At 72.0% G+C, this 49,551-nt stretch carries 49 protein-coding genes and 1 tRNA gene (1 of these 50 running past the window's edge); 30 read left to right on the top strand and 20 right to left on the bottom strand.

The window, feature by feature from the left end:
- The 5 genes from QM638_RS15850 to QM638_RS15830 form a co-directional block, all read left to right on the top strand.
- Window positions 1-407, top strand: a 407-nt coding sequence (locus QM638_RS15850) for a type II secretion system F family protein (RefSeq protein WP_415143355.1), incomplete at its 5' end; no start/stop codon positions are given.
- 283 nt (window positions 408-690) lie between these two features.
- Window positions 691-930, top strand: a complete 240-nt coding sequence (locus QM638_RS15845; protein WP_415143353.1) for a hypothetical protein — start codon at window positions 691-693, stop codon at window positions 928-930.
- Window positions 931-1,109: 179 nt separating this feature from the next.
- The gene (locus tag QM638_RS15840) at window positions 1,110-1,502 is read left to right on the top strand and encodes a DUF4244 domain-containing protein (protein WP_415143351.1); all 393 of its coding nucleotides are present in this window, start codon (window positions 1,110-1,112) and stop codon (window positions 1,500-1,502) included.
- 4 nt (window positions 1,503-1,506) lie between these two features.
- Window positions 1,507-1,881, top strand: coding sequence for a TadE family type IV pilus minor pilin (locus QM638_RS15835; protein WP_415143349.1), 375 nt, complete (start codon window positions 1,507-1,509; stop codon window positions 1,879-1,881).
- Between the two features lie 5 nt (window positions 1,882-1,886).
- Window positions 1,887-2,261 carry an Rv3654c family TadE-like protein gene (locus QM638_RS15830; protein ID WP_415143347.1) on the top strand — a complete coding sequence of 125 codons (375 nt, stop codon included), beginning with the start codon at window positions 1,887-1,889 and terminating at the stop codon, window positions 2,259-2,261.
- Between the two features lie 12 nt (window positions 2,262-2,273).
- Here QM638_RS15830 and QM638_RS15825 read toward each other — a convergent pair whose 3' ends face one another.
- A complete protein-coding gene (locus QM638_RS15825) occupies window positions 2,274-2,588 on the bottom strand; it encodes a hypothetical protein (RefSeq protein WP_415143345.1) in 315 nt (104 codons plus the stop codon).
- Window positions 2,570-4,975 carry a DEAD/DEAH box helicase gene (locus QM638_RS15820; protein ID WP_415143342.1) on the bottom strand — a complete coding sequence of 802 codons (2,406 nt, stop codon included), beginning with the start codon at window positions 4,973-4,975 and terminating at the stop codon, window positions 2,570-2,572. Before QM638_RS15820 ends, QM638_RS15825 begins: the two co-directional genes overlap by 19 nt.
- Before the next feature lie 257 nt (window positions 4,976-5,232).
- Between QM638_RS15820 and QM638_RS15815 the strand changes: the two genes are divergently transcribed.
- A complete protein-coding gene (locus tag QM638_RS15815; RefSeq protein WP_415143341.1) occupies window positions 5,233-5,565 on the top strand; it encodes an anti-sigma factor antagonist in 333 nt (110 codons plus the stop codon).
- On the top strand, window positions 5,562-7,103 hold the full coding sequence (locus QM638_RS15810; protein WP_415143339.1) for a methyltransferase: 1,542 nt from the start codon (window positions 5,562-5,564) through the stop codon (window positions 7,101-7,103). The genes QM638_RS15815 and QM638_RS15810 overlap by 4 nt, the downstream gene beginning before the upstream one ends.
- Window positions 7,104-7,220: 117 nt before the next feature.
- On the opposite strand, the gene QM638_RS15805 is transcribed toward QM638_RS15810, so the two are convergent.
- Window positions 7,221-8,021 (bottom strand): hypothetical protein, encoded by an 801-nt coding sequence (locus QM638_RS15805; protein ID WP_415143338.1) that lies wholly within the window; start codon window positions 8,019-8,021, stop codon window positions 7,221-7,223.
- Window positions 8,022-8,151: 130 nt separating this feature from the next.
- Between QM638_RS15805 and QM638_RS15800 the strand changes: the two genes are divergently transcribed.
- The 6 genes from QM638_RS15800 (at window position 8,152) to QM638_RS15775 (ending at window position 15,745) form a co-directional block, all read left to right on the top strand.
- Window positions 8,152-9,027, top strand: coding sequence for a DUF2510 domain-containing protein (locus QM638_RS15800; protein ID WP_415143336.1), 876 nt, complete (start codon window positions 8,152-8,154; stop codon window positions 9,025-9,027).
- 130 nt (window positions 9,028-9,157) lie between these two features.
- Window positions 9,158-11,887 (top strand): type I DNA topoisomerase, encoded by a 2,730-nt coding sequence (gene topA, locus QM638_RS15795; protein WP_415143334.1) that lies wholly within the window; start codon window positions 9,158-9,160, stop codon window positions 11,885-11,887.
- 79 nt (window positions 11,888-11,966) lie between these two features.
- Window positions 11,967-12,275, top strand: a complete 309-nt coding sequence (locus tag QM638_RS15790) for a putative quinol monooxygenase (protein WP_415143332.1) — start codon at window positions 11,967-11,969, stop codon at window positions 12,273-12,275.
- Window positions 12,276-12,284: 9 nt separating this feature from the next.
- Window positions 12,285-12,938: a dTMP kinase gene (tmk, locus tag QM638_RS15785; RefSeq protein ID WP_415143330.1), complete on the top strand. Its 654-nt coding sequence runs from the start codon at window positions 12,285-12,287 to the stop codon at window positions 12,936-12,938.
- A 5-nt stretch (window positions 12,939-12,943) separates the two neighbouring features.
- Entirely contained in the window at window positions 12,944-14,083 is a 1,140-nt protein-coding gene (locus QM638_RS15780; RefSeq protein WP_415143361.1) for a DNA polymerase III subunit delta', read from the top strand.
- A gap of 9 nt (window positions 14,084-14,092) precedes the next feature.
- Window positions 14,093-15,745 (top strand): alpha/beta hydrolase, encoded by a 1,653-nt coding sequence (locus QM638_RS15775; protein ID WP_415143328.1) that lies wholly within the window; start codon window positions 14,093-14,095, stop codon window positions 15,743-15,745.
- Window positions 15,746-15,749: 4 nt separating this feature from the next.
- Here the strand turns inward: QM638_RS15775 and QM638_RS15770 are convergent, their stop codons facing one another.
- Window positions 15,750-16,313, bottom strand: coding sequence for a TetR/AcrR family transcriptional regulator (locus tag QM638_RS15770; RefSeq protein ID WP_415143326.1), 564 nt, complete (start codon window positions 16,311-16,313; stop codon window positions 15,750-15,752).
- A 131-nt stretch (window positions 16,314-16,444) separates the two neighbouring features.
- On the opposite strand from QM638_RS15770, the gene QM638_RS15765 reads away from it, so the two are divergent.
- Entirely contained in the window at window positions 16,445-17,260 is an 816-nt protein-coding gene (locus QM638_RS15765; RefSeq protein WP_415143325.1) for a mycofactocin-coupled SDR family oxidoreductase, read from the top strand.
- Between the two features lie 16 nt (window positions 17,261-17,276).
- Here the strand turns inward: QM638_RS15765 and QM638_RS15760 are convergent, their stop codons facing one another.
- Complete coding sequence (locus QM638_RS15760) at window positions 17,277-17,843, bottom strand: NTP transferase domain-containing protein (protein ID WP_415143323.1); 567 nt, start codon at window positions 17,841-17,843, stop codon at window positions 17,277-17,279.
- Window positions 17,844-17,892: 49 nt separating this feature from the next.
- Window positions 17,893-18,819, bottom strand: coding sequence for a LysR family transcriptional regulator (locus QM638_RS15755; RefSeq protein WP_415143321.1), 927 nt, complete (start codon window positions 18,817-18,819; stop codon window positions 17,893-17,895).
- 91 nt (window positions 18,820-18,910) lie between these two features.
- On the opposite strand from QM638_RS15755, the gene QM638_RS15750 reads away from it, so the two are divergent.
- The 8 genes from QM638_RS15750 to QM638_RS15715 all read left to right on the top strand — a co-directional run bounded on the left by QM638_RS15750 (window position 18,911) and on the right by QM638_RS15715 (window position 25,526).
- On the top strand, window positions 18,911-19,102 hold the full coding sequence (locus QM638_RS15750) for a hypothetical protein (RefSeq protein WP_415143319.1): 192 nt from the start codon (window positions 18,911-18,913) through the stop codon (window positions 19,100-19,102).
- 166 nt (window positions 19,103-19,268) lie between these two features.
- A tRNA-Thr gene (locus QM638_RS15745) sits at window positions 19,269-19,341 on the top strand.
- A gap of 763 nt (window positions 19,342-20,104) precedes the next feature.
- Complete coding sequence (locus QM638_RS15740; RefSeq protein ID WP_415143317.1) at window positions 20,105-20,974, top strand: SDR family oxidoreductase; 870 nt, start codon at window positions 20,105-20,107, stop codon at window positions 20,972-20,974.
- Between the two features lie 48 nt (window positions 20,975-21,022).
- A complete protein-coding gene (gene fabG, locus QM638_RS15735; protein ID WP_415143315.1) occupies window positions 21,023-21,787 on the top strand; it encodes a 3-oxoacyl-ACP reductase FabG in 765 nt (254 codons plus the stop codon).
- Window positions 21,784-22,236: a MaoC family dehydratase gene (locus QM638_RS15730; protein WP_415143313.1), complete on the top strand. Its 453-nt coding sequence runs from the start codon at window positions 21,784-21,786 to the stop codon at window positions 22,234-22,236. The genes fabG and QM638_RS15730 overlap by 4 nt, the downstream gene beginning before the upstream one ends.
- A gap of 2 nt (window positions 22,237-22,238) precedes the next feature.
- Complete coding sequence (locus QM638_RS15725) at window positions 22,239-23,261, top strand: phosphotransferase family protein (protein WP_415143311.1); 1,023 nt, start codon at window positions 22,239-22,241, stop codon at window positions 23,259-23,261.
- The gene (locus QM638_RS15720) at window positions 23,261-24,517 is read left to right on the top strand and encodes an acyl-CoA dehydrogenase family protein (protein WP_415143309.1); all 1,257 of its coding nucleotides are present in this window, start codon (window positions 23,261-23,263) and stop codon (window positions 24,515-24,517) included. The genes QM638_RS15725 and QM638_RS15720 overlap by 1 nt, the downstream gene beginning before the upstream one ends.
- 91 nt (window positions 24,518-24,608) lie before the next feature.
- Window positions 24,609-25,526 (top strand): hypothetical protein, encoded by a 918-nt coding sequence (locus tag QM638_RS15715; protein ID WP_415143307.1) that lies wholly within the window; start codon window positions 24,609-24,611, stop codon window positions 25,524-25,526.
- 10 nt (window positions 25,527-25,536) lie between these two features.
- On the opposite strand, the gene QM638_RS15710 is transcribed toward QM638_RS15715, so the two are convergent.
- The 10 genes from QM638_RS15710 to QM638_RS15665 form a co-directional block, all read right to left on the bottom strand.
- Complete coding sequence (locus QM638_RS15710; protein ID WP_415143305.1) at window positions 25,537-26,625, bottom strand: LLM class flavin-dependent oxidoreductase; 1,089 nt, start codon at window positions 26,623-26,625, stop codon at window positions 25,537-25,539.
- Between the two features lie 36 nt (window positions 26,626-26,661).
- On the bottom strand, window positions 26,662-28,359 hold the full coding sequence (locus QM638_RS15705) for a dipeptide ABC transporter ATP-binding protein (protein ID WP_415143304.1): 1,698 nt from the start codon (window positions 28,357-28,359) through the stop codon (window positions 26,662-26,664).
- Between the two features lie 42 nt (window positions 28,360-28,401).
- Window positions 28,402-29,247, bottom strand: a complete 846-nt coding sequence (locus QM638_RS15700; protein ID WP_415143302.1) for an ABC transporter permease — start codon at window positions 29,245-29,247, stop codon at window positions 28,402-28,404.
- Window positions 29,244-30,272 carry an ABC transporter permease gene (locus QM638_RS15695; protein ID WP_415143300.1) on the bottom strand — a complete coding sequence of 343 codons (1,029 nt, stop codon included), beginning with the start codon at window positions 30,270-30,272 and terminating at the stop codon, window positions 29,244-29,246. Before QM638_RS15695 ends, QM638_RS15700 begins: the two co-directional genes overlap by 4 nt.
- A gap of 39 nt (window positions 30,273-30,311) precedes the next feature.
- Window positions 30,312-31,982 (bottom strand): ABC transporter substrate-binding protein, encoded by a 1,671-nt coding sequence (locus QM638_RS15690; RefSeq protein ID WP_415143298.1) that lies wholly within the window; start codon window positions 31,980-31,982, stop codon window positions 30,312-30,314.
- Between the two features lie 58 nt (window positions 31,983-32,040).
- Entirely contained in the window at window positions 32,041-33,228 is a 1,188-nt protein-coding gene (locus QM638_RS15685; RefSeq protein ID WP_415143296.1) for an acyl-CoA dehydrogenase family protein, read from the bottom strand.
- Window positions 33,225-34,454 (bottom strand): LLM class flavin-dependent oxidoreductase, encoded by a 1,230-nt coding sequence (locus tag QM638_RS15680; protein ID WP_415143294.1) that lies wholly within the window; start codon window positions 34,452-34,454, stop codon window positions 33,225-33,227. Before QM638_RS15680 ends, QM638_RS15685 begins: the two co-directional genes overlap by 4 nt.
- A 179-nt stretch (window positions 34,455-34,633) precedes the next feature.
- Window positions 34,634-35,515 carry a sulfurtransferase gene (locus tag QM638_RS15675; RefSeq protein WP_415143293.1) on the bottom strand — a complete coding sequence of 294 codons (882 nt, stop codon included), beginning with the start codon at window positions 35,513-35,515 and terminating at the stop codon, window positions 34,634-34,636.
- Window positions 35,516-35,519: 4 nt separating this feature from the next.
- Window positions 35,520-36,404, bottom strand: coding sequence for a LysR family transcriptional regulator (locus QM638_RS15670; RefSeq protein ID WP_415143291.1), 885 nt, complete (start codon window positions 36,402-36,404; stop codon window positions 35,520-35,522).
- Window positions 36,405-36,476: 72 nt separating this feature from the next.
- A complete protein-coding gene (locus QM638_RS15665) occupies window positions 36,477-36,866 on the bottom strand; it encodes a hypothetical protein (protein ID WP_415143290.1) in 390 nt (129 codons plus the stop codon).
- 123 nt (window positions 36,867-36,989) lie between these two features.
- On the opposite strand from QM638_RS15665, the gene QM638_RS15660 reads away from it, so the two are divergent.
- The 5 genes from QM638_RS15660 to QM638_RS15640 are packed head-to-tail and all read left to right on the top strand — an operon-like array spanning window position 36,990 to window position 43,988.
- Window positions 36,990-37,775, top strand: coding sequence for an alpha/beta hydrolase (locus tag QM638_RS15660; RefSeq protein ID WP_415143288.1), 786 nt, complete (start codon window positions 36,990-36,992; stop codon window positions 37,773-37,775).
- A gap of 8 nt (window positions 37,776-37,783) precedes the next feature.
- Complete coding sequence (locus QM638_RS15655) at window positions 37,784-39,172, top strand: FAD-binding oxidoreductase (protein ID WP_415143286.1); 1,389 nt, start codon at window positions 37,784-37,786, stop codon at window positions 39,170-39,172.
- A 15-nt stretch (window positions 39,173-39,187) separates the two neighbouring features.
- Window positions 39,188-40,543, top strand: coding sequence for an MBL fold metallo-hydrolase (locus QM638_RS15650; protein WP_415143284.1), 1,356 nt, complete (start codon window positions 39,188-39,190; stop codon window positions 40,541-40,543).
- A 24-nt stretch (window positions 40,544-40,567) separates the two neighbouring features.
- Window positions 40,568-42,913 carry a molybdopterin-dependent oxidoreductase gene (locus QM638_RS15645; RefSeq protein WP_415143282.1) on the top strand — a complete coding sequence of 782 codons (2,346 nt, stop codon included), beginning with the start codon at window positions 40,568-40,570 and terminating at the stop codon, window positions 42,911-42,913.
- A 7-nt stretch (window positions 42,914-42,920) separates the two neighbouring features.
- Window positions 42,921-43,988, top strand: a complete 1,068-nt coding sequence (locus QM638_RS15640) for a ketopantoate reductase family protein (RefSeq protein ID WP_415143280.1) — start codon at window positions 42,921-42,923, stop codon at window positions 43,986-43,988.
- 22 nt (window positions 43,989-44,010) lie between these two features.
- Here the strand turns inward: QM638_RS15640 and QM638_RS15635 are convergent, their stop codons facing one another.
- Both QM638_RS15635 and QM638_RS15630 read right to left on the bottom strand, forming a co-directional pair.
- Window positions 44,011-45,354 carry a DUF222 domain-containing protein gene (locus QM638_RS15635; RefSeq protein ID WP_415143278.1) on the bottom strand — a complete coding sequence of 448 codons (1,344 nt, stop codon included), beginning with the start codon at window positions 45,352-45,354 and terminating at the stop codon, window positions 44,011-44,013.
- Window positions 45,355-45,711: 357 nt separating this feature from the next.
- Window positions 45,712-45,933: a hypothetical protein gene (locus tag QM638_RS15630; protein ID WP_415143276.1), complete on the bottom strand. Its 222-nt coding sequence runs from the start codon at window positions 45,931-45,933 to the stop codon at window positions 45,712-45,714.
- 82 nt (window positions 45,934-46,015) lie between these two features.
- On the opposite strand from QM638_RS15630, the gene QM638_RS15625 reads away from it, so the two are divergent.
- Window positions 46,016-46,393 carry a hypothetical protein gene (locus tag QM638_RS15625; RefSeq protein ID WP_415143275.1) on the top strand — a complete coding sequence of 126 codons (378 nt, stop codon included), beginning with the start codon at window positions 46,016-46,018 and terminating at the stop codon, window positions 46,391-46,393.
- A 36-nt stretch (window positions 46,394-46,429) separates the two neighbouring features.
- Here QM638_RS15625 and QM638_RS15620 read toward each other — a convergent pair whose 3' ends face one another.
- The gene (locus QM638_RS15620) at window positions 46,430-46,618 is read right to left on the bottom strand and encodes a hypothetical protein (protein ID WP_415143273.1); all 189 of its coding nucleotides are present in this window, start codon (window positions 46,616-46,618) and stop codon (window positions 46,430-46,432) included.
- Between the two features lie 19 nt (window positions 46,619-46,637).
- Between QM638_RS15620 and QM638_RS15615 the strand changes: the two genes are divergently transcribed.
- Together QM638_RS15615 and QM638_RS15610 are read left to right on the top strand one after the other, a co-directional pair.
- Window positions 46,638-46,997, top strand: a complete 360-nt coding sequence (locus QM638_RS15615) for a sterol carrier family protein (RefSeq protein WP_415143272.1) — start codon at window positions 46,638-46,640, stop codon at window positions 46,995-46,997.
- A 21-nt stretch (window positions 46,998-47,018) separates the two neighbouring features.
- Window positions 47,019-48,374 carry a dipeptidase gene (locus tag QM638_RS15610; RefSeq protein WP_415143271.1) on the top strand — a complete coding sequence of 452 codons (1,356 nt, stop codon included), beginning with the start codon at window positions 47,019-47,021 and terminating at the stop codon, window positions 48,372-48,374.
- 11 nt (window positions 48,375-48,385) lie between these two features.
- Here the strand turns inward: QM638_RS15610 and QM638_RS15605 are convergent, their stop codons facing one another.
- Window positions 48,386-49,551 carry the 3' portion of a sensor histidine kinase gene (locus QM638_RS15605; protein ID WP_415143269.1) on the bottom strand. 613 nt of this gene lie beyond the right edge of the window, so the window shows 1,166 of its 1,779 coding nt (coding positions 614-1,779); its start codon lies off the right edge, out of view; its stop codon occupies window positions 48,386-48,388.

The following is a 49,551-nucleotide window of genomic DNA, read 5'->3' as shown; positions in this document are numbered from 1 at the left end:
GGCTGCTGGCCTCGGCGCTCAGCGCCGGCGCCGCCTCGGCCGAGGCGCTGACGGTGGTCACCGCGGCGCTGCCCGGTGCCGCCGCGGATCGGCTCGCGCCGGTGGCGGCGCGACTCAGGTTGGGCGCCGACCCGATGAGCACCTGGCGCGGACTGGTCGATGATCCCGCCCTGGCCCCGCTGGGACGCGCGCTGGCTCGAGCCCACGCCACCGGAGCTCCGGTGGCGTCGACCGTCGACCGGCTCGCCGACGAGCTCAGCCGCACCGCTCGAGCCGAGGTCGAGGACCGGGCGCGTCGGGTCGGCGTACGGGCCGCGGTGCCGCTCGGTCTGTGTCTGTTGCCGGCGTTCCTGCTGATCGGCGTGGTGCCGGTGGTCGGTGGCCTGCTCGCCCAACTGCAGATCTGAGGAGCCGCCGTTCTCCTTCGGTGAGTGATCGTTCGGTCGAGTGATCTCTGGTGGGGTGGGCTGGTCGAGATCCCGTTCCCGAGTGCGGTCTCGACGCGCTCGATCAGCGGATGCGCCGACTCAGCCGACGGATGCGGCGTTGGTCAGTGCTCTCCTGCGTCGGGCCGCGTCCGCGCTGCCTGGGCTCGTGTGGGACGCTCACAGACGATCCACAGACGACGCCGGGCAAACCGATGAGTCCGGACCGTGTACTTGCTTCACAACGAAGCGAGGAGGTCCGTCGATGATGCTGTTCGCTGTAGCCGGCGTGGTCGCCGCCCTGGCCGTGGTGGCCGCCCTGATCTGCTATCGGGAGAACTCGCAAGAGATGCTGCTCCCGCGCACCTTCCGCGAGGTCTCGGGTCTCTCGGCCTATCTGGAGCGACTGCTCGGTGCCGAGGTGCTCGCGGTCCAGGTGGTGCGCACCGACACCGCCCGGGACGAGACCCTGGTCCGGGTCAGCTATGCCCGCCGACGTCGCTGAGTCCGGTCCGGTCGCCGTTCATCGCTGACGACTGCGGGCGGGCCGACCGGATTTCGTCCCCAGCCCGATTTCGCGTCGAGGTCGTCCACAGGCGTACGGCGGGCGCTCGCACCGGTCGATCCGGGCGACCATCCTCGTCCCACTCGACCGCATCCGGCGGTCCGTGGGAAGGACCAGCGATGACCGATTCCTCGACGCCCGACCGTGCCCCCGACCGTGCCGCCGACAGTGCACCCGGCGGCGCCGGCGATGAGACCCGCAGCGACACCCGCAGCGATGCCTCACCGGGCGACTCGGCCGGCGGGCGTGACACAGCACCTCGGCTGCGACTGCTCCGCGGCGGCGACCCGGACGACAACGGGTCCGCGCAGACGCCTCGGCGGTTGGTCCGCGGCCGGGTCCCGAAACCGAGGCGCAGCGCCGAGGCCGGCATCACCACCGCTGAGTACGCGGTCGGCACCGCAGCCGGGGCGGGTCTGGCCGGACTGCTCTACAAGCTGCTCACCGGAGGCTTCGGCAACAACCTGCTGCACACCCTGTTCAATCACGTGCTCAACCTGCTCGGCATCTGAGAACGTGCGTGCACGAGGGGTGCGGCGCGGTGAACGCGGAGCCGCGACCGCCGAGCTGGTGATGGTGCTCCCGATGCTGGTCGCCGTGACCGTCGGTCTGGTCTGGCTGCTGTCGGTGGGCGCGGCCCAGCTGCGCACCATCGATGCCGCCCGCGAGACCGCGCGGGCGATGGCGCGCGGCGACGACCCGTCGTCGGCGGTCGCCCGTGGCCAGCAGGTCGGACCGAGCGGCACCCGGATCCGGGTCTCGGCGGGCGCCGAGGAGGTGGCCGTGGACGCCTCCGCATCCGTGCGCGGACCCGGCGGGCTGTTCGGCTGGCTGCCGGGGGTCACGGTCCACGCCCATGCGGTCGCCGAGCCCGAGCCGACCGCGGAGTGAGCACGATGCGCCGTCCCGGGACCGTGGACCGAGAGCGGGGCTCGGCGATACCGATGGCGGTCGGTGCCCTGGGCGTGTTGCTGATCGTCGGCGCCGCTCTCGGCGTGGTGGCCGCGATGGTGGCGGCCCATCGTCAGGCACAGTCGGCCGCCGACCTGGCCGCGCTGAGCGCGGCCACCGCCATCCAGTACCAGCGCGATCCGTGTGGTGCGGCCGCGAGCACGGCCGACGCCAACGACGCGGCGCTGCAGAGCTGTCGGATCGACGGGGAGGAGGTGGTGGTGCAGGTGCGGGTGCGAGGACCCAGATGGCTCGGTCAGGCCGGCGACCTCAGCGCACAGGCCCGGGCCGGTCCGGTCGGCGTCGCGTCGGGTGGCTAGCGGTGATCGCCGTCATTCTCCGTTCTTGCTCTCCTCGTGCCCGTCACGCTGGGACTCGACCTCCTCCAGCCGATGCGCGAGGCCCTCGAGTCGACGCCGCTCTCTGGCCTGGCGGATCTGTCGCTTGCCGCCCCACTTGGTGATCGAGAAGCCGAACAGCAGCGCCAGCCCGGCGATGAAGCCGAGCAGGAACACGGTGGTCGCGCCGAGATGGATCCCGAGGATGGTGGCTGCCTGGTGGGCGGTGGATCCGTCGCCGGCGGCGAACAGGCCGGCCAGGAGGAGGAGTACGGCGATCGCGAGGAGGATCAACCCGAGGAGCAGCATGGCCCGACCCTACCGTCGGAATCGCCGGAGCGCTGGTCCAGCAGCGTCTCGAGGAGCAGCAGTGCCCCGTCCTTGTCGAGCGGGTTGTTCTGGTTGCCGCACTTCGGCGACTGGATGCACGAGGGACACCCGGACTCGCACTCACACGCCTCGATCGCGTCGTGGGTGGCGCGCAGCCAGTCCTCGGCTCGCCGGAAGCCCCGCTCGGCGAAGCCGGCGCCTCCCGGGTGGCCGTCATAGACGAAGACGGTCAACCTGCCGGTGTCGGGGTGGTGTGCGGTGCTGACGCCGCCGATGTCCCAACGGTCGCAGGTCGCGAGCAGCGGCAGGAGGCCGATGGAGCAGTGCTCGGCCGCGTGCGCGGCGCCCGGGATGTCGCGTGGCTCCAGACCGGCCTCGGCCAGCGCCCGGTCCGGAACCGTCCACCACACCGCCCTGGTGCGCAGGGTCTGCTCGGGCAGGTCGAGCGGCTCCTCGCCCAGCACCTCGCCGGTGGTCCGACTGCGACGCAGGAAGGAGACGACCTGATGGGACACGGTCACCTCGCCGTAGCTCAGCCGGCATTCGCCCCACCGCTCGTGCTCGAGCTCATCGAGGATGGAGATCTCGGTGAGCTCCCGGGCGAAGGTGCGGTACGGCGGATCCGCGCGGGTGATCACGGCGACCCGTTCGTCGAGATCGAGCGCCTCCACCAGGTAGGTCTCGCCCCGATGCACGTAGACGGCGCCGGGGTGAGCGGAGGCGTGCGCGCCGGCGGCATCGACCGTGCCGACGACTCGTCCGGTCTCGGACTCGACCAACTGCACCGGACCGCCGCCGGTCGAGCGGATGTCGGTGAGGCCGGCGGCGCTGCGGCGATCGGTCCAATACCAGCCGCGCGGCCGTTTGCGCAGCAGTCCGGACGCGACCAGGGAGTCGATCACCTCGGCGGCGCCGGGGCCGAAGAGCGCGAGGTCGTCCTCGGTCAGCGGGATCTCCTGTGCGGCGGCGCACAGGTGCGGACCCAGCACGTAGGGGTTGCCGGGGTCGAAGACGCCCGCCTCGACGGGCTGCCCGAGCAGCGCCTCGGGATGGGTCACCAGGTAGTTGTCGAGCGGGTCGTCGCGCGCGACCATCACGCCGAGAGCCTCCTCGCCGTTGCGGCCCGCCCGGCCGATCTGCTGCCAGAACGCCGCCCGGCGACCCGGGTATCCGGCCAGGAGCACGGCGTCCAGCCCGCTGATGTCGATGCCCAGCTCGAGGGCGTTGGTGGCCGCCAGGCCGAGCAGCTCACCCGAGCGCAGGTCGTGCTCCAGGCTGCGGCGTTCCTCCGGCAGGTAGCCGCCACGGTAGGCCGAGACCCGCTTCGCCAGGCCGGCGTCGACCTCGGCGAGCAGATCGGCGGTGGTGAGCGCCACCTGCTCCGCCCCGATCCGCGAGCGGACGAAGGCGAGGGTACGCACCTGCGAGGCCACCAGGTCCGCGAGCAGGTCGGCGGTCTCCGCGGAGGCGGTGCGCCGCAGCGGTGCGCCGCGCTCGCCTTCGTACCCGCTCAGCGGCGGCTGCCACAGTGCGATCGAGGTGCGGCCGCGCGGTGAGGTGTCGGTCGTCACCGGCAGCATCGGCAGCCCGGTGAGGCGCTCGCCGGCGATCTCCGGCTCCGCCACCGTGGCCGAGGCGAGCACGAAGGTGGGCGTGGCGCCATACCGGGCACACACCCGGCGCAGACGACGCAACACCTGAGCCACGTGCGCCCCGAAGACTCCGCGGTAGTGATGGCACTCGTCCACCACCACGTAGCGCAGGGTGGCGAGGTATCGCGACCAACGGTCGTGCGCGCCCAGCAGCGAACGGTGCAGCATGTCGGGGTTGGTCAGGAGGTACTCGCCGTACTCGCGCGCCCAGGCGCGTTCGTCTCGGCTGCTGTCGCCGTCATGGGTCGCGATCCGGGCATCGAGCCGGAGCTCGCGCAGCCGGGCCAGCTGGTCCTGGGCCAGTGCCTTGGTCGGGGCGAGGTACAGCGTGCTCGCGCCGCGCTCGCCGCGGCGACCCCGTCCGGCGCGCAGGTCGCTGAGTGCGGCGAGCTGATAGGCGAGCGACTTCCCGGACGCGGTGCCGGTCGCGAGCACCACGTGGTCGCCGGCGTGGGCGGCCTCGGCGGCCACCACCTGGTGTCGCCAGGGCCTGGTGATGCCGCCGACGCCGAAGGCGGCCACCACCTCGGGATCCGCCCATGACGGCCAGTCCGCATAGCTGGCCTCTCGCGGCGGCAGTATCTCCAGATGGGTCAGCCGATCCGCGCGGCCGGGGCCTGCGGTGAGCCTGCTGAGCGCGTCCTGGACCGAGGTCGACGCCCGGCCGTGGACGACATCGGCCTCCTCGGCCGGCGAGGCGAGCTGCACGGACACGCTCCCATTGTCGCAAACCGACGGGCGTGCGGGCGCCGCGCAGCGCCGCTGCGGGCTCCCGTTCCCGAACGGCGCGGTCCCTTCCGGATCGGACGGGCGCGGAGACTCGACGATTCGTAGTTGCGGTGTTGTTGTGCGGCTGTGGGGAGGCCGTGGTTTCATTGGGGTCGGCTTCAAGAGCAGTGACATGGGGTTTCACGACATCGGGTTCCTCGGCTGCTTGAGGCACGCCAACCGGTGCTACGAGGAGTGCTCACGTGGATCTGACGCTTGCGACGCGCGAGCTGGGGACCGCCACCGTCATCGCGGTGGGCGGCGAGATCGACGTCTACACCGCACCCAAGCTGCGCGACCGGATCACCGAGCTCGTCGCCGACGGTCGCTATCGCCTGGTCGTCGACCTGGAGGCCGTCGAGTTCCTCGACTCCACCGGACTGGGGGTGCTGGTCGGGGGCCTGAAGAAGGTGCGCGCGCACGACGGGGTGCTGCGGTTGGTGTGCACCCAGGGCAGGCTGCTGAAGATCTTCCGGATCACCGGCCTGGCGAAGGTCTTCGACATCCACGACACCGCCGAGTCCGCGGTCGCGTGAGCGGCCGCGACGACGCTGTGCGCCGGGCGGCCGCCGCCGGTGGCGTCGGTCCGATCGGTGAGACTCCGCACCGGCTGCGTGACGCGCTGGAGAGCGCCGGCTTCACCTACGACGCGGTGGCCGACCTGCTCGGGCCGACCGCCCATGCGGCCCTGGGTCGCAACGAGACCCTGCCCGGTCGTCGACGCACCCACGGGGAGAGCCCGCTGGAGACGCTGATCCGACTGTTCCTGCTGCAGACCACCGTCAGTCTCGAGGCCGCCGAGCGGGCGCTGCCGGGGCTGGTCGACCGCCTTGCCGTCGAGGGACTCCTGGAGCAGTCCGTCGGCGAGGTCGCGGCTCGTCTCGACGTACGTCCCTACGCCGCGGACGACACCCACCTGTGGGTCGTCTCCGACCTGACGCCCGGTCTGGACGGGGCGCCGCAGCGGGTAGGCGCGGACCACGTCCTCGGCATCAGCTCGGCGTCGACCTCGCTGGCGCAGCTCACCATTCGCGAACCGGTGGCCGATGCGCTCGATCTCGGCACCGGCTGTGGCGTCCAGGCGCTCCACCTCGCCGCGCACAGCGGCCGGGTGGTCGCCACCGACGTCAACCCACGGGCGCTGTGGGCCACTCGGTTCAACGCCGCGCTCAACGACGTCACCGCCCGGGTCGACGTACGCGACGGCTCGTTCTTCGAACCGGTCGCGGGCGAGAGGTTCGACCTGATCGTCACCAACCCGCCGTTCGTGATCTCGCCGGCGACCGGTGAGCGGCTGGTCTACCGGGACTCCGGGCTTCCCGGCGACCGGGTGGTCGAGGACATCGTCCGCGCCGCCCCCGGCCTGCTGCGCGACGGCGGCTGGTGCCAGATCCTCGGCAACTGGGTCATCCGGGCCGACCGGCCGTGGGACGAGCGACTCGTCGATTGGCTCGACGAGGACGTCGACGCCCTCGTCGTCCAACGCGAGGTGCTCGATCCGGCGGCATACGTCGAGCTGTGGCTGAAGGACTCGGGCCACCACGGCGGCCCGGAGTACCTGACCCGCTACGACACCTGGCTGTCCTGGTTCGAGGAGCAAGGCATCGAGGGCGTGGGCTTCGGTTGGATCAACCTGCATCGGCCGGATCCGGCCTCCGTGCGATACGACGGCGGTCTCGAACCGCGTCGAGAGCTGCTGGACTGGCCCTATGACGTGGAGCAGCCGGTGGCTCCCGCGCTGGCGGCCTGGGGAACGGCGGTCCGGACCCCGGTGACCCGCGAGAGCGTGCTGGTGGCCGCACCCGACCTGGTCCAGGAGACGCTGGGCGCCCCGGGGGCGGAGGATCCGCGCAGCATCGTGCTGCGCCAACAGCGCGGCCTTCGCCGCGCCCGTCAGGTCGACACCGTCGAGGCCGCCCTCGTCGGAGCCTGCGACGGCGACCTGAGCATCGGCCGGATCCTTGACGCCCTCGCCGAGCTGCTGGACCGCGACCCGGCCGAGACCGCGGCCACCTACCTGCCGATCGCCGGCGAGCTGGTCGGCGAGGGCTTCCTGCTGCCGGGAGAGGCCTGACTACTGCGAGCGGCCCGCGGCCGGGCGCGTGGCACGTGCTGGCCGGCTCGGGAGGCATCGGCCATCCCGCGGGCGAATGCTCGGGCGTGAGGGTTGCTCAAGGACTCGATGAGCGGCTCACGCTCCTCGGTCGGCCCGCTCGGCGGCCCGCGCGTGCTCTCTGACCCGGATCAGCCGTGCCCGGACCCGGCCGAGCAGCAGGTCGGGGTGCCCGAGGGTGGTCACCTCGGACGGCCGAGACACCCCGCTCAGCCGGTGCAGTGCCCACGGCATCGGAGCGTGGTGCCATGGCCAGAAGCCTTGCAGCGCCTGCACGACCGGCTGGGCGTAGACGCCCGGCGTCTGGGGCAGCGCCAGGAACTGCTTGAGCCGGGTCGCGGTGACCAGGCCGCGTCCGACCAGCCCGTTCGCGTCGCCGACCGCCCAGCTCAGACCGGCCGCGACCTGGGTCGCCGACCGGCCCCCGCACACCACCAGGGGCTCGGCGGCCCACAGCCGCCGCAGACCGTTGCGCAACGCGACACCGGTCTCGGGGTCGAAGAACTCCGCCGCGATGTGACCCAGGATCGCGGCGACGGCGGTCAGCCTCTCCCGCTCGGACGGGCTTGCTCCGGTCGGCATCGGATCCGTCGGCTCGCGGAGCGGGGAGTCGTCCAGCGCAGCCACCGCCTCCGGGCCGCCACACACGGCCTCGAGCCAGTCCAGCGCACGCTGGTAGTCCTGGGGCGCCGGCTGATGGAGCTGGTGCTCGAGCCGCTCGATGACGCTCACCGCGCGATCCAGCAGCGCGGCCAGGCCGGGCTCCTCCCACCAGTCGGCCGCGCCGGGATCGCGGGAGTCGTCGCTGCCCGCGGGCCAGTACGCCGGGCACGCGGGATCGTTGGGGTGGTGGCCACCGTGGCCCTCGATGATGTGCATGAGACCTCCTTTGTCTGCTGCGCGCCGCGCAGGTCGGGTCTCGTCGTCCGGCATCAGGGTGCCACCCGGCACCGACAGGCCGACAGTTCGGCCGGGTGTCGGCCCGCCTCCGGCTGGGTAAGGTGCCCGCGTGTCGCGCCCAGGCTGGTACCCGGACCCCGCGGGGGAACCCGACCTGCTGCGCTACTGGGACGGCACCGCCTGGACCGCTCAGACCCGTCCGGCCCCGGCGGAGGTGGTCGAGCCCTCGGGCTGGCCCGAGCCCGAGCCGACGCCGCCGCCGGCCGCGTGGGGGGCACGCTCGCGCCGGCGTACGACGCCCGCCGTGATCGCCGCCCTCACCGCGGCCGCGGTGCTCGCGGTGGCCGCGGTCGTCGTCGTGGTGCTGGTCCGCGGCCGTGACGACACGCCGTCGGCCGGCGGCTCCACCGGACCGGTCTCGGCCGGTGTCTCCGACTCGGCCGGCGCCGACGGTCTGGCCAACGCCTGTCGGGAGGTCTATCAGAAGCGGCTCGCCCCGGCGACCGACGACGACCGCATCCACGGTGGCGGGCTCTCCTTCGCCCGCGCCTGGACCACCAAGCCGGACGAGGAGCGGACCTGGGTCTTCCCGTTCGTCACCGACATGCGCTACGAGGCGAGGCAGCTGACCCCGGAGTGGACCGCCATGCACGCGGTCGGCAGGCTGCCGGACTGGCACGGCTACACCACCCCGAAGAAGGCCGCGCAGCTGTTGATCGGGTGCCTGGCGACCAGTGACTCCTACCGCAACCGCACCGGCGTCGTACCGGTGTTCTCCAAGGCGGTGCGCGTCCAGGGGCACCATGGGTGGGCGGCCCGCGCGAAGATCCTGGTCAGCGGCCAGGACGTGCCCGGCGACGTCGCCGAGATCCGGGTGGTCGAGATCGCCGGCGGCCAGGCCGCGTTCCTCGGCACCGCGCCCATCGGAAGATCCGCCTGGGTCGCCGTGTTGGACCACACGGTCGACTCCTTGCGGGTGGACTGAACCCGGCTCGGTGAGCGACACGCGCTACCGTGTCACGCCGGAGGCCGAATTCTGTGGGCCCCAGGGGGAGCGTCGGCCGACCGTGGCCGGAGGCTCGTAGGTCAAGAAGCGTGAGAAGGCAAGGACGTCAGTGGCACACAAGTTGGTGATCGTCGAGTCGCCGAAGAAGGCTCAGATGATCGGCGGCTACCTCGGATCGGGGTACGTCGTGGAGTCGTCGCGCGGACACATCCGCGACCTGCCGCAGAGCGCGGCCGACACGCCGGCGAAGATCAAGGACAAGGTCTGGGGCCGACTCGGGGTCGACGTCGACCACGGCTTCGAGCCCTACTACGTCGTCCCGCGGGACAAGAAGAGCCACATCGCCAAGCTCAAGTCGTTGCTCAAGGATGCCGACGAGCTCCTGCTCGCCACCGATGAGGACCGCGAGGGCGAGGCGATCGCCTGGCACCTGCTCGATGAGCTGAAGCCGAAGAAGGGCGTCCCGGTCAAGCGGATGGTCTTCCACGAGATCACCCGGCCCGCCATCGAGGAGGCGGCCGCCAACCCGCGTGAGCTCGACATGGACCTCGTCGAGGCGCAGGAGGCCCGCCGCATCCTCGACCGGCTCTACGGCTACGAGGTCTCACCGGTGCTGTGGCGCAAGGTGATGTCCGGGCTCTCCGCCGGTCGCGTCCAGTCGGTGGCCACCCGGCTGGTGGTCGACCGCGAGCGGGAGCGGATCGCGTTCCGGCAGGCCTCCTACTGGGACCTGCAGGGCACCTTCGACGCCGGTTCCGACCGCGAGCCGCGGATGTTCCCCGCCCGGCTGACCAGCGTCGACGGCGCCCGGGTGGCCCGCGGCTCCGACTTCGGGCCGGATGGCCGGCTGAAGGTCTCGGCCGGCTCGACCAACGGGGACGGCGTCGTCCACCTCGACCGGGCCCGCGCCGAGGCGCTGGTGGCGGCACTGGCCGACGCGACGTACGACGTCCGGGCGGTCGAGTCCAAGCCGTACCGTCGCTCGCCGTACGCCCCCTTCCGCACCACCACGCTGCAGCAGGAGGCCAGCCGCAAGCTCGGGATGAGCGCCAGCGTGACCATGAGCGTGGCCCAGCGGCTCTACGAGTCCGGCTACATCACCTACATGCGTACCGACTCCACGACGCTGTCCAGCGCCGCCGTCTCGGCGGCCCGGGCGCAGGTCGCCGAGCTCTACGGCAGCGAGTACCTGCCGGACGCACCCCGGGTCTTCACCAGCAAGGTCAAGAACGCCCAGGAGGCGCACGAGGCGATCCGCCCGGCCGGCGACAGCTTCCGTACGCCGGCCCAGACCGGGCTGCACGGAGAGCAGTTCCGGCTCTACGAGCTGATCTGGATGCGCACCGTCGCCTCCCAGATGCGCGACGCGGTCGGCCAGTCGGTGGCCATCCGGCTCGGCGCGGCCGCCGCGAGCGGTGAGGACGTGGTCTTCTCCGCCACCGGCCGGGTGATCACCTTCCACGGCTTCCTCAAGGCGTACGTCGAGGGCACCGACCACGCCGACCAGCGCAGTGACGACGACCAGACCCGGCTGCCGAACCTGGTCGAGGGCGACCGGGTCACCGCCGCCTCGCTGAGTGCCGACGGGCACGAGACCAAGCCGCCGGCCCGCTACACCGAGGCCACCCTGGTCAAGGAGCTGGAGGACCGCGAGATCGGGCGCCCCTCCACCTACGCCTCGATCATCGACACCATCATCAACCGGGGCTACGTCTACAAGAAGGGCACCGCGCTGGTGCCGGCCTGGCTGGCGTTCAGCGTGGTGCGGCTGCTGGAGGAGCACTTCCCCCGGCAGATCGACTACGAGTTCACCGCCTCGATGGAGGACGTGCTCGACGAGATCGCGGGCGGCCGCAAGGACATGGCCAGCGAGCTGGCCGAGTTCTACTTCGGCTCCGCCCGGGTCAAGGGTCTCAAGCCGCTGGTCGACGGCCTCGGCGACATCGACGCCCGCCAGCTGGCCACCTTCCCGATCGGCGGGGACGACAGCGGGATCCAGCTGCGGGTCGGTCGCTACGGCCCCTACATCGAGGGTCCCGACGCCGACGGCACGCCGTTCGCCGTACGGGCCAACGTGCCCGACGACCTGCCGCCCGACGAGCTGACCCTGGAGAAGGCCACGGAGCTCTTCGCCAATCCCGCCGGGGAGGAGATCCACCTCGGCAAGCACCCGGTGACCGGGCTGGAGATCGTGGCCAAGAACGGTCGCTTCGGGCCGTACGTGACCGAGCTGCTGCCCGAGACCGAGGACGGCACCGCGCCGAAGAAGGGTGCCAAGAAGAGCGTCCGGCCGCGTACCGCGTCGCTGTTCAAGCAGATGTCGTTGGACACCGTCACCCTCGATGACGCGGTCAAGCTGCTCACCCTGCCGCGGGTCGTCGGCGAGGCGGCCGACGGCACCGAGATCACCGCCCAGAACGGCCGCTATGGGCCGTACCTGAAGAAGGGCACCGACTCCCGCTCGCTGGCCAGCGAGGAGCAGCTGTTCACCATCACCCTGGAGGAGGCGGAGAAGATCTACGCCCAGCCGAAGACCCGCGGCCGGGCGGCGGCCGCCGCACCGTTGAAGGAGCTCGGCGCGGACCCGGTCTCCGGCCAGCCGGTGGTGGTCAAGGCCGGCCGGTTCGGCGAGTACGTCACCGACGGCGAGTACAACGCGACCCTGCGGCAGGGCGACACCGTCGAGGCGCTCACCCTGGAGCGGGCGGCCGAGCTGCTCGCCGAGCGGCGTGAGCGCGGGCCGGCCAAGAAGGCGACCAAGCGGGGCGCGAAGAAGACGACGGCGAAGAGGGCCACCAAGAAGACGACGGCCAAGAAGACGACGGCCAAGAAGTCCTGAGGAGTGCGGCGGGCTCGGCCGGAGGGTTCGGTGCCCGGTGTCGGTGCACAGTGTCGGTGCCCGGTCGTAGCGTGCCGGCATGACCTTCGCCAACGTCGGCACCCTCGGTGCCCAGCCGGGGCGACGAGACGAGCTCGTCGCCCACCTGACCCGTCCCGGCGCGGAGCTCGCCGCTCATGGCTGCCTGCTCTACGAGGTCGGCGTGAACGACGAGGAGCCGGACACGGTCTTCGTGATCGAGCTGTGGTCCTCCGCCGAGGCGCACCGGGCCTCGCTGGAGCTCCCGGCCGTCCAGGAGTCGATCGCCGCGGCTCGGCCGCTGCTCTCCGGGGTCTTCGGAGGCCATCGGTTCGACGTGGTCGGCTCGCCGCTGCGCGGCACCCCGTAGGTTTCTCTCGTGGGATTTCCGGGGGTGTACGCCGAGCGGGGTGTGTTCGTGTGCTTCGAGGGCGGTGAGGGCTCGGGCAAGTCGACCCAGGCCGGCCTGCTCGAGGCGTCCCTGCGCGCCGCCGGGCACACCGTGCTGCTGACCCGGGAGCCGGGCGGGACCCCGGTCGGGAACGAGCTGCGCCGGATCGTGCTGAGCCCGGAGACCGGCGCGCTCGACCCGCGCTGTGAGGCGCTGCTGTACGCCGCCGACAAGGCCGAGCACGTCGGCACCCTGGTGGCGCCCGCGCTGGCCCGCGGCGAGGTGGTGGTGATGGACCGCTACGTCGACTCCACGCTCGCCTATCAGGGGGCCGGCCGCGACCTGGACCTCGACGGCCTGGAGCAGGTGGCGCGCTGGGCCACCGGCGACCTGCGCCCGCACCTGACGGTGCTGCTCGACCTGGAGCCCAGTGCCGGGCTGGGCCGGTTCGAGCAGCGCGACCGGATCGAGCAGGAGTCCGAGGAGTTCCATCACCGGGTGCGCGCGGGGTTCCTGGCGCTGGCCGCGGCCGACCCCGAGCACTATCTGGTGCTCGACGCCCGCCTGCCGGTGGCCGAGATCCAGGCGGCGGTCCGGGCTCGGACCGAGCCGCTGCTGCCGGCGGGAGGGGCGCGGTCGTGAACGGCATCTGGGACACCCTGGTCGGCCAGCGGCACGTCATCGACGGCCTCGCCGAGGCGGTCGCCGGGCACGGCATGACCCAGTCCTGGCTGTTCACCGGTCCGCCCGGATCCGGCCGCTCCAATGCCGCCATCGCGTTCGCGGCGGCGCTGCAGTGCCCGGACGGCGGTTGTGGGGAGTGCCACGAGTGCCGCACCGTGTTGGCCGGATCCCACGCCGACGTCCGGTTGGTGCGCACCGACAAGCTCAGCCTCGGCGTCGACGACATCCGTGAGCTGGTCCGCGCGGCCGCCCTCGCCCCGGCCGGCGAGCGGTGGCAGATCGTCATCGTCGAGGACGCCGACCGGCTCACCGAGCAGGCCAACAACGCCCTGCTCAAGGCGGTCGAGGAGCCCAGCCCGCGCACCGTGTGGATGCTGTGCGCGCCGACGGTCACCGACGTGCTGCCCACCATCCGCAGCCGGTGCCGGCTGATGACGCTGGCGACGCCGAGCACCGCCGAGGTGGCCGGCTTCCTGGAGCGGTCGCTGGGCGTGGCGCCGGAGCTGGCGTCGTACGCCGCCCGGGCGAGCCAGGGCCACATCGGCCGGGCGAAGGCGCTGGCCCGCGACGAGGACACCCGGCGCCGTCGTCGTCAGGTGGTCTCCTACCCGGTCCGGCTGCGCGGACTCGCCGATGCACTGCGGTGCGCCGAGGAGCTCACCGCGGTCACCAAGGAGGAGTCCGACGCCGTGACGGCCGAGCTCGACGCCCGCGAGAAGGCCGACCTGGACACCGCCTACGGCGTGGTCGAGCGGGGCCGTCGGCCGCGGGAGTACGGTCCGGCGCTGCGCGAGCTGGAGAAGCAGCAGAAGAGTCGCGCCACCCGGCGCCACCGCGACGTGATCGACCGCGGCCTGATGGACCTGGTCTCGGTCTACCGGGACGCGATCGCGCTCGCCACCGGCGCCCCCGCCGACCTGGTCAACGAGGAGATCCGCGCCGACGTCGAGAGGCTGGCCGCCTCGTCCACCCCGGAGCTGAATCTGCGTCGGATCGATTGGATCTTCGCCGCGAGGGAACAACTCCTGGAGTTCAACGTGCCACCGCAGATGGCGCTGGAGTCGATGATGGTCGCGCTGGCCGGGCCGGGCGCGCAGAGGTAGGAGTATGCGGTGAACGCAGCGAGGGCGCAGCGGGCGTTGGTGGTGCTCGTCGTCGTGCTGGTGTTGGTCGCGGCCGGCACCGTGGGGACGGTGCTGGGGCTACGGGTGGCCGACAGCGGCGACAGCGGCGACAGCGGCGACAGCGACGCCGCCGGCGCCTCGGCCACGCCGACCGGGTCGACCACACCGTCGGCGTCCGCCTCGGCGAGCGCGAGTCCGTCCAGCGCCCAGGCCGACCCGAGCGATCCGGCGGCGACCGAGGCACCGGAGGCGGATCTCGCCCGGTTCTACACCCAGAGGCTCAGCTGGAGCTCGTGCCGCAACGACTTCCAGTGCGCCACGCTCACCGTCCCGCTCGACTACGAGCACCCGAACGGACGCACCATCGAGCTGGCCGTGCTCGAGGCGCCGGCCACCGACCAGAGCGCACGGGTCGGATCGCTGGTGGTCAACCCCGGCGGCCCCGGCGGCTCCGGCACCGACTACGCCGCCGGCGGTGGGTTCTACTTCGGCGACGCGCTGCGCAAGAGCTACGACATCGTCGGCTTCGACCCGCGCGGGGTCGGGGAGAGCACCGCGGTGGACTGCCTCACCGACGCCCAGCTCGACCGGTACGTCGCGGTCGACCCGGTGCCGGCGACGAAGGCCGAGATCGGGGCCTACGAGCATCAGTCGGCGCTGATGGCGCAGGGGTGCGCGACCAATTCGCCGCGACTCTCCGGCCACGTCAGCACGGTCGAGGCGGCCCGGGACATGGACATCCTGCGGGCCGCCCTCGGCGAGACCCAGCTGGACTACCTCGGGGCGTCGTACGGGACCAAGCTCGGCACCGTCTACGCCGACCTGTTCCCCGCCAAGGTGGGCCGGTTCGTGCTGGACGGAGCGCTGCCGCCCTCGCTCGGCACCGTCCAGCTCAACCTGCAGCAGGCCAAGGGATTCGAGGTCGCGCTGCGCTCCTACGTCAAGGACTGCGTGGACGACGGGGGCTGCTACCTGGGCGCTTCGGTGGATGCCGGCGTCCGCCGCGTGCAGCGGCTGATGGACCACATCGAGAACCACCCGCTGCCGACCTCGGACGGCCGTGAGCTCGAGGGCGGCAACGCCTTCGCCGGCCTGATCACCCCGCTGTACAGCAAGGACAACTGGCCGCTGCTGACCAGCGCCCTCAAGCAGGCGCTCAAGGGGGACGGATCGGCTCTGATGACCCTCTCCGACGCCTACGCCAGCCGCGGTTCGAACGGCTACTCCGACAACTCGATGGAGGCGAACTGGGCGATCAACTGCCTCGACGACCCCACCTCGCTCACCGTGGCACAGGTGCGCAAGCAGCTGCCCCGCTTCGAGAAGGCCGCGCCGACCTTCGGGGCCGCACTCGCCTGGATGACGACCGGCTGTGCCGGAGAGCAGAAGAAGGCCGAGGAGAAGGCGCCGGCGGTGGGGGCTCCCGGCGCGAACCCGATCGTGGTGGTGGGCACCACCCGCGACCCGGCCACGCCGTACGCCTGGGCCAAGGAGCTGGCCGCCGCCCTGGACTCGGGGGTCCTGGTCAGCCGTGACGGCGACGGCCACACCGGCTACCACTCCGGGAACTCCTGCGTCGACGACGCGGTGGAGGGCTACCTGATCGACGGCACCGTGCCCCAGGACGGGCTGAGCTGCTGAGCTCTCAGGTCACTACGTCGCGCGGGAAGATCGCGGTGAGATCGCGCGCGAGCTCCTCGGCGCTCCGGCCGGCCGGAGCGCCGAGCCACCAGGCGATGACGCCGAGCGAACCGGTCGCGATGAATCGCGCCGTGACTTCCGGATCACCCTCGGTGGTCTCCCGCTCACGCAGGGTGGCGAGGACGTGGGCGGCGAAGGCATCCTCGACCGCGGTGGCATACCTACCTCCGCTGCTCAACAGCGCGAGGTACTCCTCGCGGCGACTGCCGACGAAGGTGATCACCTCGCGCATCGAGGCGATGCTGCTGGACAGTGCGCTTCCGGCTTCGCCGTACCTGGTGAAGGTGTCGACCGATGAGATGGCGTCGAAGAGCTCGGTCAGCGCCTCGACCGCGAGGTCCTCGGTATCGGTGAAGTGGGCGTAGAACGCCGAGCGCGCGACACCGGCCCGCCTGACCAGCTCGGTGACGGAGACGGCGGTCTCCGGCCGTTCCGAGCGCAGCTCCCGATAGGCCGCCACCAGCTTCGCGCGGGTTCGCCGTGCCCTGGGATCGGTGTTGTGGGCCATCCGCGAGCGCGTCTGGGAAAGAGTCCTGTCCTTGTCCATGTCTCCCTCTAACGTACACTGTGCGTTAGCAGTCTCGGGCCAAACCTCGTCGACCGACGTCGACACCAGAGAGCAGTGAGAGAGGCTAGTCAATGGGCAAGCTTGACGGGAAGGTAGCGATCATCACCGGCGCAGGGCGCGGACAGGGTCGCTCGCACGCCATCACGTTGGCGAGCAAGGGCGCGCGCATCGTCGCCGCGGACATCTGTGCGCCGGTGGAGACCGTCTCCTACGATGTCGCCAGCCGGGATGATCTGGACGAGACCGCCCGGCTGGTCGGGGAGGCTGGCGGTGAGGTCACGACGGTCGTCGCCGACGTACGGTCGACCTCGGATATGGACCGGATGGCGCATGTCGCGCTCGAGGAGTTCGGCAGGATCGACATCCTGCTCGCCAACGCCGGCATCCACACCATCCGTCCCACGACCTATGAGATCACCGACGAGGAGTGGGAGACCATGCTCGCGGTGAACCTGACCGGGGCGTTCAAGGCAGCCCGGGCGGTCATCCCTTCGATGATCGAGGCCGGCAACGGAGGATCGATCGTCTTCACCTCCTCGGTCGACGGGCTGCGGGCCTCGCCCTCGTGGGGCCACTACGGTGCGGCCAAGGCGGGCCTGCAGAGTCTCACCAAGACGCTGTCGTTCGAGCTCGCTCGGCAGAACATCCGGGTGAACGCGGTCAATCCGACCGGCGTGAACTCGCCAATGGCCGAGGCGCTGTTCGACCAGGTGCCGCAAGTGATGGGCCGATGGGCCTACGGCAGCGATCGGGCCAACCTGATGGACGTGCCGTTGATCGAGGTCCAGGACATCAGCAATGCGATCCTCTACCTCGTCAGCGACGAGGCCCGCTACGTCACCGGCATCACGCTGCCGGTCGACGCTGGGTACACCACCAAGCACTGAGCCCACTCGGCCCGGCTCAGCTGGCCTGCTCCCACCGGCCGCGGGCAGAGGCGAGCCGCAGATCCTCGAGCGTGTCCACGTCGAGCCGGAGGCCGGAGTCCGCGGGCACCGGCAGCTCGAGGTATCCGGCCGCCCGGTGTCGGGCGGCGGAGTCGGGGCCGAAGGCGGGGCGGTGGGTGGCGGCGTCCAGGGCGGTGATCAACACGGTGCCGGTGCCGACGTGGTCGCTCACCATCCCTCGCCGTACCTCGTCGGCCGCCGCCAGCGCGACCTCGAGCTCGTCCGGGGTGAGGGTGGGGACGTCGCCGAGCATGACGGCCACCCGATCCGTACCGGCCGCCTCGAGACCGGCGCGTACGGCGACCGTGAGACCCGGCGAGCGCTCGACCACCACCTCGGCGGCGACGCCGACGGTCCAGCACGGCTCGTCGGTGACCAGCAGCAGCCGTGCGACCCGGGCGGTGGCGCCAGCGGCGTCGAGGGTGCGCCGGGCGATCGTCTCGGCGACCTCGGGGCCGAGCCCGAGTCGGGACTTGCCGGTCCGGGGATCGCGCACCGGTACGACGAGGGTCCAGTCCTCCATCGGCCTCCTGTCGGGTTCGGATACGAGGCTACCCGTCGGGGGCCGTCGCTCAGCGGCGTGTGATCGGCTCGGCCACCGCCTGGATCCGCGCGGTCGCGAGCTCGATCATCAGCCGGGCGGCCTCGGAGAGGGTGGCGTCGGCGCGATGCACGATCGCATAGGTGTCGTAGGTGCGCGGCCGTAGCGAGACCGTCCCGGCGTTCGGCGCCAGCCGGGGGAGGAGCTGCTCGGCGGCACCGCGCGGGAGCACCGAGTCGGCGTACCCGGTGCCGACCAGCTCGACCGCCATCTCGACGTCTTCGACCTCGATCCGGGTCGGTGGGTTGCGGCCGGTCTCGTGCAGCAGGCCGCGCAGCGTCACCCTGGTGGAGTCCACCGCGCGCCAGGTGGTGTCGGGCATGACCAGCGAGGCCAAGGAGAGTCGATGGGGCGTGACCGGCGTGGCCAGATGGCTCGGGTCCGCGCTGATGTAGACCAGCTCGTCGCGAGCCACCGGGGTGATCGTCATCCCCTCGCCGGTCAGATTGGCCACCGACAGGATGGCGGCCTCGAGACGGCCGCGTCGCAGATCGTCCTGGACGTCGGCGGAGTTCTGCCCGATGAGCTCCACCCGGACGCCCGGGTAGCGGTCGAGGACGTCGCTGACCAGTCCGGCGCCGCCGTACAGGCGGGCGCTGCCGAACATGCCGAACCTGATCGTGCCGGTCTCGAACTGCTTGACGCTCTGCACCGCCTTCCGCGCCTCCTCCGCGGCGGCGAGGGTGCGCTCGGCGTACGGTCGCAGGGTGTCGGCCACGGTGGTCGGCACCACCCCACGGCCGACCCGACGGAAGAGCTGGACGCCGAGACCCCGCTCCAGGCCGCGCACCTGTTCGGAGATCGACGGCTGGGCGTAGCCGAGCTCCTCGGCCGCGGCGGTGAGCGAACCCTGCTCGTAGACCGCCAGGAAGACCCGCAGCTGGTGCAGTGAGAGCATAGGCACATCCTATGCCTTCGAGAGGAAGGATCGCCTACCTCTATGTGTCAAGGTGGTTCAGAATTGAACTTGTCAGCGAGGTCAAGGAACGTTGGAGGTCACCGTCGTGTTCGCCCACCACTGCACCAGTTGCGACCGCACGGAGCTCATCGACCCCAGCATGATCCTGTCGCTGGCCAACACCGAGCGTGGCATCGAGGTCCGCTTCGAGTGCTGGTGTGGTGCCGAGCAGAGCATGCTCAGCGGTCGTCGGGTCAAGAGCCGCGAAGCGGCGGCGGTGTGAGTGCCGGCGTACGCCGGATCCGTCGCCTGCTGAGCCTCGACAAGCCCTCCGCTCCCCATCCGAAGGGCGCCGACGACCGGGAATTTAGCGGTGCCCCCGAGGCCTCGGTACACTCGGCGACGCTGTCCGGGACCGACTCGCAGGGCCGGTCCTGAACTGCTGTGACGCCGCCTTAGCTCAGTCGGTAGAGCGATTCACTCGTAATGAATAGGTCGTCGGTTCGATTCCGACAGGCGGCTCCGTAGGAGCATCGAAGAAGTGGCCTCTGGCCAGCACAGACGCTGGCCAGAGGCCGTTCTTCCGTTCGGTGTGGCGACGTCGGATCCTTCGGGGATCGATGGAGACCTCCCACGGGATCGGTATCGGCTCCATGAGCGACGGCCCCCAGACCGCCTGGCCAGCCACGCTATCGATCTGACCATGCGAGCAGAGGCACAGGGGCTTCGCGGTGGTGTGGGCGTGGGCCCACGGACGGGGCTCTGCTCAGTTCGGGGCCTCCGTGTGGACCACAGTGCTCATCTCGCCGAGGACCGTGGTCCCGTCGGGGCCGTAGATCGTCGCCTCGGTGGGTCGCCGGGCCTGTGCGGCGAGCATCTGCGCTGGGTGGAGGGGTCGTCGGTGTCGGCGCCATCGATCTGGTCCTTGGGGACGTATCCCACCGTCCCGTCGGAGAGGTAGACAGACACGAGATCTGGCCACTGGTCGAACGGCGCCAGGCCCTTGCCCGGGATCGCTCCGTACGTCTGGCCGCTCCGATTGCGCGGGAACGGTGGCCCGTGTGGGACATCTGTGGGGTCCATCGGCGCATCCAGAGCCCGGGATGTGCTGGCGACGGCACCGGTCGCCCCCACCGCCGGGGGCCGCCCTCCCACGCACCTCCCGACCCGTCCCGGTCGCCGGGACAGGGATGTCGCCGGGACAGGGATCGCTACCCCGACCGGCGCGGTGACGGACCAGGCTATCGTTCGTGGACGGTGGCCTCACCCCGACGGGAGCGATCGAATGACCATGGCTGGACGGTGCGCGGTCGTCACCGGCGCGGCCGGAGGGATCGGCCGGGCGATCGCGGCGCGCCTGGTGTTCGAGGGTGTCCGGGTGGTCGTCAACGACCTCGACGCCGAGCGCACGCGCGCGACGGCCGCCGAGATCGGTGCCCAGGCGATCCCCGGCGATGCCGCCTCGGCGGAGGGTGTCGCGGCCCTGGTCGCCGGGGCTCGCGAGCGGCTGGGGGCGATCGACATGTGGTTCGCCAATGCCGGCGTCGCCCGGGGAGAGGGACTCGACGCGACCGAGGAGGAGTGGGCGCTGAGCTGGGAGGTCAACACCATGGCGCACGTGCGCGCCGCGCGCCTGCTGGTCCCCGAATGGCTCGAGCGCGGGGCCGGCCGGTTCGTCGCCACGGCCTCGGCGGCGGGCCTGCTCACCACCCTCGGCGCTCCGGCGTACACGGTCAGCAAGCACGGCGCGGTGGCGTTCGCGGAGTGGCTCTCCGCGACCTATCGGCACCGAGGGATCGTGGTCCAGGCGATCTGTCCACAGGGCGTCCAGACGGCGCTGCTCGACCAGGCCGGCGCGGCCCGGGAGCTCATCACCGCCGACGGCGCGCTCACCCCGGAGCAGGTGTCCGAGACCACCTGGCAGGGGCTCCAGGACGATCGGTTCCTGATCCTGCCGCACCCGCAGTGCGCCGAGTACTACCGCAACCGTGCCGCCCACCCCGATCGATGGCTCGCGTCCATGAACAGGCTCCAGCAGGGCCTGGAGCGTGCGGAGACGACGGACCCGGTCACCGGCCGACCGACCGAACCGTATGGAATCCTGGGCGGCGCCAGCGCCGCGCCGTACGTCGGTCCGAGGCCGACAGCGCGGTAGAGCCGATCCGATCCCAGATCTGAGCCACCATCCGACAGGAGCCATCGCATGACCACTGAGAACACCGGCCGTACCGCCATCGTCACCGGCGCCGCCCGCGGCATCGGCGCCGGCATCGCGACGAGACTGGCCGCCGACGGCCTCGCGGTCGCGGTGCTCGACCTCGACGAGGCCGCCTGCACGACGGTGGTCGAGAAGATCGAGGCGGACGGTGGCCGCGGCCTCGCGGTCGGGGTCGACGTCGCCGACGAGGTGGCGGTCACCGCCGCGGTGGAGCGGGTCGCCGACGAGCTCGGCGAGCCGACCGTGCTGGTCAACAACGCCGGGATCATCCGCGACAACCTGCTGTTCAAGATGAGCGTCGAGGACTGGGACGCCGTCATGGGGGTGCACCTGCGTGGCTCCTTCCTGATGTCGCGTGCGGTGCAGGCCTACATGACCAAGGCCGGCTGGGGCCGGATCGTGAACCTGTCGAGCACCTCGGCGCTGGGCAACCGGGGTCAGGCGAACTACGCCGCGGCCAAGGCCGGACTGCAGGGCTTCACCAAGACCCTGGCGCTGGAGCTGGGCAGGTTCGGTGTCACCGCCAACGCGATCGCCCCGGGGTTCATCGAGACCGAGATGACCAAGGCCACCGCCGCCCGGGTGGGCGTGCCCTTCGACGACTTCAAGGACGCCGCCGTCAAGGAGATCCCGGTGGGTCGGGTCGGTCTGCCGGCCGACATCGCGCACGCGGTCTCGTTCTTCGCCAGCGAGGGGGCCGGCTTCGTCTCCGGCCAGGTGCTCTACGTCGCCGGCGGTCCGAAGGCATGAGGGTCTTCAACGGCATCGCCGAGCTCGAGCAGGGTGTGGGCAGCCACCTCGGCCACTCGGACTGGCACACCATCACCCAGGAGCAGATCGACGCGTTCGCCGACGCGACCGGTGACCACCAGTGGATCCACGTGGACCGGGAGCGGGCGGCTCGCGGGCCGTTCGGCTCCACGATCGCGCACGGCTTCCTCACCCTCAGCCTGCTGCCGATGCTCATCTGGCAGGTCTACAAGATCGAGGGCGTGCAGGCCGGCCTCAACTACGGCGCGGACCGGCTGCGCTTCCCCGCACCGGTCCCGGTCGGGTCCCGCGTGCGGGCGGGGGTGGAGTTGACCGGGGTCACCGCCACCGCGACGGCCTACCAGGTGGCCACCCGGGTCACCATCGAGCTCGACGGCTCGGCCAAGCCGGCCTGCGTGGTCGACATGCTCTCCGTCGTGGTTCCCTGACGATGACGAGCGAGGCCGTCCCGGGTCTGGATCTCGGCGCGCTGGGGGAGTGGTTCGCCGACCGGATCCCGGGTGCCGGGTCCCGGCTGGCGGCCTCGCTCGTCGCGGGCGGCAAGTCGAACCTGACCTACGTCGTGACCGACGGGAGGCGGGAGTGGGTCGTGCGGCGTCCGCCGCTGGGGCACGTGCTGGCCACCGCGCATGACATGGCGCGGGAGTATCGGGTGATGTCGGCGCTGCGGGACACCGGCGTCCCGGTCCCGCGGACCTATGCGATGTGCACCGACCTGGACGTGGTGGGTGCCGAGTTCTACGTGATGGAGCGTTGCCCCGGTACGCCGTACCGGCGGGCGGCCGAGCTCGCCGAGCTGGGGGAGCAGCGCACGCGGGTGATCTCGGAGCGGCTGGTCGACACCCTCGCGGCGTTGCATGCGGTGGACCCGGAGTCGGTCGGTCTCGGCGACTTCGGCCACCCGGAGGGGTTCCTCGCGCGGCAGGTGGGCCGCTGGAAGAAGCAGCTCGATGCGTCGTACTCCCGGGACCTGCCGGCCGCCGACGAGCTGTATCGGCTGCTCGTGGCTCGCGTGCCCACCGAGGCCGCCGCAGGGATCGTGCACGGCGACTTCCGGCTCGACAACGTGCTGGTCGACGGCGCCGATCGGGTGACGGCGGTGCTGGACTGGGAGATGGCCACGCTCGGCGACCCGTTGACCGATCTGGCGCTGATGCTCGTCTACTCCCGTCTCAGTGCCGCGGGGGTGGACAGCGTGAGCGACGTCGCCACCGCGCCCGGCTTCCTGAGCGAGGGCGAGGTCATCGAGCGCTACTCCCGGGGCAGCGAGCGTGACCTGTCCGGCTTCGGCTTCTACCTCGGGCTCGCCGCGTTCAAGCTGGCCGCGATCCTGGAGGGGATCCACTACCGCTTCCTCCACGGACAGACCGTCGGCGAGGGCTTCGCCGGCGTGGGCGCGGCGATCCACCCGCTGGTGGACGCCGGCCTCGACGCACTCAAGGAGAACCACTGATGGACTTCGCATTCGATGCGCGCAGCGAAGCTCTGCGCGAGCGCCTCCTCGACTTCATGGACAGCCACCTTCATCCCGCCGAGCAGACCTTCGAGGGCCAACTCGCGGCCCTCGCCGAGGACGGGGGCGACCCGTGGGCCTGGGACTCGGTGCCGGTGCTCGGCGAGCTGCGGGCCGAGGCCCGCGAGCGCGGCCTGTGGAACCTCTTCCTGCCGGGCGAGGGCGGCGCCGGGCTGACCAACCTGCAGTACGCGCCGCTGGCCGAGATCAGCGGCCGCAGCCCCCACCTCGCGCCCGCGGTGATGAACTGTGCCGCGCCGGACACCGGCAACATGGAGGTGCTCCACATGTTCGGCACGCCCGCGCAGAAGGAGCGCTGGCTCACACCGCTGCTGGACGGCGAGATCCGCTCGTCGTTCGCGATGACCGAGCCGGACGTGGCCTCCTCCGACGCCACGAACATCGCCACCTCGATCGTGCGCGACGGCGACGAGTACGTGCTCAACGGCCGCAAGTGGTGGATCACCGGGGCGATGAACCCGAACGCCAGGATCTTCATCGTGATGGGCAAGACCGACCCGTCGGCGGCACGGCACCGTCAGCAGTCGATGATCCTGGTGCCGCGGGACACCCCGGGTCTGGAGATCCGTCGCGGCATGGAGGTGTTCGGGTACGACGACCACGAGCACGGCGGCCATGCCGAGCTGAGCCTCACCGACGTCCGGGTGCCGGTGGAGAACCTGATCGGCGCCGAGGGGGAGGGGTTCGCGATCGCACAGGCCCGTCTCGGACCCGGTCGGGTCCATCACTGCATGCGGTCGGTGGGCATCGCCGAGCGGGCCATCGAGCTGATGTGCGCCCGCGCCGAGGAGCGGGTGGCCTTCGGGCGGCCGCTGGCCGAGCAGGGCGTGATCCGGGACTGGATCGCCGAGGCCAGGGTGCGGCTGGAGCAGCTGCGGTTGCTGGTGCTCAAGACCGCCTGGCTGATGGACACCCAGGGCAACCGCGGTGCCCACACCGAGATCCAGGCGATCAAGATCGCCACCCCCCACACGGTGCAGTGGATCCTCGACAAGGCCATCCAGCTGCACGGCGCGGGCGGTCTCTCGCAGGACTTCCCGCTGGCCAACATGTACGCCGGCATCCGTACCCTCCGCTTCGCCGACGGTCCGGACGAGGTGCACAAGAACGCCCTCGCGAAGAGCGAGCTGGCGCGTCAGGCCGGGCGCCGGGCCGCGAGGCGGCCGGCTCGATAGCGCTCGGCCCCGCCTCGGGCCGGGCCGTGGCCGGCCGGTTGACAGCGTTCGGGACGCCGAGGACTCTCGAAGGGGGAGAGAGGGGCCCGGGATGGTCCACGACGACGAGCTCGCCTACTGCGAGGACTACCTCGGCACGCCGACCCTCACCGGCTGGACCTACGGCCGGACGAGCGAGGGCACCTGGTTCGCCGACGGACCGTGCCCGGCGTGCGGCGGACGGGCCTACGGTCCGTTGCTGCCTCCTGCTCCCGCCGGCCAGGCGTTCGGTGCGCAGACGAGCGACGACGCCGGACGGCGCGAGTTCCTCGCCCGCTGTCACTGCTCGTGGAGCCATCACCGCCCCGCCGGCACCGGTTGCGGGCGGACCTGGCAGGTGGTGGTCCCGCCGGGGCAGGACGGCACGGATCCATCGCCCACCTCGCCCGCGGTGAGTGCCCAGGACGTGGACGCGGAGCGGCTCCTCGACGAGTACGCCGCCGACGAGCTGGCCCGCGTCCAGGGCCATGCCCAACGGTGGACCGCGGGCCTCGCCGCGGTGATCGCGGTGCTCTCCACGGCCACCGTGATCGGCGGTCCGGGCTCGGTCGCCGACATCGGAGGATCGGCGCGGGTCGCCGTCGTGATCCTCGTCGTGGTGTGCGCCGTCGCGCTGGTGCTCGGCGTCTACCTGTCCTATCAGGCGGCCTTCGGCACGCCGCTGACCCGCTCCCCGCTCGATGACCTGGTCAAGCGGCCGGGCCCGTTGGCCGGACGGGGAGCCCGGTGGCGCGAGGCGGTCGCCGAGACCGTCAGGAAGTCCCGCCGGAGCCTGGTCGGCGCCGTCGCTGCGACCCTCGCGGCGACCGGCCTGCTGTTGGCCGCGTTCGTCGTCCTCTGGGTGGCACCGGCGCCGGATCCGGGCGGCGCCGAGTACTGCGTCCGGACCGCGAACGGCGTCACCGTGCTGAGGGGTGACGTCCCGGCGGTGCGGGCCGGCACGCTCCCGATCACCGCCTGCACGCGATAGCGCAGGAGCCTCACCCGCCGGGGGTCCACCCCAGCGCCGGCGCGACGTGGCGCGCCATGTCGGTGAGCAGCCGGATGTTCTGCGCCAGCCCGAAGCCGGGCGGCAGGAAGAGCACCAGCTCGTCCGCGGCGCGCAGCCCGGGATCGGCCAGGACCGAGGCGGCCACCTGGTCCGGGTCACCTTGGAAGACCGGGCTGACCAGCAGACCCGGCGGCAGCCGGTCGGTGGTGAACGTCTGCTCCAGCGCACCGCGGGGCTTGGAGGCGGCCGGGCCCTTGGTGCGGCGCTCCAGGTCGTAGGCGCGGTAGAGCTCGCGCAGCTCCGGGGTCGGGCCGGGCAGCACCGAGGCCGCGACCGCCACCGGTGGCGCGGCGGTCGGGCCGGTCCAGGCGCCGCGATACTCGGCGATGAGCCGGGCCTGATAGTCGGAGAAGGTCTCGTCGGTGACGTCGTGCAGGATCGTGCCGGTGATCAGCCGCAGGCCCTGCTGCGCCGCCTCGACCGCGGAGGCGATGTGCCCGGCGCCGTACCACAGCCGGGAGCGGAGCGTCTCGCTGTGCGGGGTCACCCGCAGCTCGGTGCCGGGCACGAACCCGTCCGCCGGGTCGGTGACCGTGTCCAGCGTCCTGCCCTCGACCGCGTCGAGGAAGCGGGTCAGCCGGCGGCGGCCCTCGCTCCGGTCGTCCCCGAGGACACCGCCGAAGACGCCGTCGAACTGGCCGCGGCCGTGACTCATCGCGATCTGCACCCGGCCGTCGGCCAGCAGATCGGCGGTGGCGGCGTTCTCGGCCAGCAGGATCGGATCCTGGTAGCGCATCGCGATCACCGCGCTGCCCAGCGTGATGCGCTCGGTGTGCTGGGCGACGGCGGCGAAGAACGGGAACGGTGCGGAGAGGTAGTTGTCGAAGTGCCGCTGGTAGCACCAGCCGGACTGGTAGCCGAGGCGTTCGGCCACCCTGAACAGCTCGATGCCCTCGCGCAGTCCCCGCGCGGCCCCGCCCGGACCGCTGCTGAAGGAGACGCGGGTGTTGAAGCCGAGGCGCAGTGGGCGCGTCCGGGCCGGCGGTTCGGTCGTCGGGGCGGGGATCAGCTGGGTCATTGGGTTCCTCTCGGCACACGTACTCGGCACACGTGCTCAGGCGCGCAGGGCGGTGTCGGCCTCGTACGCCGCCGGCTCGGTGCGGGATCGGCCGCCGGGGATGGAGGCGATCAGCTCGCGGGTGTAGTCGGTGAACGGGTGGGCGAAGACCCGGCCGACCGGGCCCTGCTCCACGATCCGGCCCTGCCGCATCACCGTCACCGAGTCGGCGATCTGGCGCACGATCGCCAGGTCGTGGGAGACGAACACGTAGGTGAGCCCGAGCTCGGCCTGCAACCGGACCAGCACCTCCAAGATGCCGGCCTGCACGCTGACGTCGAGTGCCGAGGTCGGCTCGTCGAGCACGATCACCTCCGGCCGGAGCACCAGCGACCGCGCGATCGCCACCCGCTGTCGCTGTCCGCCGGAGAGCGCCGTCGGGCGCCGGGAGAGCAGATGCTCGCCCAGCCCGACCGCCTGCAGCGCCTCGCGCACCCGCTGGCGCCGCTCGGTCCGGCTGCCCACGCCGTACCGGTCGAGCGGCTCGGCGACGATCCGCCCGATCCGCCAGGTGGGATCCAAGGAGGTGAACGGGTTCTGGTAGACCAGCTGCAGGTGGCGGCGTACCGAGCGCAGCGACTGGTGCGAGCGCCCGTGCACCGCCTCGCCGTCCAGCAGGATCTCGCCGCGATCCGGGGACTCCAGGCCCAACAGCAGCCGCACCGTGGTGGTCTTGCCCGACCCGGACTCCCCGACCAGCGCATGGGTGGTGCCCGAGGCCACCCGGAAGGAGGCGTCCTCGACCGCGGCCAGCTCGCGGCCGTCCACGGCGAAGGTCTTGGTGACGGTGCGGAACTCGATCTTCGGCGCCGCCTCCGGTACGTCGACCTCCGGTACGTCGACCGGTGCCCTCAGCTCCCGGTAGCGCTGCGGGTTGAGCGAGGGCACGTCGGCATGCAGTTCGCGGGCGTACTCGGAGGCCGGTGCCGCGAACACCTCGGCGGTGGCGCCCGCCTCCTGGACGGTGCCGTCCTTGAGCACGACGATGCCGTCGGTGCGGTCGGCCGCGATCGCCAGGTCGTGGGTGATGAGCAGCAGGCTGATCCCGAGCGAGTGCTGCAGGTCGGTGAGCAGGTCCAGGATCCGCTTCTGGATCGTGACGTCGAGTGCGGAGGTCGGCTCGTCGGCCACGATCAGCCGCGGGCGCGGGATCACGGTGAGCCCGATCAGCACACGCTGCAGCATGCCGCCGGAGAGCTCGTGCGGGTAGGACTCGTAGACCCGCCGTGGGTCGTGCAGTCCGACCTGGGCGAAGGTTTCCAGCACCAGCTCCTCGCGGGCCCTCTTGGTGAGCCGTTCCGACCGCAGTGCGGTCGCCTCCCGGGCCTGGGCACCGATGGTTCGCACCGCGTTCAGCGAGTTCGACGGATCCTGCGGCACGAAGCCGAGCTCGCTGCCGCGGAGCCGGCGGAAGTGCCGCTCGCGCATGCCGAGGATCTCCTCTCCGCCGAACTCGACCCGGCCACGGGTCCGGGCGAGGTCGCGCGGGAGCAGCCGCAGCACGGCCCGGGCGATGGTGGACTTGCCCGAGCCCGACTCGCCGATCAGTGCCAGGCTCCGGCCCGGCTGCAGGACGAAGCTCGCCTGGCTCACCACCTCGTTGCCGCCGTAGGCGACCGAGAGGCCGTCGACCCGGAGCAGCGGTGGGGAGATGGCCGGGAGCTCGCCGGTGTGGGCGGCGCGCGTGCTGATCATGGGGTTCTCCTGCGGGCGGACTGGAGGGGCGGTCACGGGCGCTCAGGCGTTGCGGCGCAGCCAGCGGCTGATCCGGTTGAGGGACAGGACGGTGACGACGATGACCGCCGCCGGTGCGTAGATGAGCCAGGCAGCGAACGGATACTGCTCGCCGTCGGCCACCAGCCGGCCCCAGTCGGAGGCCGGCGGCGGGTCGCCGTACCCGAGGAAGGCCAGGCCGGCGATGACCAGGATGGCCAGGCCGAACTGCAGCACCGCCAGCGGCACGATCGAGCGCGAGGCGTTGGGCAGCACGTGGGTGAGCACGATCCGCCACCGCGATCCGCCCTGGAGATAGGAGGCCTCGATGAAGGTCGCCTTGCGGACCTTGATCACCTCCGAGCGCATCACCCGGGCGAAGACCGCGATGGCGGTGATCCCGGTGGCGATGGCGGCGTTGATCGTCTTGAACCCGAGCGCGCTGACGATCGCCACCGCGAGCAGGAAGCCGGGGATGGCCAGCAGGACGTCGACGAACCGGGCGATCACGATGTCGGTCCAGCCCTCGAAGAACCCGGCGATCAGGCCGAGCAGGCTGCCCACGATGACGCCGATCGCGACCGCGACCAGGGCGCTGGTGACCGACGAGGCCGCCCCGTGCACCACCCGGGCGAACAGATCCCGGCCGAGCTCGTCGGTGCCGAACAGGTGAGCGCCGCTGGGGTGCAGCAGCTTCTGCGACGGTACGCCGGCCTTCGGGTTCTGATGGGCGAACAGCCCGGGCGCCACCGACCAGGCCACGATCACCGCGACGACCAGGAAGGAACCGATCACGGTGGGTGGCACGGCCAGGGCCCAGCGGCGGCCGGCGCGCACGCCGCTCGGTCCGGTGAGGATTGAGACGCTCATCGCGAGCCAGCCTTTCCGGTGGAGGTGAGGGCCGAGGGGGTGAACGGCGCCGAGCGGGTCGCCGGGACCCTCCGGCGTATCCGGTGGGTGGCGCGCACCCGCGGATCCAGCAGCGGGTAGACCAGGTCGGCGGCCAGGTTGACCACCACGAAGATGACGGCGGCGAGTGAGACGACCGCCTGGATCACCGGCGTGTCCTGGGTGGTCACCGACTGCTGCACCAGGTTGCCCAGCCCGTCGCGACCGAAGATCTGCTCGGTGATGACCGCCCCACCGAGCAGCTCGCCGACGATCAGCGCGATCACCGTGACCACCGGCAGCGCGGACGGCTTGAGCAGGTGTAGCACGAACAGCCGGCCCTGGGTCAGCCCCCGGGAGCGGGCGACGGTCGCGTACTCCTGGCCGGCCTCGCCGTTGAGGTTGGCGATCACCACCTCGGCCAGCTGAGCCGAGACCGGGATGCCGAGGGTGAGGGCGGCGAAGAAGGTCGCCGTACCGCCCTGGGAGTCGACCACCGAGAACAGCCCGAGGTGGAAGGAGAAGACGACCAGGACGATCATCCCGATCACATAGTTGGGCACCGAGAGGAACAGCGACGGGAAGGCCCGCAGCACGTCCCGGCCGGCCCACCTCGGCAGTGCGTAGGTGCCGTACCCGATGGCGAAGGCGAGCACCAGGGCGACCAGCAACGCCTCCCCGGCCAGCGCGAACGTCGAGCCGGCGACGGAGCCGATCATGTGCGAGACCGGGAGGTTGCTTCGCAGCGAGATCCCGAGGTCGCCGGTGAGGAAGCGGCTCAGCGACTGCCAGAGCTGGACGTAGATCGGCTGGTCGAGCTTGTAGTAGGCCACGATCTTGTCGACCTGGTCGGGCGTGAAGCCGTTCTCCGGGTTGTTCAGCATCCCGGAGACCGGGTCGCCCGGCAGGATGCTGATCACCGCGAACGTCACCACGTAGGCGACCAGGATCACCACGATCGCCTGGACGACGCGGGTCAGCAGGTAGCCGAGGTAGGTGTTCCTCATCGGGCTCCTTCCAGAGGTGTCACGACGCCGACGGCACGCTCAGCCGAGGGTGGCGTTGCGGAAGCTGGGGAACGCGGTGCTGTCCTCGACGAGCCCCTTGAGCGAGGCCGAGGTCACCAGCGGGCGCTGCACGATCTGGGTGATCGGGATGTAGTAGGCCTGCTCGAGCACGTACTTCTGCAGCTCGGCCAGCTCGACGTTGCGCTTGTCGGGGTCGGTCGCGCCGCTGATCTGGGTGCGCAGCTTGTTGAGGGTGACGTCCGAGGTGCCGAGGTTGAACCAGTTCTCGCCCCCATCGGCGCTGGTGAAGACGTTGGCGGCGGTGGAGGCGTCACCGATCGAGCGGGTGATCTCGTAGGCCGGCACCGAGGAGCTGCCGATCACCACCTTCTCGCCGTAGGTGATCACGTCGTAGGCCTGCACGGTGACCTTGAAGCCGAGCTTGCCGAGCTGGGTGGCCACCAGCTGGTCGACCTGCTTGGAGGTCGGCAGGTACGGGTTGGCGTACAGCGTCAGGTCGGCCTCGGTGCCGTCCTTGGTCAGGTAGCCGTCGCTGCCCTTGGTCCAGCCCGCCTGCTTGAGCAGCTTGGCGGACTCGGTGGGGTCGTAGCCGAACTCGGAGCTCTCGTCGGCCACGCCGGGGACGGTCTGGTTGAAGAACGAGGTCGCCGCCTTCCAGTCCGAGGTGTAGACGGTGGAGAGGATCTCGTCACGGTCGATGCCGTGCTGGACCGCCTGCCTCACCTTGGTGTCGCTGAACAGCGCGGTCTTGGTGTTCAGCGCGAAGCCGTAGGTGAAGCCGAGGTAGACCGGGGTGTAGACGGTGAACCCGCCGGACTGCAGCTGGGTGATCTGCTGGGGCGTGGGGTTGTAGGCCACCTGTGCCTGGTCCGACTGGACGGCCGCGGTGCGTACGGCCGGGTCGGCGTTCACCTTGTAGGTGATCTGGTCGAGGTGGGCCGCGCCGGTGTTGCCGCTCGCCGCCGGACCCCAGTCGTAGTCCTTGCGCTTGACCAGGACGACGTTGTCGTCGCTCTTCCACGACTTCACCGTGTAGGGGCCCGATCCGTAGTCGGTGGCGAGGTCGGCCTGCTGGGTCGCCGAGCCCGCCAGCGCCTTCGGCGCGATCAGGATGCTGCCGGCGTAGCCGAGCACCGGGATGAAGCCGAGCGTCGGCGAGCTGAAGTCGACCTTCACGGTGGTCGCGCCGACGGCCTTGGCGCCGGTGTAGGTCTTCGGGAAGAGGCCGATCGGGGCGATGCCCTTGTCGCTCTGCCCCTTGGCCCAGTAGTCCAGGTTGGCGACCACCGCGGCGGCGTTGAGCTTCTCGCCGTCGGAGAAGGTCACGCCCGACCTCAGCTTCAGGGTGAACTCGGTGTAGTCGCTGTTGTGCTTCCAGCTGGTGGCGATCCAGGGTGAGGCCTTGCCCTTGTCGTCGACGTAGACGAGCTTGTCGGCGATCTGGTTCCAGACATTGCCCTGGAAGCTGGAGATCGAGGAGCTGTTGGGCACCCAGGTGTCACCCAGCGAGTCGATCAGGAAGGTGATGCTGCCCCCGGCGGCCGATCCGCCCGAGCCGGAGCCGCTGCTGCCGCCGGAGCCCCCGCCGCAGCCGGTGACCAGGAGCGCCGCGGCGAACATGCCGACGGCGGCTCGGAGGGTCCGGGTGGGAGATCGGCGACCGCGGCGTGCGGACAGAGACGGCTTCATGGGTGTTCTCCGTGACATGGGTGGCGGGAAGGGCTCGTGGTGGGGGTGGTCGACGGGGTCAGGCGGCCAGGACGCGGCGCCCGGAGGCGAGCAGCACGGTGTCCTCCTGCGGCGGATGGACGCGCACGCAGAGCACGTCCCGCAGGTGCCGCTCCAGCGGATGGTGGCGACTCAGGGCGGGGTTGCCCAGCGCGCCGACGGCCGTCTGTACGGCGCCGATGACGGCGCGGCCGATGGCGACCTTGATGTTCGACAGCTCCGCCAGGACGCCGTCGTCGCCGGCCTCCAGGCGCAGCAGCGCGCCGTGCAGCAGAGTCTCGGCGACGGTGATCTGCAGGTCGATCTCGCCGGCGACCGCCTGAATCCGCTCGGTCTGGGCGATCGGTCGGCCCAGCGCCGCCGGCACCCGGGTGCGAGCGAAGTCGACGAAGGCGGCCCGGGCCGCCTTGGCGACGCCCAGGTAGAGCGCCTGGTGGGCGAAGCCGGTGGGTCCGGTGGTCGCCGCCGGGTCGCGGTAGACCCCGTCGGCGCCGCGCGGGATCTCGACGAACGCCTCCGCCGGCAGCCGGACGTCGTCGTAGACCACGTCGTGAGTGTTCGAGGCGCGCAGCCCGAGATGATCCCAGGTCTCGATCCAGGCGATCCCGGGCGAGTCGGCCGGGACAATGACGTGCCCGACCCGTGGCTCGCCGGTGCGCCCCGGCTCGTCGGCGACGGTCCACACGAGGTGGACGGCGAGGCTGGTGCCGCCGGTGGCGTAGGCCTTGTGACCGCTCAGCGACCAGCCGTCCGGTGTCCGGGTGGCGGTGGTGGTCGGCAGGCCGCCGCGCGCCGGCGCACCGAGCTCGGGCTCGGCCCGGATCGCGTTCACCGGCGCCGGACCGACCACCGAGCGGGCCAGCAGGTCGGCGTACAGCTCCGCGGGCCAGTGCGGGTGAGCGGCCTGCGCGGCGTGCGCCATCAGGGTGTTCGCCGCGATGAGTGCGACCGAGGGGTCGCCCTGACCGAGCGCGGTGACGATCCGCGCGGCGTCGCGCGGGCCGAGGCCCGGACCGCCCCAGCTGGTGCCGACGGTGGCGGTGAGCAGGCCGGCCGCATGCGCCACCCGCAGGCCCTCGATCGGGACGGCGCCGGAGCGGTCGTAGGCGGCGGCGGTGGTGGCCACCTCGGCGCTCACCGTCGCCAGGTCGTCCGCGCCCAGTGCCGGGGTGGGCAGCGCGAAGGTCCGCTCGGCCGCCGTGGTCACGCGCTCTCCACCTCGCCGCGGCGGGCGGTGGCGTAGCCGGCGTACTCCGGACCGTAGTTGCCCGGGTGCTCCGCCTGCAGGCGGCCGCGTTGGCCGGTGGCCTCGCGGTGGGCCAGCTCCTGGCGGACCAGCGGCAGGACGTAGCGACCGTAGTCGACCGCGTCGGCAAGGGTGTCGTAGCCGCGGATCGAGACCAGGTCGGCGCCCAGGTCGACGTAGTCGAGGATCGCGGCGGCGACGGTCTCCGGCGAGCCGACCAGTGCGGTGGAGGCACCGGTGGCGTTGGTGGCCGCGGCGGTCCTGGTCCACAGTGCGCGGTCGTAGAGGTCGGACTTGGCGGCGAACTCCAGCGCGCGCTTCGAGCCGACGTTCTGCGGCTCGCCCTGGGCGTGCAGCTGCTTGCCGAACGCCGCCTTGGCGAAGGTGTCGGCGATCCTGCCGACGTAGTCGTGCGCCTTCGCCCAGGCCAGCTCGTCGGTCTTGGCGATGATGGGGCGGAAGGTCACCCAGATCCGGGGGTTCGGTCGGCCGTGGCGCTCCGCGATCGCGTTGACCCGCTCGATCTGCCCACGGATGTCGGCCAGTGGCTCGCCCCAGAAGCTGAACACGTCGGCCTTGGCGCCGCCGACCTCGAAGGCCTCATCCGACGAGCCACCGATGGAGATCGGGATGGTGTCGCCGTACGGCGCGAAGCCGGGCCCGAAGCCGTCGAAGGAGTAGAACTCGCCGTCGTGGCTGAACGGCGCCTTCTCGGTCCAGCTGCGGCGCAGCAGGTCGATGTACTCCGAGGTGCGGGCGTAGCGGCGCTCCTTGGGCAGGTAGTCGCCGTGCCGGGCCTGCTCGGCATCGGAGCCGCCGGAGATCAGGTGGACCACGGCACGGCCCTCGGTGAGCTGGTCGAGGGTGGCGAGCTGCTGTGCCGCGACCTGGGGGAGTGCGGTGTTCGGTCGCAGCGCGACGATCGGCTTGATCCGCTCGGTGAGCGCTCCGACGGCGGAGGCGACCACGAAGGAGTCCGCCGTGCCGGAGCCGTAGGGCAGCAGGGTGTAGTCGTAGCCGCCGTCCTCGAGGGCGCGCACGTAGGTGCGGAAGTAGCTCAGCTCGATGCCGCGGGTCTTGATCGGGTTGAGCTCGGTGGCCGGGTTGAGATGGGAGAGGCTGATGAACTCGACGGTCTTCGCGGCGGTGGCCGGGATGCTCTGGCCGGTGGTGAGTGCGAGGGTCATCGGGGAGCTCCTTTCGGAAGGACACACTTAAATGTGTTTGTTGACTGAGTTACTGATATTTAGGCCGATGAGGCTCCCGCGCCGAGTTGCAACCGCCGGGTGGTGGGCCTGGTACGACGCTACGGGCGCCGGAACGCCCGGTCCAACAGGTATGAGGTATGGGATCCGATAGCCGGGGGTTATCGACCGGTCCGTCCGGCCCCTCGACCCGGCTCGGCGCCGGTCGCCACCGGCCGGTCGAGGTTGCTCCACTGCGACCACGACCCCGGGTAGAGCCGGCCCTCGACACCGGCGATGGCGAGCGCGGCGAGCTGGTGGGCGGCCGTCACCCCGGAGCCGCAGTACGCCGCCACCGGCCGCTCGGTCGCGCCCAGCGCGGCGAACCGATCCCGCAGCTCCTCGGTCGGGCGGAAGTGTCCGTCGGCGGTCAGGTTGTCCCCGGTCGGCGCGTTGTGGGCGCCGGGGATGTGACCCGCCTTCGGGTCGATCGGCTCGCTCTCGCCGCGGTAGCGCTCCGGTGCCCGGGCGTCGAGGAGGACGCCGTGTCGCGGCCAGGAGGCGGCCTCCTCGACGCTCAGCACCGGCAGTGAGCCGGGCCGGACGCTCGCGTCGCCGGGGGTGGGCGTCACCTCGTCGGTGGACAGCGGGCCGCCGGCGGCCGTCCAGGCCGCCAGGCCGCCGTCGAGCAGCCGGACATCGGCGAGGCCGGCCCAGCGCAGCAGCCACCAGGCCCGGGCGGCGGCGAGATTGCCGCTCGCGTCGTAGGCCACCACCCGGTCGTCGTCGTGGATGCCCCAGCGGCGGATCGCCGCCTCGAGATCGACCGGGTCGGGCAACGGGTGCCGGCCGTTCGTCGGGTCGCCGCCGTGGCCGGCCAGCTCGGCGTCGAGGTCGACGTAGACCGCGCTCGGGATGTGGCCGCCCCGATACTCGCCGTGCCCCGGCGGGCCGCCCAGGCTCCAGCGCACGTCCAGCACGATCGGGGGCCGGGAGGCGGTCAGGTCGGCGGCCAGCTCCTCGGCGGTGGTGAGCACCGCGGCGCGGCCGGTGTGGGAGGTCATGGGATCAGGCTCCTGGGGACTGTGGGACGAGGGCAAGGGCAGGGCGGGAGAAGAACGTCTCGCCGGCGATGCGGGCGGTCTCGGCGACGGCCGGGTCGAGGCCGCGCCGCGCGATCAGGCGCAGGGCGGCGGTGCCGGCGGTGGGCAGATCGCGGCGTCGGGTCAGGCCGAAGGGCCGGCCACCGGCACTCGGCAGCAGCGCGACCCCGAGTCCGGCGCGTACGCCGGCCAGCACGCCCTCGAGAGTGCTCGACTGTGCCGTCACCTCGACCATCCGGCCGGCGGCGGAGAGCAGCTGCAGGGCCTGCTCGCGCAGGCCGCACGGCTCCTCGAAGGCCACCAGGTGGAGCGGCCGGCCGGGTTCGGGCGGAGTCCAGCCCGGGGCGGCGTACCAATGCAGCGGGAGCTGGCCGACCTCGTGCCCGGCGCCGCTGCCGCTGGGGTCGAGCACGAAGGCGAGGTCCAGGGTGCCGCGGGTGATCTCGTCGGCCAGCCGGGTGGAGCGGCCGATCTCGAACCGGGTGGTGGCATCCGGGAAGGCGTCGCGGATCACGCGCAGCATCTCCGGGAGCACCTGCTCGGCGGCGTGCTCGGTGGAGCCGACGGTGATCGCGGTGTGCTGTTCGACCGCGAGGCGTCGCATCACCTCGTCGTGCATCTCCACCAGGTGGCGGGCCTCGGCGAGGACCCGGTCGCCCTCCGCGGTGAAGCGCATCTGGCGGCCGTCCTTGACGAACAGCTTCCGTTTCAGGCCTCGCTCGAGCAGTCGCACATGCTGGCTCAGCGCCGGCTGGCTGAGGTGGCGCACGGTGGCCGCCTTGCTGAACCCGCCGCACTCCGCGATCGCGATCAGCGTCCTTAGGTGCTCAATGTCAAGCGAATTAGTCATGTTTAGATCGTAGCGGGCCGCCGCCGGGATCCGGTCAGGTCTCGGATCGCGGAGCGCCGCGGTCGCCCAGGGTCAGCGACGGATGCGGCGCAAGCCGCTGACCAGGAGGGCGAGGACGGCCGCCAGGGCCGCGACGACGACGGCGACGTCGAGCAGGAGCATGACCCACGAGAGCGACGTGGGGTTCTCCAGCGGCGAGTAGAACCCGGTGGTCGTCGGGAACGGCGGGTCCACGGCCCGCTGATCCTGGTGAAGCCACGCGAACGGCCATCCGAACGCCACCGCGCGCTGGTCCGATCTGTCGAGGAGGGTGACGTGACCCAGGAGAGGTGAGATCAGGACGATCCCACTCGAGACCAACAGGATGACGCCGGCGGCGAGCACGCCGGACGGACGGAGCCGACCCCGCGAGCGGGGCCCGTTCGTGGATCTCGTCGCCGAGCACTCCGCCGCGTTGGTCATGCGCCGATGGTCCCAGATCGGGACGAGGACGGCAGGCGTTCGGCCATCTATCAAGGTTCTTTGTCGATCGAGTGAGAAGACAAATCTTGGACGGGATCCGGTCCGCGGGGTGACCGTGGTGAGATGACCTCGACTGTGCTGCCCGCTGCCACCTCGCACGCCGCCTCGCATGCCGCCTGGGACGAGCCCGACGGCCTCGCCCCGCGTGGCACCCTGATCCTGCTGCCCGGCCGCGGAGAGAGCGCGGCGACGTACGGCCGGCTCGGCCGGCGTCTGTCGGCCGACGCCTACAAGGTGCGCTACGTCGAGATCGACCTGGACGACCTCGACGCCGCCCGGGATCGGGTCGCCGACCTGCTCGACGACGCCGACCTGCCGGCGCCGAAGGTGCTCCTCGGGGCCGACACCGGCGCCGCGGTGGCGGCGGCGCTCGCCGCGGACCCGCGGGTGGATGCGGCGGTGATCGCCGGTCTCGCGCTGCCCTCGGCCGACACCGCTGGGTCCGGGATCTCCGGATCCGAGACCCCGCAGAGCGCGGGGTCCACCGACTGGGACGCCGAGCTCGAGGCCCGCTCGGCCTGTCCGGCGCACCGTCGTGTGCTCAGCGAGGACCCGGAGTTCGACCGCGGCAGCCTGAGCCTGCCGGTCCCGCCGGGGCTCGTCCCGGCGCCCACCGACAAGCCGGTCCTCGTCCTCCACGGCAGCGCCGACCCGGTCACCCTGGCCGCCGACGCCTTCGACGAGTTCCGCGATGTCGACGGCGCCGAGCTGCGGCTGATCACCGGTGCCCACCATGACGTGCTCAACGACCTCAGCCACCGCTCGGTGGCCGCGACCGTCATCCTCTTCCTGGAGCATCTCAAGCTCGGTGCCGGAGCGCCGGCGATCGTCCACCAGATCCCGCGATGACCGTGCCGGTGACTGTGCCGGCCGACCTCCTCGAACGGCTCCGCGCCGGAGTCGGCCGGTTCGGCAGCGTCTCCGCCGACCCTGCGGACCTCGCCGTCGCCGCCGTCGACCGGTCGGGGGCGCGCCCGGTCGGGCTGCCCGCCGCGCTGGTGCGCGCGGAGCGGGTCGACGACGTCCGCGAGACCCTCCGGATCGCCCACGAGCACCGGGTGCCGGTGGTGCCGCGCGGCGCCGGCACCGGACTGGCCGGCGGAGCGCTGGCCGGCGCCGGCAGCGTGGTGCTCGACCTGAGCGGGCTGGACCGGATCCTCGCCATCGACGTCGACGACCAGACGGCCACCGTCCAGCCCGGCGTCATCACCGCCGAGCTGGACCGCGCCGCGGCGGCGTACGGGCTGCGCTACACGCCGGATCCGGCCAGCGCGGCGATCTCGACCGTCGGCGGCAACATCGCCACCAACGCCGGCGGTCTGCGCTGCCTCAAGTACGGCGTGACCCGGGAGGCCGTCCTGGGCCTCGAGGTGGTGCTCGCCGACGGCACCCTGATCCACACCGGCCGGGCGACGCTCAAGGGCGTCGCCGGTCTCGACCTGACCTCGCTTTTCGTCGGCTCGGAGGGAACCCTCGGCGTCGTGGTCGGCGCCACCGTGCGGCTCCACCCGAGACCGGCGGTGACGCTGACCGCCGCGGCCACCTTCCCCGACGTCGCCGCCGCGGCGGCCGCCTGTACGGCGATCGGCCGGGCCCGGTGGCAGCCGTCGATGTTGGAGCTGCTCGACCACCACACCCTCGCCGTGATCGACCGGGTCCAGGGCACCGACTACGCCGATCGCGGCGGCGCGCTGGTGATCGCCCAGGCCGACGGGACCGGTGCCGAGACCGAGATCGCCGCGATCGCCGAGCTCCTCGGCAAGGAGGCCACCTGGGTCGAGGTCGGCCTCGACGAGGCCGGGTCGGAGGCTCTGGTCGCCGCGCGTCGGCTGGCGCTGCCCTCGATCGAGGCCGTCGCCCACGCGCTCATCGAGGACATCTGCGTGCCACGCTCACGCCTGCCCGAGGCGTTCGCGGGCGTCGACCGGATCGCCCGGCGACACGGCGTCGAGGTCTACTCCTTCGCCCACGCCGGCGACGGCAATCTGCATCCGATCATCGGCTACGCCGCCGAAGCGCCGGGCCAGGCGCCGGGCGAGGTGCCGGCGGAGGTGGTCGCCGCCGGCGACGACATCTTCGCGTTGGCGATCGAGCTCGGCGGCACGGTCACCGGCGAGCACGGCATCGGCGCGCTCAAGCGGGACTGGCTCGACCGCGAGCTCGGTCCCCAGACGCGAGCGGTGCAGCGCGCGATCAAGCACGCACTCGACCCCCACCACATCCTCAATCCCGGCAAGGGCCTGTGAGCACGGAGCTGGCAGATGCGCATCCGCACCATCGAGACCCCGGATCTCGGCAACCGCAGCTATCTCGTCGACGACGGCACCGTCAGCGTCGTCATCGACCCGCAGCGCGACATCGACCGGGTCGAGACGCTGCTCGAGGACGGTCCGGGCCTGGCCGGCGTGCTGGAGACCCACATCCACAACGACTACCTGACCGGGGGTCTCCAGCTGGCCCGGCGTGCCGGAGCGGCGTACGGGATCAACGCGGCCGACGAGGTCGACTTCGATCGACTGCCGTTGCACGACGACCAGGTGCTGGCGTTGGGCACCCTGGCGATCCGGGTGTTGGCCACTCCCGGCCACACCGACACCCATCTCTCCTACCTGGTGACCGACACCGCCGCGGTGACGCAGCCGCCGGTGCTGTTCAGCGGCGGCTCGCTGCTCTACGGCACCGTCGGCCGCACCGATCTGGTCGATCCGGCCCGCACCCGTGAGCTCAGCCTCGCCCAGTACCGCTCGGCCCACCGCCTCGGTGCGCTGCCGGGCGACACGGTGCTCTGTCCGACCCACGGCTTCGGCAGCTTCTGCGCCGCCGCTCCGGCCGTCGCGCGCGGCGGCCAGGACCAGTCGACGATCGCTGCCGAGCGCGGCGCCAACGTGGCGCTGCTGGCCGCCGACGAGCAGAGCTTCGCCGACGAGCTGATCGCCGGCCTCGGCGCCTATCCCGCCTACTACGCCGAGATGGCGCCGAGGAACCTGCGTGGCCCGAGCCTGCCCGAGCTCGGTCTGCCCGAGCCGCTCACGCCGACCGCGCTGGCCCGACTGCTGCACACCGGTGCACACGTGGTCGACCTGCGGCCGGGCGCCGACTTCGCCGCCGACCACCTCGTCCGGACCCTCAGCATCGGTCTGGGCAGTCAGTTCGCCACCTACGTCGGCTGGCTGACGCCGTACGACGAACCGCTGGTCGTGATCGGGGAGACGGCGGCCGACCTGCTGACCGCGCGACGCGCACTCGCCCGGATCGGCCGCGAGGAGTTCGAGGCCGCCTGGGGGTCGCTCGACGCGCTCGCGCCGGCGGTGCCGCGCCGCGGCTACCGCAGGGCGAGCTTCAAGGAGCTGGCCACCGAGCGGGTGGCCGGTGACCTCGTCCTCGACGTGCGCCGGGTCGAGGAGTACGCCGCCGGGCACCTGCCCGGTGCCGTGCACCTCGCGCTGCACGAGCTCACGGCTCGGCTCGACGAGCTGCCCCGTCGCCGTACCTGGGTGCACTGTGCCGGTGGCTTCCGGGCCGGCACCGCGGCGAGCATCCTGGACGCCGCCGGGCGCGAGGTCATCCACATCGACGACCGCTACGACGGGGCCGTCGAACTGGGGCTGACCCGATGAGGTGGACCCGATGAGGGGGACCCGATGAGGACCGTCGAGTCGAGCGCGCACTGGGGCTCCTTCCTCGCCAGTGTGGACGAGGACGGCGAGCTGCTCGACGTACGTCCGCACCCCGATGAGATCGACCCCGCGCCCGCGATCGGCAACGTCGCCGGCGCTCATCGGGCCGCCTCCCGGGTCGCCCGGCCGGCCGTACGGCGGCGCTGGCTGGAGCGCGGCCCCGGGCCGGACGAGACCCGCGGCGACCCGGACGACGTCTACGTCGAGGTGGACTGGCCGACCGCGCTCGATCTCGTGGCCGGCGAGCTGAGCCGGGTCCGGCAGCAGTACGGCAACTCCGCGATCTTCGGCGGCTCCTACGGCTGGGGGAGCGCCGGCCGGTTCCACCACGCACAGAGCCAGCTGCACCGCTTCCTCAACCGGATCGGGGGCTACACCAGGTCGGTCAACGACTACAGCCGGGGTGCCAGCATGGTGCTGCTGCCCCACCTGATCGGACGCCAGGGCGACCTCGATCTGCGCGCGCGGCCGGTCTCCTGGGCCGAGGTCGACCGGCACACCGAGCTGCTGGTCACCTTCGGCGGCCTGCGTCGCTCCAACACCTGGGTGGTCCCCGGCGGACACCACCGGCACCTCGGCTCCGCCGCGGCCCGCCGGGTCGGCGCGAGCACCCGGGTGGTCTCCCTGTCCGCGCAGCGCGACGACGCCTTCGCCGACTTGGGCGCGGAGTGGATCGGGATCCTGCCGGGCACCGACACCGCGGTGATGCTCGCCCTGGTCTGGGTGCTGCTCACCGAGGGTCGCGCCGACCAGGCGTTCCTGGCTCGCTACACCGTCGGCGCCGACCGGGTGTGCGACTACGTGCTCGGTCGCGCCGACGGCGTTCCCAAGACCCCCGAATGGGCCGAACGGATCTCGCGTGCACCGGCGCAGCGGCTGCGCGCGCTCGCCCACGAGATGGCGGACTCGCGGGCCCTGGTCAACGTCGTCTTCGCCCTGCAGCGCGGCGAGCACGGCGAGCAGCCGATCTTCGCCGGACTCACCCTGGCCGCCTTCCTCGGCCAGCTCGGACTGCCCGGTGGTGGCTTCGTGCACGGCTTCGGGTCGATGGGCGACTACGGCAACGGCAGTCGGAGGGTGCCGCTGCCGACGTTCCCGCAGGGCGTCAACCCGGTCGCCGACTTCATCCCGTGCGCCCGGATCAGCGACCTGCTGCTGCACCCGGGGGAGAGGTTCGACTACGACGGCGGCCACCACCGCTACCCGCACGTCCGGCTCGCCTACTGGGCCGGCGGCAACCCGTTCCATCACCATCAGGACCTGCGGCGGCTGCGGCGCGCCCTCGGCCGGCTGGAGACGTTCGTGGTCGACGAGATGCACTGGACCTCGACCGCCCGGCACGCCGACATCGTGCTCCCGGTCGCCTCGCCCCTGGAGCGCGACGATCTGGCGGCCGGCAACGGGGACGCCCGGCTGCGCGCCAGCGCCAAGGTGGTCGAGCCGTACGCCGGGGCCCGCACCGAGTTCGCCATCTTCACCGATCTCGCCGACCGGCTCGACGCCGACTTCACCGAGGGCCTGGACGAGGCCGGCTGGCTGCGCCGGATCTATCAGGAGTGGCGGGCCGCGCCGGGTTCGCCCGCGGCGCCGCCGTTCGAGGAGTTCTGGGCGGCTGGCGGGGTCGACCTGCCGCGGATCCCGTACGACGACCCGGTCTTCGCGGCCTTCCGCGCCGATCCGGACACGAACCCGCTGCAGACCCCGAGCGGCCGGATCGAGCTCTACTCCCAGACGCTGGCCGGCTACCGGCAGGCCGACGTACCGCCGCACGCCAGCTGGCTCGAGCCGCGCCGGGTCCCGGCCGCCTTCGACCTGCATCTGCTGTGCAATCAGCCCAGTCATCGGCTGCACAGCCAACAGGACATGGGTGCGGCCAGCCAGGCGACCAAGGTGGCCGGCCGTGAGCCGGTCCGGCTGCACCCCGAGGATGCCGCCGCCCGCGGCCTGGGCGAGGGCGACGTGGCACTGGTGCGCAGCCCGGCCGGCAGCCTGCTGGCCGGTGTCGTGGTCACCGACGCGGTCCTGCCCGGCGTCGCCCAGATGCACACCGGGTCCTGGTTCGACGGCTCCGCGCCCGAGGTGGCGGACTGCGTCAACGGCAACGTCAACGTGCTCACCGAGGACATCGGCACCTCCGCACTCGCCCAGGGGTGCACCGGTGCGCACGTCCGAGTCCGTGTCGAGCGGTACGACGGCCCGCTGCCCGAGATCCGGGCCTACCGTCCGCCGGTGCTCGTCCCGTCCCCCGCCATCGACCAGCCGACCGACCAGCCGACCGACCAGCCGACCGACCAGCCGACCGACCGGTAGAGGAACCATGACCGAGGAATTCGCCGCCACCAGGATCGATCGCTACGTCGTCATCGGCGCCGGTGCGGTCGGCACCGCGCTCGCCGCGGGCCTGCAGGAGTCGGGACGGGAGGTCGTGCTGGTCTCCCGCGGTGCCACCCACACGGCGATCCGGGAGCGCGGCCTGCGCTTCACCCACGACGGCCGCACCCGCACCCTCGACGTCGAGGTGGCCGACGGTGCCGCCGGGGTCGAGCTGCGGCCGGGTGACGTGCTGGTGCTCGCGGTCAAGAGCCAGGACGCGTCGGCGACACTTGCCGAGTGGGCCTGGCGCCCGGTGACCGGAGGTGGGGTCGCGGCCGACCTGGCGATCGTGCTCACCCAGAACGGGCTCGACGCGGAGCGGGTCGCCCTACGCTACTTCGGATGCGTGATCGGTGGGGTCGCGTTGGTGGCCGCCCGGCACGTCGTACCCGGCGAGGTCGAGGTGGGGAACGCGCCGCGGATCGGTCAGTTGGTCATCGGCGCCTACCCCGGGCGCGCCGCGTCGGTGCCGCAGGCAGGCGCCGGCGCGTCGAGCCGGTCGAATCGGTCGAGCCGGTCGAGCGGCTACGCCGAGCAGGTCGCGGCGGATCTCCGCAAGGCGAACTGGCTCTGCCAGGCGGTACCGGACATCGAGCGCTGGCTCGCCTGGAAGGTGCTGAGCAACGTCACCTTCGCGCTCGCCGTGCTCGAAGGCCCGGAGCAGCGCCTCGCAGCCCTTCGCCAGCTGATCCTCGCCGAGACGAGGACGGTGCTCGCGGCCGCCGGCCACGACGTGGCAGATCCCGCCACCGAGCTGAGCCACGACCCCGGTGAGGCGGCCCTCTCGCCGTCGTACGGCGGTCATCGGCCGTCGACCTGGCAGAGCTTCGCCCGCGGGGCCGGCAGTGAGGTCGACTATCTCAACGGTGAGATGGTGCTGCTCGCCCGGCTGCACGGCCTGAGCGCTCCGGCCAACGCCGCGCTGCAACGCGTGCTCGGCCGCTCGGCGGCGCTCGGTGAGGCGCCCGGTGTCCATCACGTCGACGAGGTGCTGGCGCTGGCCGGCGGGTGAGGTCGCTAGACACCTCACCGGCCTATTCAGGGCGTCTCGGATCGGGCGGGTCGTGGAGGTGGGTGGTGCCGGTGGGGGTCTTGTGGTACGTGCGGTCGGTGGCGGAGGTCCAGAGGTAGTGGCCGGGGGCGAGCTTGTCGTAGCGCCAGTGGCCGTGGGTCTTGAGCCGGTGGTGGGTGCGGCAGAGGGGGGCGAGGTTGTCGGTGGTGGTCTGGGGGATGCCTGGTGTCGGCGCATCGGGCTGGTAGGCGATGACGTGGTCGAGGTCGGTGTGGGTGGTGGCTGTTCGGGTGCAGTAGGGGAAGGCGCAGATGGGTTCGGCGAGGAGGATCTGTTCGCGCATTCGCGGGGGTGGGATGTAGCCGGTGGTGTGGGTCTCGTGGTTGAGGTCGATGACGGGCCGGATGGTGAGTGGCGCGGTGGGGTCGAGGTCGTGGATCCAGCCGAGGACCTGGCCCAGGCTGAGGTGGGTCTTCAGGGTGGGGCAGTCGGCGATGCCGGTCAGGGCGCTGTCGGTGAGGTGGACGACCAGGTCGATGCCGCGGCGAGTGGTGCCCCGGCGCGACCGGTCCGTGTGTGCGGTGTGGGCCTTATGTGCCGTGGGGGAGGGCGTGGCGGGGTCTGGGGTGTCGCCGCGGGCGAGATGGCCCAGCGCTTTGGCGCGGCGTACGTCGAGGGAGTCGGTGTCGCCGGCGAGGTGGAGGTCGTGGGCGATCTCGGCGAGGACGTGGTTGAGGTCGGCGGCGTCGGCAGCGTCCAGGGTGGCCTCGAGGTAGGTCAGTGCCTGGTGTCCCTGGTCGAGTCGGTGGTCGGGGCCATGGAAGGAGACATGGCGGGTCTCGGCGGTCTCGGCGCGGCGTGCCTCGGCGGTCTCGGGGTCGTACAGGTCACGGGCCTGGTCGCAGATCCGGTCACACCGGATCGCGCCGACCTCGTGGGCCAGGGGTGCGATCTGGGCATCGACATAGGCCGCGGCCTGGTCGGTCAGGTCACCGGTGTGGCGGGTGATGAGCCGGGCCCGCCACACCGGGACCTCCCCGGCCTGGACCCGGGCCCAGGTGCGGGGCAACCGGTACCGGATCTCCAACACGTCGGCGAAGTAGACCCGCCCCGCCATGGTGGACCAGCCCAACGCCGCGGCGAACTCCGCGATCGCGAACTCCGAGACCCCCGCCGGACCCGGATACTCCAGCAGTCGATCATCCCCATCGACACCAGGCGCGACGTCGGGGTCACTCAACACGATGGAGTGCCGGGCGGCGTAGGCGACCGCGGCCTGCATGACCTCGACCTCCGCCCGCTGCGCCGCGCGTTGACTGGCGCACGCGACCTCGACCAGGTCGACGGTCGACTGTGAGCGAGACATACTTCATGATATCGAACAAATGTACGAAAAACAAGCGTGGCTGTGAGTATCCGCCACTGCGCTGGCGTTCGTGAGCATCGCCGAAGCCGCGTCGCTGGCGAGCGCGCAACCTTCCGCCGCGGCCGGTAGGAGCGCCCACGAAACCGTGAGTCACGGGAGCCTCGCGCGGAGCCCGGTCAGTGTCGCGCGGTACACCCGGGGCGGCCCTCGGCGCTAGCGGCCTCCGTCCGAGGGACCGGTCACGCCCACGCTGGGCGCCGCTACCCTGGCCGCGGGCAACGCCGGTTCAAGGTCGGGTCCGCGAGCGCTGCGGGTCAGGGTCCACCGGCCGAAGCTGAGCTACACCGGCGATGACGACTACGTCGCGGCCGGCCGGATGGTGCGGCTGCCGAAGTTCCACCGCGCGGGCACCAGGAAGAAGGTGACGATCAGGTACGCCGGCGACGCCCACGTCCACGGCGGGAGCGCGAAGGTGCGGGTCTCGGTCAGGCCGTGATCGCGTGCCGGGGGGTCGCCGGCTCCGGTGGGAAATGTAAGAACCCCGCTGGCGTCTCGGGTCACCAGCGGGGCAAGGACCACGTTACCTCACCGATCCTGGGTGCGCGCTGAGTTTCGCCTGACAATCTGCTGTCAGGTCGGCGCCGTCGAGTAGCGTGCCTGCATGAGGCGCCCACACGAGAACGTCGCGACCGTCCTGGTCGACCCCGGCGTGCTCGGCGACCTCGAGCTGGAGCTGATGACGCACGACCTCCAGCTCTGGCCGGTCAGGTCGGCGCCGATCTGCGTGGACGGCGAGCGGATGGCCTTCCAGGTCCGCCGCCGGATGCTGATGGCGCACCGTGGCAGCTGGGACGAGGCCGCGGACTGGGTGCCGGTGTGGATCGGGTTCGGGCCGAGCTGGCGCCGCGGCGACGAGCCGCTGCCCTGGGCGGCGCACCTGGCGCTGTGGGAGCTCCTGGACGCGCACGCCGATCGGGTCCGCTTCCAGCGTCGCCTCGGTGGCATCCCGCGGGTGCCTCGGCCCCGCGAGGTCGGCTAGCCGGACCAGCCAGCTGGGTCGGATGGCCGGTCCACCTCAGCCGGCCCGCGCCGCCGCCGGATCGCGGACGTCGATCTGGCGCCAGGTGGTGTCGACGGCGGGGAGCATCGTCACCGCCAGGTACGCCGCCGCGCAGATCAGCATCGCCGAGGAGAACCCGAGCGTGCTCACCAGGCCACCGCCGAGGAGGCCGCCGAACGGGATCAGCGCGTAGCAGGCGGCCACGGGGTGTGAGACTGGGGCCGTGCCCGCCCGACTCAAGCCCGCCGAGCCCGCCGAGGTGGCCGCGGCGCAGGCCCGACTGCGCGCCGGCTCGACGGCGCGCGCGGATCTGCGGCTGCTCACCAAGCACTACCTGGCGCTGCTGGAGGCCCGGGCGCCCGGGCGATCGGTCGAGGTGCGGGTCCCGCCGTACGCCGCGGTGCAGTGCATCGAGGGCGTCCGGCACACCAGGGGTACGCCGCCGGCGGTGATCGAGACCGACGCGGCGACCTGGATCGCGCTCGCCACCGGTGAGCTCGCCTGGGCCGATGCGCTCGATCGGGCGCTAGCGACGGCCTCGGGGGAGCGCACCGACCTGACGCCGTACCTGCCGCTGGGCTGAGAGCCGATAGCCTCGGGTCTCATGACTGGTTCGCAGATCAGCATCGATGAGCTCCGCAGGCGCCTGCCCGAGCTGCTCCCCGGGATCCGCCGTGACCTGGAGGAACTGGTCCGGATCGAGTCGGTCAGCGCCGACCCGGCGCGGGCCGGCGAGGTGGAACGGAGTGCGGCGCGGACAGCGGAGCTGTTCGCGGCCGAGGGGTTCGAGGTCGAGATCGTGCGCACCGAGCCGGGTGCGCCGCCCGCGGTGATCGGGGAGAAGAAGGGTCCCGAGGGCGCGCCGACCGTGCTGCTCTACGCCCACCACGACGTCCAGCCCGAGAACGACCACGCCGACTGGGACTCCCCGCCGTTCGAGCCGACCGAGCGCGGGGCACGCCTCTACGGCCGCGGGGCGGCCGACGACAAGGCGGGCATCGCCGGTCACCTCGGCGCCGTCCGGCTGCTCGCCGACGACCTGCCGGTCACCGTGCGGCTGTTCATCGAGGGCGAGGAGGAGGTCGGCTCGGACACTCTCCCGGAGCTGCTCGCGCTCCATCGCGACCGGCTCGCCGCCGACGTGATCGTCATCGCCGACTCCGGCAACTGGGACATCGGCGTCCCGGCGCTGACCACCAGCCTGCGCGGCCTGGTGCGGATGGACGTCGAGGTGCGCACGCTCACCCATGCGGTCCACTCCGGGATGTGGGGCGGACTGGTCCCGGACGCGGTGATGACGCTCTCCCGGCTGATCGCGAGCCTGCACGACGACCGTGGCGACGTCGCCATCCCGGGGCTGTACGCCGGCCCCGCGGCGGACGTCGACTACCCCGAGGACCGGCTGCGGGCCGAGTCCGGCGCGGTCCTGGGCCTGGAGTGGATCGGCAGCGGGTCCGCGGTCGAGCGGCTGTGGACCAAGCCGGCACTCTCCGTCACCGGGTTCGACGCGCCCAAGGTCGAGGGGGCCTCGAACACCCTGGTCCCGGCGGCTCGTGCCCGGATCTCGCTGCGGACCGCGCCCGGAGACACCGCCGAGAACGCCATTCGTGCCCTGCAGGCGCACCTGGCGGCCCACACGCCCTGGGGGGCGAGGCTGAGCACCACGGTGGTGGACACCGGCGAGGCCACCCGGATCGAGGCCACCGGACCCGCCTACGACGCCGCCCGGGCCGCGTTCACCGAGGCCTGGGACGGCACCCCGCCGATCGACATGGGGGTCGGCGGCTCGATCCCGTTCATCGCCGAGTTCCTCGACACCTTCCCCGACGCCAAGGTCCTCGTCACCGGGGTCGAGGACCCCGACACCCGGGCGCACGGCGCCAACGAGGGGCTGCACCTCGCCGAGTTCGAGCGGGTGCTGCTGGCCGAGGCGCTGCTGCTCGCCCGGCTCGCGGGGTAGCGGGCGCGGCCTCAGTCGGAGGTCGAGCGGGGGAAGGAGACCCGGAACCGGGAGCCCATCCCCGGGGTCGAGTCGACCTCGATGCTGCCGTGATGCCGCTCGGCGATCCGCTCCACGATGGTGAGTCCGAGGCCCAGCCCGGTGCCGCCGCGGGTGGCGCCACGGACGAACTCGCCGAAGATCGTCTCGGTCGCCATCTCCGGGATGCCGACGCCGGTATCGCTCACCATCAGCCGCACGGTGTCGTCCTCGGCGCTGTCGGCCACCTCCACGTGCACCCGGCCGTGCGGTGGGGTGGCCGCGATCGCGTTCTCGAGCAGATGGCCGACGAGCACGCCGAACTCGGTCCGATCGCCGCGTACGACGGCCGGGGTCGGCGGCGTGACCACGTCCAGCGCTATCTCGTGCTCCTGCACCGCCGAGCGGTACGGCGCGGTGATGCCGATCGCGACCAGCCCGAGGTCGACCGGGTCGCGCGCTGGCGGGACGCTGGGATCGCTGAGCCGGGAGAGCAGCAGCAGCGCGTCGATCATCTTCACCATCCGCTCGCCGCTCTGCTCGATAATGGCCAGCCCACGTTGCCAGGGCCGCGACTCGCGCTCGGAGCGCCGTACCTGCTGCAGGCCCTCGCTGAGCTGGATCAGCGGTGCCCGCAGCTCACGGCTGACCGTGTCGATGAGCCTGTTGTGTGCCCGGTCGGCGCGACGAAGCTGCTCGACCAGCGCCTTCTCCTCCAGGTAGGAGTTGTTGGCCTGGACCACCCGGGTGACGTCTCGACTCAGCTCCTGGATCTGGCGCACGTCCGCCGGGCTCCACGGCGGCCGGCCGGCGGCACGCAACAACACCAGGTGGCCGATCCGGGTGTCGTCACCCAGGGCGGCGACGAGCATCGAGTGGGCGGCGACGGAGTCCATGACCTCCGCGAGCACCCCGGCGTAGGGGGCGATGTCGGTGTTCTCGCTCAGCTGCTCCCGGGTGAAGATGGCCGTCCTCTCGGCCGTCAGCGGCCGAGCCAGGCTTGCCAGGGCGAGGGCGGTCTGCGCCGGCGAGGGTCGCCACTCGAGCTCCGGCGAGGCGTAGAACAGGGCATCGCCGTCCGAGCCCCGGGCGTCGATCCACAGGTGATCGGCGTCGGCGCCGCGCAGCAGCGCGTCGTAGCTGGCGTCGAGGACGTCTC

Source organism: Nocardioides sp. (assembly GCF_047606145.1).
GTDB lineage: Bacteria > Actinomycetota > Actinomycetes > Propionibacteriales > Nocardioidaceae > Nocardioides.
This window is presented reverse-complemented; position numbering and strand designations above follow the sequence as displayed.

Bases quoted from the DNA above. Each gene is read 5' to 3' on its own strand.
- QM638_RS15670 (WP_415143291.1), bottom strand. From the start codon at position 36,404: ATGACTAATTCGCTTGACATTGAGCACCTAAGGACGCTGATCGCGATC.
- QM638_RS15665 (WP_415143290.1), bottom strand. From the start codon at position 36,866: ATGACCAACGCGGCGGAGTGCTCGGCGACGAGATCCACGAACGGGCCC.
- QM638_RS15760 (WP_415143323.1), bottom strand. From the start codon at position 17,843: ATGGAGGACTGGACCCTCGTCGTACCGGTGCGCGATCCCCGGACCGGC.
- QM638_RS15830 (WP_415143347.1), top strand. From the start codon at position 1,887: ATGCGCCGTCCCGGGACCGTGGACCGAGAGCGGGGCTCGGCGATACCG.
- QM638_RS15825 (WP_415143345.1), bottom strand. From the start codon at position 2,588: ATGCTGCTCCTCGGGTTGATCCTCCTCGCGATCGCCGTACTCCTCCTC.
- QM638_RS15660 (WP_415143288.1), top strand. From the start codon at position 36,990: ATGACCTCGACTGTGCTGCCCGCTGCCACCTCGCACGCCGCCTCGCAT.
- QM638_RS15715 (WP_415143307.1), top strand. From the start codon at position 24,609: ATGGTCCACGACGACGAGCTCGCCTACTGCGAGGACTACCTCGGCACG.
- QM638_RS15845 (WP_415143353.1), top strand. From the start codon at position 691: ATGATGCTGTTCGCTGTAGCCGGCGTGGTCGCCGCCCTGGCCGTGGTG.
- QM638_RS15755 (WP_415143321.1), bottom strand. From the start codon at position 18,819: ATGCTCTCACTGCACCAGCTGCGGGTCTTCCTGGCGGTCTACGAGCAG.
- QM638_RS15625 (WP_415143275.1), top strand. From the start codon at position 46,016: ATGAGGCGCCCACACGAGAACGTCGCGACCGTCCTGGTCGACCCCGGC.
- QM638_RS15705 (WP_415143304.1), bottom strand. From the start codon at position 28,359: ATGATCAGCACGCGCGCCGCCCACACCGGCGAGCTCCCGGCCATCTCC.
- QM638_RS15680 (WP_415143294.1), bottom strand. From the start codon at position 34,454: ATGACCCTCGCACTCACCACCGGCCAGAGCATCCCGGCCACCGCCGCG.
- QM638_RS15700 (WP_415143302.1), bottom strand. From the start codon at position 29,247: ATGAGCGTCTCAATCCTCACCGGACCGAGCGGCGTGCGCGCCGGCCGC.
- fabG (WP_415143315.1), top strand. From the start codon at position 21,023: ATGACCACTGAGAACACCGGCCGTACCGCCATCGTCACCGGCGCCGCC.
- QM638_RS15690 (WP_415143298.1), bottom strand. From the start codon at position 31,982: ATGAAGCCGTCTCTGTCCGCACGCCGCGGTCGCCGATCTCCCACCCGG.
- QM638_RS15640 (WP_415143280.1), top strand. From the start codon at position 42,921: ATGACCGAGGAATTCGCCGCCACCAGGATCGATCGCTACGTCGTCATC.
- QM638_RS15840 (WP_415143351.1), top strand. From the start codon at position 1,110: ATGACCGATTCCTCGACGCCCGACCGTGCCCCCGACCGTGCCGCCGAC.
- QM638_RS15675 (WP_415143293.1), bottom strand. From the start codon at position 35,515: ATGACCTCCCACACCGGCCGCGCCGCGGTGCTCACCACCGCCGAGGAG.
- QM638_RS15710 (WP_415143305.1), bottom strand. From the start codon at position 26,625: ATGACCCAGCTGATCCCCGCCCCGACGACCGAACCGCCGGCCCGGACG.
- QM638_RS15635 (WP_415143278.1), bottom strand. From the start codon at position 45,354: ATGTCTCGCTCACAGTCGACCGTCGACCTGGTCGAGGTCGCGTGCGCC.
- QM638_RS15740 (WP_415143317.1), top strand. From the start codon at position 20,105: ATGACCATGGCTGGACGGTGCGCGGTCGTCACCGGCGCGGCCGGAGGG.
- QM638_RS15610 (WP_415143271.1), top strand. From the start codon at position 47,019: ATGACTGGTTCGCAGATCAGCATCGATGAGCTCCGCAGGCGCCTGCCC.
- QM638_RS15650 (WP_415143284.1), top strand. From the start codon at position 39,188: ATGCGCATCCGCACCATCGAGACCCCGGATCTCGGCAACCGCAGCTAT.
- QM638_RS15790 (WP_415143332.1), top strand. From the start codon at position 11,967: ATGACCTTCGCCAACGTCGGCACCCTCGGTGCCCAGCCGGGGCGACGA.
- QM638_RS15730 (WP_415143313.1), top strand. From the start codon at position 21,784: ATGAGGGTCTTCAACGGCATCGCCGAGCTCGAGCAGGGTGTGGGCAGC.
- QM638_RS15765 (WP_415143325.1), top strand. From the start codon at position 16,445: ATGGGCAAGCTTGACGGGAAGGTAGCGATCATCACCGGCGCAGGGCGC.
- QM638_RS15725 (WP_415143311.1), top strand. From the start codon at position 22,239: ATGACGAGCGAGGCCGTCCCGGGTCTGGATCTCGGCGCGCTGGGGGAG.
- QM638_RS15645 (WP_415143282.1), top strand. From the start codon at position 40,568: ATGAGGACCGTCGAGTCGAGCGCGCACTGGGGCTCCTTCCTCGCCAGT.
- QM638_RS15720 (WP_415143309.1), top strand. From the start codon at position 23,261: ATGGACTTCGCATTCGATGCGCGCAGCGAAGCTCTGCGCGAGCGCCTC.
- QM638_RS15805 (WP_415143338.1), bottom strand. From the start codon at position 8,021: ATGCACATCATCGAGGGCCACGGTGGCCACCACCCCAACGATCCCGCG.
- QM638_RS15695 (WP_415143300.1), bottom strand. From the start codon at position 30,272: ATGAGGAACACCTACCTCGGCTACCTGCTGACCCGCGTCGTCCAGGCG.
- QM638_RS15770 (WP_415143326.1), bottom strand. From the start codon at position 16,313: ATGGCCCACAACACCGATCCCAGGGCACGGCGAACCCGCGCGAAGCTG.